Below are 57,671 nucleotides of genomic sequence, written 5' to 3' on the forward strand. Positions count from 1 at the left end.
ACTCCCGGATATGAATGAATGGCATTCGGAGTTTATCTGAATTCGGTAACCCGAGATGGGCCCCTAGTCCAAACAGTGCTCTACCTCCATCATTCTCAATTCCGAGGCTAGCCCTAAAGCTATTTCGGAGAGAACCAGCTATCTCCAAGTTCGTTTGGAATTTCTCCGCTACCCACACCTCATCCCCGCACTTTTCAACGTACGTGGGTTCGGTCCTCCAGTGCGTTTTACCGCACCTTCAACCTGGACATGGGTAGATCACATGGTTTCGGGTCTACGACTACATACTCAAACGCCCTATTCAGACTCGCTTTCGCTGCGGCTCCGTCTCTTCAACTTAACCTCGCATGCAATCGTAACTCGCCGGTTCATTCTACAAAAGGCACGCCATCACCCATTAACGGGCTTTGACTTGTTGTAGGCACACGGTTTCAGGTTCTATTTCACTCCCCTTCCGGGGTGCTTTTCACCTTTCCCTCACGGTACTGGTTCACTATCGGTCACTAGGGAGTATTTAGCCTTGGGAGATGGTCCTCCCGGATTCCGACGGAATTCCTCGTGTTCCGCCGTACTCAGGATCCTCCTAGGTGCCTTCCAAATTTCATCTACGGGGCTTTCACCCTCTCTGACTGACTTTTCCAAGTCATTCGACTATCTGAAAGAACTACCATATTGGAGTCCTACAACCCCAATGAGCAAGCTCATTGGTTTGGGCTTTTCCCGTTTCGCTCGCCGCTACTCAGGGAATCGAATTTTCTTTCTCTTCCTGCAGGTACTTAGATGTTTCAGTTCTCTGCGTCTACCTCGTATACGCTATGTATTCACGTATACGTAACATCCTATAAAAGATGCTGGGTTCCCCCATTCGGAAATCTCTGGATCATAGCTTACGTACAGCTCCCCAAAGCATATCGGTGTTAGTCCCGTCCTTCATCGGCTCCTAGTGCCAAGGCATCCACCGTGCGCCCTTATTCACTTAACCTTATCAACCTTACGGTTGGGTTTTGATCTTTCTTCTAGCGATAGAAGTCCAATCAAGAAAAATAAGCAATTGAACTTATTAAAAAACTCATTCAACGCGGTGTTCTCGGTTTGTATTACTTACATTTTTACTTCAATATCCAGTTTTCAATGAACAAAATTTTGAGAGTAGACCTCTCAAAACTGAACAAAGTATCGACAAACGTGTGTAGTCTCCGTAATATTCCTTAGAAAGGAGGTGATCCAGCCGCACCTTCCGATACGGCTACCTTGTTACGACTTCACCCCAATCATCTATCCCACCTTAGGCGGCTGGCTCCAAAAAGGTTACCTCACCGACTTCGGGTGTTACAAACTCTCGTGGTGTGACGGGCGGTGTGTACAAGGCCCGGGAACGTATTCACCGCGGCGTGCTGATCCGCGATTACTAGCGATTCCGGCTTCATGTAGGCGAGTTGCAGCCTACAATCCGAACTGAGAGAAGCTTTAAGAGATTAGCTTAGCCTCGCGACTTCGCGACTCGTTGTACTTCCCATTGTAGCACGTGTGTAGCCCAGGTCATAAGGGGCATGATGATTTGACGTCATCCCCACCTTCCTCCGGTTTGTCACCGGCAGTCTTGCTAGAGTGCCCAACTAAATGATGGCAACTAACAATAAGGGTTGCGCTCGTTGCGGGACTTAACCCAACATCTCACGACACGAGCTGACGACAACCATGCACCACCTGTCACTTTGCCCCCGAAGGGGAAGCTCTATCTCTAGAGTGGTCAAAGGATGTCAAGACCTGGTAAGGTTCTTCGCGTTGCTTCGAATTAAACCACATGCTCCACCGCTTGTGCGGGCCCCCGTCAATTCCTTTGAGTTTCAACCTTGCGGTCGTACTCCCCAGGCGGAGTGCTTAATGCGTTAGCTGCAGCACTGAAGGGCGGAAACCCTCCAACACTTAGCACTCATCGTTTACGGCGTGGACTACCAGGGTATCTAATCCTGTTTGCTCCCCACGCTTTCGAGCCTCAGCGTCAGTTACAGACCAGAGAGCCGCCTTCGCCACTGGTGTTCCTCCATATATCTACGCATTTCACCGCTACACATGGAATTCCACTCTCCTCTTCTGCACTCAAGTCTCCCAGTTTCCAATGACCCTCCCCGGTTGAGCCGGGGGCTTTCACATCAGACTTAAGAAACCGCCTGCGCTCGCTTTACGCCCAATAAATCCGGACAACGCTTGCCACCTACGTATTACCGCGGCTGCTGGCACGTAGTTAGCCGTGGCTTTCTGGTTAGATACCGTCAAGGGGTGAACAGTTACTCTCACCCTTGTTCTTCTCTAACAACAGAGTTTTACGATCCGAAAACCTTCTTCACTCACGCGGCGTTGCTCGGTCAGACTTTCGTCCATTGCCGAAGATTCCCTACTGCTGCCTCCCGTAGGAGTTTGGGCCGTGTCTCAGTCCCAATGTGGCCGATCACCCTCTCAGGTCGGCTATGCATCGTGGCCTTGGTGAGCCGTTACCTCACCAACTAGCTAATGCACCGCGGGTCCATCCATCAGCGGCACCGTAAAGCGCCTTTCAAAACGAAACCATGCGGTTTCGATTGTTATACGGTATTAGCACCTGTTTCCAAGTGTTATCCCCTTCTGATGGGCAGGTTACCCACGTGTTACTCACCCGTTCGCCACTCCTCTTTTCCCGGTGGAGCAAGCTCCGGTGGGAAAAGAGGCGTTCGACTTGCATGTATTAGGCACGCCGCCAGCGTTCGTCCTGAGCCAGGATCAAACTCTCATAATATGCTAGTTCCTCACAGCGAAAGCTGATGTGGAACTGTAGTTCGAAATTTACTTTCGAACATCATATAGTTCATTTGTTAAGCTCAATTGTTTGCTAGCATATTGCTTGCTTGTTAAAAATGTTTGTTGTCTTGAATTGAATCAAGACGCCCTACACATTTGGTTTGTCTTACTTTGTTCAGTTTTCAAAGGTCTACGTGATAATTGAAACACAACTGCCTCAACTTATCGTTTGTGATTGCCGTAGCAACTTTTATATCTTAGCAAACTCTCGGATGATTGTCAACTATTTTTTAAAAGTTTTTTCAACTCGTTTTTCACGAGGTCGTTTTAGCAACTCACTTATAATAACTTGTTGTTCGTTATTTGTCAACATGTTTTTTTGTTTATTCCTTAATAAAATCAACATCTAAAAACTCATCTCTCATAACCAACTTCGTTATATTATCACATGGAATTATGATTGTCAATAAAACTTTTAAACAAATTTCATGATTGTTTTCATGTTTCAGCAACGTTGACTATACTATCATTAAAAAAAAGATTGGTCAAGGTAAAATTTAACTTTCACTGCACCTAATCTTTTTTTTATTTATTTCATTCCATTTCTATTTCCTGATAGTTGAAATAATCAAAATCAGCATAGCTCCCTCCTCTTACGTTTAAATCATGCACACCAATACCAACAAAGTTTCCTGTAAAACCACCTGTTAGTGTCTGCACATCAATTTCAGCACCGATTTTTTTCCAGTCTTGCGAACGTTTCACATAAAATTGTCCAAAAGTCTTTTCAACAACTACTTTAATCACTGTCTCTCTTCCTCTTAGCGGATAAATTTCAGGCCTAATCGTAACATGACCGTCAACTGCACTAAGTAATCGGAGACACTTCCCTATCTTTTCATCCCAGGTCATACAGCAATAATAATAATTTTCTTCATTTAGAAAAAGAAGCAGCCCAGCCATTTGGTTGAAGTGCTTTGGCTCATATTCCATCTTAGTTTGTGCAATAAATGAAAACGTTGTTTGCCGTATCGCTAATAAGTGTTGGTCAAACGTTGACTGCAGTGATTCTCCTGCGAGCATTCTTAGATAGCCATATCGGCTAGTCAAATCGCACCAAGTTATGTTTGGTAAACAACGACGAGCGTTCCAACTTTTTTTCATTTCACCTGCAAAATCATCAAAAAAACAAGAATTGATCTTTTGGATCACTTTCTCTTGTGTTGGAATGGTGACGATCTCTCTTGGTTCATTTCCTCCTTCTTTTATCCGCAACCAATAGTCTTCCGTCCAATACACTTCTTGAATAGCTGTTTCTCTACCTAAGATAGCAACACCTTCGATAGGGCGAGTACAAAGATGGACTATATACCATCTGTCGAATTCTGTTTGAACTAAACTTGCATGTCCCGCACATTGTAAACTTGAGCTTGGATAACCACTTGCTGTCAACATTGGATTTTGGGGATCGACTTTGTATGGTCCTAACAAATCACGACTACGACACACGGTAACAGCATGTCCACTACCAGTACCACCTTCAGCAGTCAGCAAATAATAGTAATCATTGACATAGTAAAGATGAGGTGCTTCGGTCTTTGCGAGTTCGGTTCCTGTAAAGATCGTGTGAATCGACCCGACTAGTTGTTTTTGTTTTGCATCATATTCTTGAATGACGATCCCTGCTGATTTATTAGGTGTAGTTAGTCGAAAATCCCAGATTTCATTCAAAAGCCATTTCCTACCTGTACGTGGATCATGAAAAAGCGAGGGATCAAAACCACTACTATTTAGATAGATTGGACTTTCCCAAGGTCCATTGATATCCTCTGCGATCATCATGTAATTGTGGGTGTCTTTAAAAGGACGTGTTACGCTTTTAACCTCTGTATAAATAAGATAAAATCGCCCAGCTGAGTAACTGATTTGTGGCGCCCAGATACTTCCATTGATTGGATGACCCTTTAACGATACTTGATCAGTTAAAATATCTGTTTTATGTTCCCAATTAATCAGATCTGTCGATTCATATACACGAATACCTGGTAACCACTCAAAAGAAGAAACGATCACATAATAAGAACTACCCACTTTCAAAATATTCGGGTCCGGATTAAATCCTCGAATGATTGGATTGACTACTTTACTTTGAAACATTTGATCTCCACCTTTGCTCTATTTTTTGGCGATACATACTTGAACCCGCTGCTAATAGATAGAAAAAGACAAAAGGGTACGCAATGAATTGTGTACCGAACAACAGCAGGACTCCTGAAATCAAATAAATGAGTGCCGCCATCGGACTTGCTTTTCCCTTCAACGATAGATAAAGAGCCAGACACAGCCCAACCAATGAGAGGAATAGGCTAACGTTAAACACCCCCGTCATGCTCCGTAGTGACTCAAAGGTTTCTTTTACACTACCAAGGCCCTCTAATGAGAGAGCTTGGTATGTTTCTCGGAAATTTGAAAGAGACATTTGATTGAAGGTCACAGCAATCCCACCAAAAAACAACAAAGCGGTAGACCCACCGATCAAGCCAAAAGTTATTTCCCATTTTTTCGTCATCTAATCGACCTCCGTTTCCACAGTAACCCATGCTTCGCGACAAATTCCCCTTTGATACCTATTATTTTTTTCATAAAAGCGTGCTGTTTGTCTGTTTTGTTTCTCATCCCAGTCATGCCAGCCACTTTGGTAGACATGCGCTCCTACATCACACTCTTCAAATGTCACCTGAGCATACGGACGCCAAGGTCGACCTAAATAGATAGAAGGTGCCTCGTAATCTGCAATGATTGCACACCTAAAAAAAAGAAAACCTCGTTCTTGTTCTTTTACCGTTGAAGCGGCTGTGATATAACCATTAGAAGAACTAACCAAACTGTGGATGAAACAGCGGTAAAACAACGCATCTGCCCCACCGAAAATAAAGTCTACCGTCCCTTCGATCCAACATCGTTCATAAGATTGCCGACAATACTTACGCTCCTTTAACACTGGGGTAAAAAATGGGCGACCATCTTTTTGAATCGGAGGCAACGGTCCTGTGCATAATGTATCTTGTTGCCCGCACAACCGACAATTGATCAACTGGACTTGATGGGCATAATTGAATAGCGCGACTGCTTGACCTACTTGTTCTCCTGCACCAGCGTTATTGATGATTTGTATATTTTCGAGACGAATATTTTCTCCTTCAAGAAATAGTGTCGCGGTTCGAAATGTTTCTCTTGCTTCACCAGATGAAAGTGTTTGTTTCGCAAAACGGCATCCAACAATCTTTACTTCTCCTTGTCCAAACATTTGGAAATTTGACAGCCGACATTCGATATATTCATGATAGACCCCTTCTCGAATGATCATGGTCTTTTTTACGTAATTCGGCAATGAGCTAAGATGAGCAATTCCTGCTTGAATGGTCTGATAGTCTGCTTTTCTTGGAATCGGGTCGATCACGATTTCTGTCTTCATTATAGGTACTCCTTTAAAAATGCTTGCCACTTCATTCGCATATCACGTGTTTCAAAGTGTCCACCATTTAAAGAGTATCCTTGAAAATTCGTTGGCACTCCCAATTGTTGATAATACAAATCTAGCTGTTTATTCAAGCGACAGACGCCTTCTGTTGGACACATTCGATCGTTTTTTCCTACTATAGTGAGGCGTTTACGAGGAGCAATTTTTTGCTGAATAGCTAGGGTCGTATACTCCGTCAATAAATCAGGAACATAATAATAGTAACCGTGGTAGTCTAACATTTGATGTTTCAAGAGTGTTTCAACCTCTACTTGGCTAGCTAGGTCAATACATACTTTCACACGTTCATCCAATGCACTTGTCCACCAACTTAATAGTCCACCCATAGATAACCCGATCGTTGCGATACGTTGTGTGTCAATATCTTCTCGTGTTTCCAAGTAGTCGATCAAGCTTAGCACATCAAAGAGCCGCATTCCCCAAAGTGTTCGTCCTGTTAATAAGAATCGCTTAAAAAGTTCACTTTCAGCAATTCCGCCGCGTTCTTCAAATCCCCAAGCATCAATCGCCCATATACCATACCCCATACTCGTCAAGGCCTTTGCAAACGAAGGTTCTACAAAATAGGATGCACCTGCTAGTAATTCACTTTTTCCTAGTGAAAAATCACCCCCATGTGAATGCAGATAGATCACAGCAGGCAAAGGTCCCTTCTTTTTTACTGGATAAACATAAATGGCAGAAACAGGTTCAAGATCATTTAATATCAATTGATAATACTCAATTACTTGATCATCGATGATTTTTTGTGATAAACAGCTACCACTCGGTCTCAAGCAACGTGCGTCTTTCCCTAAGTACTCGATCAACTCCATTTTATTTAAGTTCCTTCTATAATAGATACATTCTTTTTATCCAACTCTGTCGATCGCATACGTTTAATTTCGATATCTTCCGAATCTTCAATCATGATCGCTGGTCCTTCATGATGATCGATCGTGATCTGCTGGAAAGAAATATGCTTACCAAACCGCACATAAAATCCTTGTTGGCGCATGGGTTCTAAACCTGTCATCATAGCTGGCACGCCCGCTTTTGCATCTTTTGCCATTGATATATCGACATGATCGAAAGAAATGTCTTGAACCGCTTGTTCTGCTAGACCATAAATAAATCCCGCGGAAGCATGAACATTTCGAGCAGTGATCGATGAAAAATGAACACGTCGAACTTGTGGCGTTCGCTCATCGATTGGATACACTTCCTTGTCCCAGACATAAGGATCTTTGCCACGAGGCCCGCAAAAATAATAAAGATTGATGACAAACGGACACAGTACTTGGTCCATGATCAAATTAGTTACTCGGACATCTTCGATCATTCCACCTCGACCTCGGCGTGTCTTTAATCGAATTCCACGATCGGTTTGTTGGAATACACAGTTCGAAATCGTTACATTCCGAATCCCGCCACTCATTTCACTGCCCAAAACTACGCCACCATGACCGTGTACCATCGTACAATTAGTGATCGTGATATTTTGACAAGGCACTTTATTAACGGCATCCTCTGTCCCTGCTTTGATCGCAATACAGTCATCGCCCACATCAATATGGCAATTACTGATATGCACATTATGACAAGACTCTGGATCAATACCGTCTGTGTTCGGCGAATCAGCAGGATTACAAATGACTACGTGATCGATAGTCACATCTTGGCAATGATTCGGATGGATCGTCCAACTTGGTGAGTCGACCAACTGGATATCACGAATCGTTACTCGTCGACAATGATCAAAACCAAGCAATTTTGGTCGCGGGTACTCAAGTGTTTCATGCTCCTCTCGAAAAATGCGCCACCAGTTAGGACCACTACCATCTAATTTCCCTAAACCAGTGACAGCAATATTTTCTGCATGTTGCGCATAGATACATGAAGCATAGACCTTTTTAGGTACCCCCTCCCAGCTGGATAAAATGGCTGAATACTGGGCTGGGTCATCTGTAAATTTCAATACTGCTCCAGGAGAAAGATACAACTCCACATTACTTTTCAAGCACAATGGCCCCGTTAAAAACTGCCCACTTGGAATGGTTACTCTTCCCCCACCTGCTTCTACTACTTGATCAATGGCTTGTTGGATCACCGTCGTGTTGAGTATATCGACTGAGGCACCTAAACTTAAAATATTTATCACCTAGATACACCTTCCACTTCTACTAAGGCTTGCAAAAAAGCCCCAACACCTTTTTGATCATTACATACGATTGGCTCACTAATATAGTAGGCATAAGAACCATCTCTTTGGTCCGCCCCGCCTAAACCTGCAACTTGGCAATTTTTATTCAGATTCAACCAGCCTTCTTTTGTTTCCAAAACAAATTCATCAAATAAGCCTTGATAAGATTTTTTCAACTGAGGAAACCACACTTCCTTCTCCAATATTCCTATGCGAATCCCCTTTGCCATCGCATAAACGAACATGCTGCTTCCTGAAGCTTCTAGATAATTCCCTTTACGATTCGTTTCGGTTGTTACTTGGTACCAGGTGCCAGTTTCTGATTGATAAGGTAACAATGCTTCTAATGTGGATGTCAGAATCCGCCCCAATAATCGACAATCCACTTCTTTATGCAACAACTCGTAAGTATCAACACACGCCATCAAATACCAACCAATTGAGCGGCTCCAAAAATGATGAGATAATCCCGTTTCTGTATCCGCCCAAGGTTGAACCTTTTTTTCATCCCACGCATGGAACAATAAATTCGTTTTTGAGTCGAACAATCGCTGATAACTGATCTCGAATTGACATAAAACATCTTGATAGTCTTTTTTCGACGTAAAGGTTTGGATATATTCCGCATAAAAAGGCGCTCCCATGTACAATCCATCTAACCATATTTGCCAAGGATAGATTGCCTTATGCCAAAATACACCTTCAGATGTTCGTGGGTGATTCAACAATTGTTTGGCGCAAGTTTCTGCTGCTTTGCGATATTTCTCATCTCCTGTTTCTTTATAGAGTATAAAGAACAGTTTTCCGGTATTGATATGGTCGATATTGTATTCTTCTAATTCATAGCCTTTGATCGATCCATCTTCTTGTACGAAGTAATCAATGTTTGTTTGGATGAAGTCTAAGTACTTCTTCTCCTTTGTTTTCAGCCATAACAACTGAAATCCTTTCAAAACAACGCCATAATCATAAGACCATTTCTGTTTATATCCTTTATCTAGATACAAATAGGGTGTACGCGCCATAATACTATCTGCTAATTTCTCTGACCAATTCAATCTTCTTCCTCCAATCAATCATTTTAAGAGAGAAAGGGTTGCGGTTGGAATGGTTACAGCCCTTTCTTGATATATCTACTATTGCTGTGCAGCTTTATAAGCCTCTTCGTATTCTTCAGCAATTTGATCGCCACCTTGGGCACGCCAATTGCTGATTGCTTGTTTGAATCCATCTTCATCTATTTGTCCCATAATATATTGGACAGTTGCATCGATCATGATTTTTTCGATTTCTGAACCGACTTCATTGTTTTTCTCTGAATCTAATGGAACCGTTGGATCTAACACAACAAACTGTTCATTTTCCTTGACTAATTGATTGGATAATTCTTTCTCTGGATCAGCATCTTTAAACGAAAATGTGACTTCACTTGGTCTTGAACTAGACAATGGTTGCACTTCCTGTTGCCAAAGATCCATGTCGATATATTCGATTGCGCCATCGTCTTGCAATTGGTAATGTGTTCCTTCAATACCACCTGTCATCAATTTATACATATCTTCTTCTAATAAATCATCGACAAACTGAAGTAATTTCTTCAATTGTGCTTCATCTTTGACCGAGGATTTAGGAAATGCCAATAATCCCCCTACGCCATTTCCTTCTGACCACACATGATAATCCCCATCTTCACCATCTGATATTTTATTTACTGGCACAAGCTCCATCTCTGGTTGAATATCTTTCCCCATATTTTTTAGGTTTTTGATATCGATCATCCCGGTATAGATCCCTGTCTTACCTTGTGCAAATTGTTCCTGTTGGTCTGTCTTTTGAGTCACTGCAAAGTCTTGTGCCAAGTAACCGTTTTCAAATAAATCTCTAGAAAAATCCATCGCTTTCTTATATTCAGCTGTATCAAATTCGGGAGTAAATTTTCCGTTGCTCTCTACTTTCCAACCATTTGGTGCGCCGTAATACGAAGTGAATAATTTGAAGCTTGTATAACGGATATCACTTGGCGCGCGATCGCCAAAACCAACCGTATCATCGACACCATTGCCGTCTGGATCATTTTCTGTGAATTGTTTTGCTACTCCATAAAGTTCATCCAATGTATCTGGTACTTCTAAGCCTAGATTATCTAACCAATCTTTCCGGATAACTAAACCTGCACGAGCATAGTCTTTTTGCATAGGTACGCCATACAATGCACCATCGATACTTGCCGCTTCGATTCGATCCTCTGATATTTTACTTAAATTTTTATAGTCAGCTAAATAATCAGACACATCCCAGAAAACACCGGACTTCAATGCATTTCGTACAGAGGAATTTTTTAGCATAGCAATTTGTAGTGTCACGATATCTCCCAGCTCATTTGAAGCTAATGCAGTGGTCAACCGTTCCTCTTTTGACGCATCAGGAATCCAGTTAAACGTCAATTCTGTATTGGTTTTCTCCTCGATTTTATCAACGATCGTATCATTAGGTGGTGAAGCTGTATGTAAAATGTTCAACCACGTGATTCGCGTTTTCCCATCCTCTGTATCTGCGGATGTGTCACTTGAATCATTGCCACAAGCTGACAAAGCAAGTATGCTGAGTAAACCGATCCCTGCTGTTACTAACGTTTTTTTCTTCATAATTGTTCTCCTTCACTGAATGTATTTTTATCTATTGCTACTTCTTTCTTTTTAAGACGATCAAATAGTTGCACCGCTGTCCAAGTGATGGCAAAAAAGAAGAAGCTACTCCCCATGAACGTCAACATACCCGGCATCAAGCGAATAATTATCGCGTAACTGCCAATAATGATCAACAGTAAAACGAGTGAATAATGTAACTGAGAAAAACCGAATAAAAAAGCCATTTTGATTTTATAAAACATCCCTTGCCATTGGTAATGGGCCATAATTGGGAAAATATATAGTGCAGATAACACGTAAAAAAAGCTAATGACCAAAATCACAACGCGTAAATACCAATTTTGGATATAGGCAAGATCTACGTATAAGACGAAAGCAACTGAAAAATACAACCAACTGATCAACAACGTTTCTTTGTAGTTTTCTTTAAAATAGTGAAAGTACGTCTGTGTCAGTGGAAAATCCTCAGATGAGCGTAACCACTTCCGGATTACTGAGACCATTGCGTAAGACGCTGGACCAAAAGTGAATAGTCCGAGACCCAAAACAACTAATATTCCCCACAAAAAATTTAAGTAAATGAGTTGCAGGAGTCTGATTAATTTTTTATTTGTACTCTCTAACTTTTGCAACATCTGTTTGCTCCTTTTCTAGTACACACCGTCTTCACCCAGTTTTTTTGCTACCTTGTTCGCAAGTATGACCATAAACAAGCCTACTACACCTTTGAACAAGCCCATTGAAGTACTAAAACTTAATTGTCCATTTTTCAATCCAGCAGTATAGATATATGTATCAAAAATCTCTGCCACACTGCGATTCAATGAATTGAGTAGTAAGTACATATGCTCAAATCCTAGGTCAAGTGTTTGACCTATTTTCAAAATCAACAAGGTAATGATCACTGGACGGATCGCAGGTAATGTCACATGCCATGTCTTACGTAAACGTCCTGCGCCATCCATTTCGGCTGCTTCATATAATTGCGTATCTACTGCGGTAATCGCAGAAAGGTAAATGATTGTTGACCAACCGAGTTCTTTCCAAATCACCTGTCCAATGTAGACTGTTCGTGTCCAATCAGGTGATGTCAAAAAACTTATTTTATCTAACCCATTACTGGCCAAAAATTCATTGATGACTCCACCGTCCACATTTAAAAAAACATAGGTGATCGAGACGATGATGACCCAAGACATGAAATGTGGAATGTAAATGATTGTTTGGATACTATTCTTGAATCGCTTGCTGGTTACTTCATTCAATAGAAGCGACAGAATGATCGGCATTGGGAAAAAGACAAAAATATTCAGTCCAAACAAAATCAGCGTATTCCTCAACAACATAAAAAATGTTGGCTCAGTAAATAAACGAATAAAGTGCTTGAAACCAACCCAAGGACTCCCCAGAATCCCCAGATAGGGTTGATAGTCTTGGAACGCAATCACTAAGCCACCCATAGGTAAATATCTGAAAACAATGAAATAAAGGATTCCTGGAAGAATCATCAAGTACAAAAATTTATTCGTTTTGATTCCAGCAATCGTCTTCCTTCTTCTTTTTGTTCGTTCTTCCTTTTTTGATAAAGTAATTGAACCTAGCTCTCTTTTTACACTCTCCATAAGCCCTCCTTGTTAAACATTGTGTGACTTTATTCGCTATCCACAGCATAAAGGAAGAAAAGTGATTCCGTATATAATCATTTTCACTGACGTAGGTAACTGGCGATCATCACTTGATTAATCACTTTTCTGCTTCATCTGTTTGATTTTTTAGGAAATGCCCGTTCCATCTATATGAAACCTCCTGATTTACCCTCCCTAAAAAATGATTATGTACGTAATTTCAAGCAGATGATAGATTGGAGGTACAAAAATACTTATGGTTTAAAGGAGGGTTCTCTCTAAATGAAAAAAAAGGGTTCGCTTGGAGAAAAAAGCTTTACGATTTTTAATTCTATTTTTCTACTATTATTAGCTTTGATCTGTATCGTACCGTTTTTAAATATCATCGCCACTTCATTTGCTTCTACACAAGAAGTCGTAGCAAAAAAATTCATCCTTTTCCCGACTACGTTTTCTTTAGATGCCTATCGTTACATCTTATCTACACCAACGATTTTTCGAGCTTTAGCTGTTTCTATTGGTGTTACTGGGCTTGGGACAGTCGTCAGCATGTGCGTGACTTCATTGATGGCCTATGGATTATCACGTAAATATCTTTTTGGGCGAGGCTTTTTTAACTTTATGGTTGTCTTCTCCATGCTCTTTAGTGGTGGAATGATCCCGACATTCTTAGTGGTGCGCTCTTTGGGGTTGATCAATTCGTACTGGTCGATGATCCTACCTGTAACTGTCAACGCCATGAACATGATCATCATGCGTAACTTTTTTCAAGCTTTACCTAATAGTTTAGAAGAATCTGCCAAAATGGATGGCTGTACTGATTTTGGGGTCTTTTTCAAAATTATGTTGCCTCTTGCTTTACCTTCTATTGCGACGATTTCACTTTTTTATGCTGTGACCTATTGGAATACTTATATGACGGCGATTTTATACATTAACGATTCCTCAAAATGGCCGATCCAAATCTTGTTACGTCAAATTGTGATCGTGTCAAGTGGAATGCAAGCAGAAAGTAGTGCTGTCGATATCATCCCGCCGGCACAGACGATCAAAATGGCCGTCATTGTAATTGCTACAGTGCCAATGTTGGTTGCTTATCCGTTTGTTCAAAAGTACTTTGTGAAAGGGGCATTGGTCGGCTCTGTCAAAGGTTGACCCTTTCACACTTAAAGATACGCGTAAAAATAATTATTCATTTAAATAGCACGATCTAAGAAAAATTCATTTTTCAAAGATCGTGCTATTTCTCGCAATCGAAACAACTATTTTTCCTAAGTAACTTATGTAGGACTTTAATGATCGACGTTCACTAAGTTGTCCTCAACGGTTTTTCTTACGGTACTCACCAGGAGTGACGGATTCTTTCTTTTTGAAAAAGCGAATAAAGTTTTGTGAGTTACGATATTTGAGTCTTTCTGCAATTTCTTTCACGGATAACGTCGTTTCTTTCAACCATTTCTTAGCGATCTCTAAGCGGTAGTTCTGAATGAAATCTCCAAAGTTTTCACCGGTTTCTTTCTTGAACACATTACTCAAATAGTTAGGATTATAGTGCAGACGGTCTGCCACCATGTCTAGTGATAGATCACGATCGTATTCGCTATAGATGATATGGATCATTTTTTCTGATAACGATTTAAACTCTTGCTCCGTGATTTCTTGAGCACTTTTTGTGATTGGTTGAACAAATTGTTCTAACAGCAATTGTTCAAGTTCTTGAGAATGATAAGTATGTAATACCTTAACATATATTTGCTTCAATTCTTCAAACTGCGTAATATTCACACCCAATAGTTGTCCCAACTGAACAAATTCATTGACTAACCGAATAGCTACAACTTCTCGATTCAATCGATTTTTATTTTGAGTGAACATCTCAATGATCAATTCGTGAAGAAGGTGACTGACGTGTTCGTCTCCTGAACGGATGGCTTCAAATAAACGATTTTGTTGTTTCATCGGATATTTGATCAATGTCTTCTCCTGCTGCTCTGAGATGATTTCATGGTAGAACACAATTGAATTTGGTCCAGTGTTTACCCGATGGTATAAGGCTTCTTTCGCTTGGTCGACAGATTGCTTACTGTCATTGAGCGTAGTAAAACATTCACTGATCCCAATGCTAACAGTCAATTTGAGATATTCTTGAATCATTTTTTGGATCTGACGACAGTGATCCATTACTTTTTTATTCGCGAATTCTTCTTCTTTAGGAATTCGATAAATCGTTGCTTGCATTTCTTCGTTTAGCACGATAGGAATCATTCGTTCTTCTTTAGGAACGATCTCAGCAATCATTTGGTTGATAGCCAATAGCAATAAATCTCGTTCTCCTCCATGGCTGTCTTCTAAAAGATCGATCTGCACGATTGCTGTATAGTAACATTCATTTTGCGAGTCGTAGTTGAACTGCCGTAACCGTTGATCCAACTCCCGTTTTTCCACACGATTTCTAAAGAGACTCAAGACAAATAATGTTTCTAGTTGTGGTTTCTGAGTAATCAAATTTGCACTCAATAGTTCATTTTCACCAATTACTTGGCTCACTGACTGAACAACGTTCTCTAGTTTCTTTCCAGATAAGCCTTCCGAATGAAGATTCAATCGGTCTTGAATCTGGCTGATAGGACGAACATATCGCTCAGAAAAGATATAGGACAAGCCCCCTACTAAAATGATCAAAGTAAAGGATACAGTAGCTAATCCGATTTGCAAGTTTCGGACAGTCGTACCTATAGTTGCAGGATCGATCTCTAATTGATACTGCCATTGATTGTAATCAGATTGGAGCAAGATGAAATTCCGACCATTTCTTTGAACCACTGTTGGTACATTTGCTTCGATATTTTGGACTGTTATCATCCCTTCTCTTGATGATTCAGCATCAGTAAAAAGTATCTCTGCTCCATAATAGATCGTTAAGCGGTCTTCATTGCTTCGTTCAATGATTCGTTTCAGTGCCTGATGGTCGATCGAAGCAAAACCTAGCGCATACTTTTCACTGACTGCTTTAGGTAATGCAACAACCATTTCAATTCCATCTGGTTGTTTCGTCCAAAAAACTTGTTGATCCTGATGGACGTACTGGGCTTTTAAATCAGTCACTTCTTGTGGTGATAGTTGATTCAGCGACCCATTCACGACACCCCAACCGCCTTCTAGGCTGACTAACTTGAACGCATTTTCCTCCATTGCGATCGTTTCAATAAAATTAAGTTCTTTTCGTACTTCGGAATAAATAGTGTAGTCGGTATGATTCAAAGGAGATTGAAATATTTCGGAGAAGTTTTTAGTGGAGCCGTATGTAGCGAAAGAGTATTCAATCGTCCGAAACTTCCATTCTACATTTGTTTTGATTTGTTTCAATAGATTTTGTTTATCTAATAAGTAGTTCTCTTCAATCGATTCATAGGTGTTGGTATAGATAAACAAACTAAAGCCAACGACCAGTACCACACCGATAATAAAAAGCGGCATAAACATTTGATAAAACAACATTTTGTTCCTCATTTAGCTTTCTCCCCCTCCAGAATTAAAAGGCTTACATTTTATGTAAAATTGATTATCTTCTAAAGCAATGAGTATCTTCACTCTTTCAGATTAACATACTACTATTTAAAAACATAAGTTTTTTTGAAAGAGCAAAACCTAACGATAGCAAGCTATATTGACTAAACCTTTCATTCATATTACGATGAATTCGCTACCAAAAGATTGAACCTAGCATGAAAATCAAAAATAGATTTAGCTATAAAAAAAAACATAAAATCTGTCAAAAAGAAGCATGAAACCGTCATAAAAATAACAAACATTGATAATTCTCGTTTCGTTCCAGAGATTTTTATCATAAAATTTTTGTCTCACAGAAAGGAAATCATTCGATGGAAAGATTAACTAAAAAGCAATACCCTAAAAACCAAGCTACAATTACTTGTCTACAGTTTGGTGAAGGAAATTTTATGAGAGGATTCGTTGATTGGCAACTTCAGCAGTTAAACAATCAAGGACTCTATCAAGGAAATGTTGCAATCGTCCAGCCACTAGCTCACGGCTTAAGTGACAAGCTGGCTGAACAAGATCAGCTCTATACGGTTCTACTTCAAGGGTTAATTGATGGCAAAGTCATCGATACGACAGAGCCGATCACTGTGATCGACCGTACGCTCAACCCTTACGAGCAATGGCAAGAATTCCTCGCATTGGCAGAAATCGATGAATTAGCCTTTGTTTTTTCTAATACGACAGAAGCTGGTATTAGTTATCATGAAGCCGATACTCGAAATGATATCCCTCCAACAAGCTTCCCCGCAAAATTGACTGCCTTTTTGTATCATCGATTCAAAATGAATAAAAACGGACTTACGATCATCCCATGCGAATTGATTGATCGCAATGCAGAGCTTTTAAAAAAATTCGTTTTACAGTATGCAAAAAATTGGCAGCTTGAAACAAAATTTGTCGATTGGCTACACCAAGAAAATCATTTTTATTGCAGTTTGGTGGATCGGATCGTTCCTGGATTCCCGAGAGATGAAATCGATGAATTGCACCAACGATTGGGATATGACGATCAACTGTTGGTCAAAGCTGAACCATTTATGTTGTGGGTGATCGAAGCCCCAGAGGAATTGAATGAACGCTTACCATTGAAAAAAGCAGGTCTGAATGTTGTTTTGACTGATGATTTGACGCCTTATCGTGAGCGGAAAGTCCATCTACTCAACGGTCCTCATACTGCAATGGTGCCGATTGGTCTACTGTCAAACGTCTCAACAGTCGAAGAAGTCATGAAAGATCCTCTGCTATCCGATTACATCAACACATTAGTGACTAGTGAATTGATCCCAATGTTACGCTTACCCGAAGAAGAATTGCTGGCGTACGCTAGACAAATCAACGAACGGTTCTTAAATCCTTTTGCACATCATCAATTACATGCGATTGCTTTGAACAGTGTTGCCAAATTTCAAACACGATTACTACCTATTCTAAAAAAATACATTGAAAAAAGGGAAGCGCTCCCTTCCTACCTGACTGTCTCATTTGCTGCCTTGATCTTGCTTTATCGTTCCGATCATTCGAAAATCCAGGTAAACGATGACCCTATGGTACTCGCTAGCTTCGCTGAAGCTTGGGCTGAGCCAGAGACTGCTGTCCTTCAACTATTGAAAAATCCAACGCTTTGGGGCGAAGATCTATCCGTACTTCCTGATTTAACAGAAACAGTTTCACTTTACGTGAAAGAGATCGATCAAAAAGGCATTCGTAACGTATTACATGAATTGAAAGGATGAAAAAAATGACTGATCCAGATTTCTCCACTCGAATCATCCAATTACACCCACAGGACAGCGTTGTCGTAGCTACTACCACGATTCCAACGAATACAACACTTCGCTTCGATGATGTTACGTTAACTACCTTTGAAGAAATCCCCTTAGGCCATAAAATTGCTTTGTCTGATTTGAGCGCAGGGGCTGATGTGATCAAGTATGGCTATCCGATTGGTCATCTCTTGACGGATGTCAAAGCGGGGCAATGGATACATACGCATAATATCAAAACAAATCTTTCTGGTGAGGAAAGCTACCAATACCAACCAAAATCACGCCCCATCGTCTATCCACAAGAAAATCGCACCTTTCAAGGCTATCTTCGTGAAGACGGACAAGCTGGGATTCGCAATGATCTCTTTATCGTTCCAACCGTTGGCTGTGTCAATGGAATTGCTGAATTGATCATCCAAGAGTTTAAAAAACGACATGCAGATGACAATCCTTTCGATCATCTCACGATTTTAAAACATCCTTATGGTTGTTCTCAACTAGGTAAGGACCATGAGAATACGAAAAAGATCTTAGCTGATGCCATCCATCACCCGAATGCTGGCGGTGTGCTTGTATTTGGATTAGGTTGTGAAAATAATACGATACAAGAATTAAAAGCTAGTTTAAATAAATATAACAAACAACGAGTAAAATTTTTAACTGCCCAAGATGTCACTGATGAAATAGCACATGGCGTATCATTACTTGAAGAATTAGCAGAAATCGCACGAAGAGATTTCCGTGTTCCTGTTCCTCTGGATAAACTAACGATCGGTTTGAAATGCGGTGGTTCGGATGGATTGTCAGGGATTACTGCCAATCCATTGCTAGGTGCCTTTTCTGACTATTTGATTTCACAAGGAGGTAGCACGGTCTTGACGGAAGTGCCTGAAATGTTTGGTGCCGAACAAGTACTGATGGCACGAGCAGAAAATCAAGAAGTCTTTGAATCGATCGTTCGTTTGATCAATGATTTCAAACAATATTTTCTCTCTTATAATGAACCAGTCTATGAAAATCCTTCTCCTGGAAACAAAGCAGGCGGTATCTCTACCTTAGAAGACAAGTCACTTGGTTGCACCCAAAAAGCAGGAAATTCAACGGTAGTCGATGTGTTAGCCTATGGTGATAAAGTACGTAAAACTGGGCTGAGTTTACTGGAGGCGCCCGGTAATGACCTTGTTGCCGCATCTGCGTTAGCTTCTGCTGATTGTCAACTCGTCTTGTTCACCACAGGTAGAGGAACACCTTTTGGTTCTTACGTTCCCACGCTGAAAGTATCAACTAACACACCTTTATTCGAACGAAAACAACATTGGATGGACTTTGATGCTGGTGAATTATTGACTCAATCCATGGCAGAGGTCTTACCTTTATTTATCGATAAGATCATCCGTGTTGCGAGCGGAGAAGAGACAAAAAATGAAGCCAACGACGTAAGAGAACTAGCTATTTTTAAAAATGGTGTCACACTTTGATTTTTCTTATCACTACCTAATCTGAAATTGAAAGAAGTGAAGTAAATGTTTTTATCTGATGATTTTTTATTAACCAATCAATGGTCAAAAAAACTGTACCATTCATCTGCTGAAAAAATGCCGATCATCGACTATCACTGTCATCTATCACCAAAAGAAATTTATGAGAACAAACCTTTCACTAATTTGACAGAAGCCTGGTTGAGTGGCGATCATTACAAATGGCGTTTGATGCGAGCTTGCGGGGTTCCTGAAGAAAAAATCACTGGTCACGCCTCAGATTACGAAAAATTTTATGCTTGGTGTCAAACGGTGCCGAAAATCATAGGCAATCCTTTGTATACTTGGACACATCTTGAATTGAAACGTTTCTTCCAAATCGATTTACTGATCAATGAAGAAAATGCCCTTAACATTTGGGAACAAGCAAATAAACGTTTAGCTGAACCAGCGTTTCGGCGACGAGAGATGGCGAAAAATGCGAAGGTGACTGTCATTTGCACAACAGATGACCCCATCGACGAATTAGTTTATCACGAATTATTGGCAAAAGAAGAACCTGATCTCAAAGTATTACCAGCATTCCGTCCCGATGCTGCGTTAAATCTCACCCACGAGGGATTTTCTGAATGGTTGTCAAAATTGTCTCACGTAATTGGCAAACCAATCGCTGATTACACTTCTTTGATCACCGCATTGAGTCAAAGGATCGACTATTTCCATCAGCATGGCTGTCGCCTATCGGATCATGGATTAGATCGCTTGTCCTATCATACAGCTTCGGAAAATGAGCTTGAACAGATTTTCCAGAAAGCATTGACGAAAGAAACACTGACACAAACAGAAATTGATGCTTATCGAACGGAAACACTCAACCGGCTGATCACTTTATATCATGCGCATGGTTGGACGATGCAGTTGCATCTCCATGCTTATCGTAACTGCAATACCCAAGCATTCACACGCTTAGGGCCAGATACTGGTTATGACGGAATCAACGATCAACCACTAACCAGCCACCTGCAACAGTTATTGGATCATGCCGATCAAACCAGTCAATTACCAAAGACAATCCTTTATTCACTCAATCCAAATGATTATCCCTTACTTCTTGCTATGATGGGTTGCTTTCAAAAGGAAACCGCCGGAAAACTTCAACTCGGTTCTGGTTGGTGGTATAACTATACCCGAGCAGGCATGCGTGAACAGATGACACAACTTGCTGATGGCGGTGTTTTAGGAAATTTCGTCGGTATGTTGACGGATTCTCGCAGCTTTCTCTCTTATACACGACACGAGTATTTCCGACGCGTTCTCTGTGAGCTGATCGGTGAAATCGTGGAACGAGGTGAAGCGCCCGAAGACATCCATCTTTTAGGAACCTTAGTGGAAGATATCTGTTATACAAATGCGCGAAACTATTTCGGTTTTTTTGAGGAAGAAGAATGACTATGCAAACGATCCATATCGCAGGCGACTCCACTGCTTCGATCAAAAACATGACTGCTCGACCAGAAACCGGCTGGGGAGAAGTTCTTGGTAAATACTTCCAGCCTAAGATTCGGGTAAACAATCAAGCAAAAAATGGCCGTAGTTCAAAATCATTCATTGAAGAAGGACGATTCACTCGCTTGAAAGAAGAATTTCAAGCGGGGGACTTTTTGCTGATCCAGTTTGGCCACAACGACCAAAAAATCACTGAAGCAAAAGGAACAGAACCATATGGTGGGTATATAGATGCACTTGCTATCTATGCACAAACAGCCTTATCCTCAAATGTACAGCCAATTTTCTTGACCCCTGTCACGCGACGCCTTTACTTGAAAAATGGGCAATTAGATCCGAACTGCTTAGGAGAATATCCAAAAGCAATGAGGCAATTCGCAGAAAAAAATAACTACCCCATTTTGGATGTTTTCACTCGTTCACAAGCAACTCTTCAACAGTATACGCAAGAAGAAACAAAAAAGTTCTACTTGCATTTACCAGTTGATACTTATGAAAATTATCCCTCAGGACTTTGTGACAACACCCATTTTAGTCCAGAAGGCGCTGCTTTAGTCGCTCAACTCGTCGTTGAACTACTAAAAGAAACTGATCTTCCATTAGTAAATTATCTTGATACTCCTCATATCTAAAACTTGATTCAAAGGATTTACAATTTTACCCAGACAAAGCAAAAACTTAAAGCATACAATATGCTTTAAGTCAGACTGTAGACAAACTCCTAAATTTGGAGTGTTGTTTGCAGTTTTTTTGTTTTATACTCATTGTATAAACTATTCTGGGAGTGATTCTAATGATGAGAAAACAATCGATTGAAGGTAGAAATCAATTTGCTATGTTAACAATTGATGATCTTGTACCTAAAGATCACTTAGTTCGAAAGATTGATGCTGCGATTCAGTTTGATTTCATTTATCCCATTGTAGAATCTACGTATTCGACCCATGGTCGTCCCAGTATTGATCCAGTGGTCTTAATTAAATTAGTATTTATCCAATATTTATTTGGTATCCGTTCGATGAGACAGACCATTAAAGACGTTGAAACAAATGTTGCTTATCGTTGGTTTTTAGGTTATTCATTCGAGGATCCTATCCCGCATTTCTCTACTTTTGGTAAAAACTATGTTCGAAGATTTAGAGAAACAACTTTATTTGAAGACATTTTCTCTCATATTCTAGAACAAGCTGTAAAAGCTGGCTTCGTTACGGAAGACAACCTTTATATTGATTCTACTCATATTAAGGCAAATGCCAATAAACATAAGTTCACAAAAGAAATGACCTACGGTCAAGCTAAAGCTTATCAAGATGAATTAGAAGATGAAATAAATAAAGAACGTATTGCTGTAGGAAAACGTCCTTTTACATGGGACACAGAAAGTGAGTTGAGTCTTCAAAAAATAAGTCATTCAGATCCAGAAAGTGGTTACTATGTTAAAGGTGAACGAGAAAAACAATTTGCTTATTCCGCGCATACTTCCTGTGAAGATAATGGTTTTATCTTATCTACATTAATCACACCAGGAAATGTACATGACAGCCAAGTCGCAATCGATCTGGTCAAACAGTCGAAAAGAGCTTTTCCAAATATAAAGCGTGTTGTCGCTGATGCAGGATATAAGACGCCTAAATTTGTTCATTTTCTGTCACACTTGAAACTCTACCCGATTCTTCCATATACTGTACCTCATGGAGTAAAAGGAATGTTTCGTAAAAAAGACTTTGTTTATGATGCCTATTTTGACTGCTATTTATGTCCCAATAATCAACCGTTGTTATTTTCAACTATCACTCGTGATGGTTATCGAACCTATAAATCAAATCCAAAATTCTGTAGGAGTTGTCCATTACTTAAAAACTGTACTTTGAGTACAAAACATCAAAAAATAGTAACTCGACATGTTTGGGCGGATCTTATGGATGAACTTGAACACCAACGCCATACGGCGTTGAATAGAGAAATTTATAAAAAGAGAAAACAAACTATTGAACGAATATTTGCAGATGCAAAAGAAAAGCATGGTATGCGTTGGACAAAATATCGAGGTCTCGAAAAAGTCGCCACGCACACGATGCTTACGTTTGCTGCCATGAATTTAAAAAAACTAGCCTCATGGCTATGGAAAGCAAAAAAGCCTATGGCTTTTTATTTCAAATTTCTACAAAGACTAATAAAAAGGAGTTGGCAATTAAGCCACTCCTTTTTGTCTACAGTCTGACTTAAAGCATACAATATGCTTTAAATTTTTGTTTTGTCTATTAAATTAGGACTCAATGATACGATCAAAGGCTTTGTGTTCGATCATTATTCTTTTGTTTTTCCGCTAATGAAGGTCTTCTAGCCGTAATTGCCAAGCTGACACCCTCTTTTAATTTTTCAAACATAAAAAGATCTTTGTTTTCTACTTGTGGACTTTGGCGGATTTCTTGGAAGATCATTCGTTGGTCTTTCACTGTATAACGTGCATATTCGTGAATATAGCGATGAGTTACCATAAATGAAAGAAGAGCAAAAGGCGTGTGATTCTTTTGTTTTTCTGTTAACCGCTGATATATGACTCGATCCAGTTTTTCTGCCCAGATCAAACTGTTTTGATAATGCTCGAAATGCGTTTTTGTGGATACCCAACGAAAATTTTTATCATAGGCCCATGAATCTTCGACAAGCTGATGTTTCAATTTTTTTAGTGTCTGTAGTAACTCTTTTGTTCGTTTATGTAGGATAAATTGATTGAAAAGGGCTAAGTCAAAAGGTTTCGTAACATTCAATTCTTTAATAGGTGCGGTAATTTCGATCGTCATTTTCTTTGGCATAGGTTCACATCCTCTCGTTTGTTTATCGGTGTCTTTCTGCAACTTAATGATAACAAAGGATGATCCTTGCCTGTCCATCACTTTTTCTTCTGAAAGAAAAAATTGTTTTTCATAAAAAAACTGGCATGAAATCCTTTAGAGATTTCATGCCAGAAAGTTATTTTGTTGGTGACTATTCGCTGTACAAGTCGCGTACTGGTGTCATGATGATACGGTTTAAATCGTTGATGATCGTGCTGAACCCTTGTTCTTTTTGCATCAAGTCATTGATGACTTCTTCTGTTTGGATTTTCATTGCCATTTCTTGTGCTCTGGCAGCATCTTCATCGCTGAATTCTTGTCCGCTCATTTGTTTTTCTTGTAATTCGATCTGCATCGCTTGGAAATCTTTGAACAGTTGGTGTGCTTCTTCATTCGCTTTTACTTTTGCATAAGCTTCTTCTAGCTCTTTGAATTCTTTTAGTTCACGAATCTCACGTTCGATTTGATTTGCACTATCATAAATATTTGACATACGACGGCCTCTTTTCTTCTATTTAATAAACTCTATTGTAACATGAGGTGATTTGTTTTCAAAGTGCCTACTCTCCTTGGAATCGACGCCATAGATCTCGTGTTGCATCACCGATACCTTGTACGCCTTCTCTCAGCATATCGCCAAAATTCCTTAGGCCATCTTTTGCTTGTTCGCCATAACGATCTAAATTGTCTTGCCAGTTCCCCTGATTCTCTTCATTGGTTTGTGAATTATCTGGTACTTGATCTGCTGGGACGACTTGACCGCCGGTAGCATAGGCATCCGCAACATTGAATCTTGTTTGCTCGGTGTAAGGCAAGATGCCTTCTGCTGCTGATTTGAAGACTTTCCCCACCACATTGCCACTTGTACCTTCTAAATAGTGAAGTTCACTCGTTTCTTCAAATCCCAACCAAGTAGATATGACTACATCTGGTGTATATCCAACGATCCATTGGTCATTCGCTTTTGTAGCATCAAAATTCGTTTCTGTCGTTCCTGTTTTCCCTGCCACCGTATAACCATATGGATTCGCTGCAACACCCGTTCCATTAGAGAACGTACCTAGTAACATGCTGGTCATTTGATTCGCCGTTTCTTCGGAAATGACCTGCTTTGGTTTACTGTTGGTATTATCAACGATGACTGCTCCGGTAGAGTCAACGATCTTGGTGATCAAATGCGGTGTATACATCTTCCCATTATTGGCAAATGAACCATAAGCCCCCGCCATAGTCATAGGAGATACCCCATTTTTCAAACCACCTAACGCTAACCCATAATACTTGTCTGAATCAGCTAAAGGTAAGCCAAATTCTTTTGTCTTATCAAAGCCTTTTTGAAGACCGATCTCATGAAGTAGCCACACAGCTGGTAAATTCAAGCTTTGAGCAACTGCTTGATACATCGGTACTTCCCCTTGATAGGTCCCATCAAAGTTGTGTGCATCATAATAAGATTGTGGTTTATCTTCAAGAATACTTGACGGTGTATAGCCAGCTTCTAACGCAGGTGCAAACACACTGAGTGGTTTGATTGATGAACCAGGTGAGCGTTTCATCTGCGTTGCAAAGTTGAATCCTCTAAAGACATGTTCCCCACGTCGACCAACGAGCGCTGCAACCCCTCCTGTTTTCGGATCTAGTGCAACTGAACCTGATTGGACCATGGCACCATCTGTCGCATTTGGAGGGAATAACGCATCATTTTGATAAGTCGCTTCTAGTTGTTGCTGATAATTCTGATTCAATGACGTATAGATTTTATAGCCTTTGTTCATGACATCTGCTTCATCTAAGCCATATTCACTAACAGCTTCATCAATCACTGCATCAAAATAATAAGGATAACGATAACCAGACTCCGAACCAGTATACGTATCATTCAAATAGTGTGTGATGTCCGTCTGAGACTCAGCAGTTGCTTGTTCTTCACTGATTTTACCATTGTCTGCCATCACGCTTAACACCGTATTTTTCCGATTATTGGCATTTTCTGGATGATCTATTGGGTTGTAGATACCAGGACCCTTCAACATCCCCGCTAACGTAGCAGCTTCAGACAGCGTGACATTGTTAGCATCCACTCCAAAATAGCGTCTTGATGCATCTTGTACACCCCAAACCCCATTACCAAAATAGGCATTGTTCAGATACATCGTTAAAATTTCTTCTTTGCTGTACTTCTTCTCGATCTCAATCGCTAGAAAAAGTTCTTTCGCTTTTCTGTCAAACGTTTGATCTAGTGTAAGATACGCATTTTTGGCTAACTGTTGGGTAATGGTACTTCCGCCACCCCCGCCTGTACCACCAGATGTGATCATCCTTACTGCTGCTCTGGCAATCCCTTTGATATCAAAACCAGGATGTTGATAAAAATTCCGGTCTTCGGTCGAGATAACGGCATCTTGGATCAGTGGAGAAATCGCATCTAACTCCACATAAGACCCTTTTTGTGCATACAACGTCCCCGCCTCTTCGTTGTTTTTATCATAAATCACGGTCGACTGACTCAAACCAGATTTCAGTGTTTCAACATTCGCTTGTTTTGCTAATACAAATAGATAAATACTCGTGATCAATACGAAGATCAGTCCGATCAGTAAAATCAACTTGTTGATATGATATTTTTTCCAAATGCGCTTACGCCATCGATGGAATTGTCCGAGGTAAGGCTTAATCCATCGCCAAAAACTGATGAGCGCAGTTTTTATTCTTCTTAACATGCTCTGAAAATCCATTCACTTCTTCTCCTGTCTATTGATCTCATTCTTCTCATTTTAACATAACTAATTATGCGTGACGTCCTGCTTGAGATGTAGGTGTACGCTTTGTTTATTCACAATGTGGATAGTTTAGCATATGAAGTGAAGGAATTTTTCCATTTTTTTCTTAAATATCTGTTAAAAATGTTACAATGAATCTGAATTTCAATGAAAGGTGTGAGCATGTGGACATCACAATCACGTTACCTGAATCTCATCCAACCATGACGATTCGAGAATTATTAGAAAATGAGTGGCTTGTACCAAGAAAAGTCCGACACTTTTTACGTATACGTAAAAACGTCTTATTGAATCGCGAACCTGTTTTATTCCATCACGAAGCAAAAGCTGGAGATCAAATCACTTTGCACTTCGAGGAAACTGACTATAGTTACCAAGAGATCCAATTGGGGGAAGCAACAAAAGTCAGCGTGTTGTATGAGGATGAGCACTTGATCATCGTCAACAAACCAGTCGGTATCAAAACGCATCCGAATGAACCGACAGAAACGAATACGTTATTGAATCATCTGGCTGCTTACTTAAATCAAAAAAAGCAACGTCCATATGTCGTTCATCGATTAGACAAGGAAACGAGTGGAGCTGTTCTATTTGCTAAAAATCCTTTTATTTTACCTATTTTAGGTAGAATGTTGGAACAGAAAAAAATCTACCGCCGTTATCAAGCCGTTGTTTGGGGTAAACTTTCTCAAGATGTAACAATTACAGACAAAATCGGCAGAGATCGTCATGATCGTCGCAAACGAGTGGTTGATCCAAGAAATGGGCAACCAGCCATCACACATGTCCAAGTCGCCGAATTTTCGGCAGATAAAACAAAGGTCTATTGTGTCTTGGATACAGGACGAACCCACCAAATCCGTGTACATTTAGCAAATCAAGGCCACCCCATTGTTGGTGACCCGCTCTATCAAACGAAGTCAGCGAAACGTTTGATGCTCCATGCGTTAGAACTCCATATGCCCCATCCATTTACACAAGAAAAAATCATTGCACAAGCATTGCCGGGATTATGGTAAACACTTGAAAATAGTCATAAACAAAAAACTGAGAATTGGGAACTTAATACGAGCCCAATTCTCAGTTTTTTTCTGTTTCTATCAAAAATATGAATTGACAGTAAGCGCATACATGCCAGACTTACATTAGTATGTATATAAAAAATATCAAGGAGATCATTCATATGAATATTGAAATAACTAACCTTTCGTCACAAATTGCTGTAGCAACCAAAGCGACTGCTGTTACTATGGAGAACATGACCGTTGCAATAGATACTGGCTATGAAAAATTGATGCACGCTGTTGCTGAACAAGGTGCCCAACTGATTGGCGCCCCCTACTGCGCTTATCTGAATAGCAACGAAGACTTTACCATCTTTGACATTGAGTTAGGGATTCCTATCAATACAGCTATTTCTGCAAGTGATGAGGTGTATATGAGTCAAACGTATGGTGGAAAAGCCGTTATCGCCACACATCAAGGTTCTTACGCCACACTTGAGGCAACATACGAGGCAATGCTGGTTTATCTCCAAGAAAATCATTTGGAAAGTACAGGCGTTTATTATGATTACTATCTAAGTAATCCGCTTGATACACCGGAAAACCAATTATTGACACAAGTTGTTTTTCCAATCAATTAAGTTCGGATTCATGTTGCTCCAAACCAGTCTCATTTGCAACAATTATTTCTTGTACATAATGCTTCTATGACCAATAGAAAATAGTTCAATTATAATTTCAGAGTCAATTATATTTGTTAGTATGCGATAATTCCCAATGCGGTACCGCCACTCACCACCTTGATTTCCAGTCAATCCTTTACCGTGTTGTCGAGGGGTGCTGGTTCCTTCCAAATTTTTTCTAATCCAAGCAACGATTATTCTTGCCTGATTTCGATCCATCTTTCTTAACTGTTTCTGCGCTTGAGGCATATAGATAACTTTATACTTCAGCTAAGAACTTCTCCATGCCAGACTGAGAAATTCCCTTCTCTTTTTTCTTTTTAGAAAGTGCCATTGCATCTTTTAATAATTTTAAATCAATCTCATCTTCGATTTTATCAAGTACTGACGTCCTGTAAAGTTCCTTCAATGATGAGTTATGTACTTTAGCATATTCTGCTACTAGTTTGTTTTCATCATCTGGAATTCTAAAGGTAATTGTGGATTGCCCCATAATCTACCCCTCCGCTCTAATTTGTAACAACATCGTAAAAAAAAAATACATTCTTTTGTCAATACAACTTTAGTACGTAATATATAGAATAAAAAAGAACGGCTACCAATAATGACAGTCGTTCTCTATACCTATTTTTATTCAAGTTTCCATCTAAAAATTAAAAGTCGCTATTTTCTTCTTAGATTTATGCAAATTCATTTCCTTCTCGATGTGCCTTTTCCGCCAATAATAAACTGCCGATGATCCCACTTTCATTTGGCATGCCCCATTGAACAATATACTCCTCTACTGGCGGCGTTTCCATGTAGCCAGCCATCAATGTCATAAATTGTTCTCTCACTTTTTGTAGTAAGTGTGCTTGATTCATGACACCACCACCTAAAATGATTTTTTCTGGCGCTAATGTCAATGTATAATTGACTAATGCTTGTGCAAGATAATATGCTTGGATATCCCAGACAGGATGATCCTCAGGTAAATTTTGTCCCTTGATTCCTGTACGTGCTTCGATCGATGGTCCAGCCGCTAATCCTTCTAAACAGTCTTTATGGAAAGGACAAGTTCCTTCGTAGTCGTCTTCTGGATGACGTTTGACCATGATGTGCCCCATTTCCGGATGCGCACTTCCAGAAAGAATATCGCTATTCAACACAACACCGCCACCAATACCTGTGCCGACAGTCAAGTAGATGCAACTGTTTTTCCCTTGCGCCGCCCCTTTTAACAATTCACCATATGCCGCAGCATTGACGTCGGTTGTCCATGCCAAAGGAACGTCGTATCGTTGTTTGATGCTTCCTAAGAAATCAAAATCTCGCCATCCTTGTTTAGGCGTAGCTAAGACATAGCCATAGCGATCATTCGTTGGATCAATACCGATTGGACCAAAGGAACCGATTCCAATTGCTTCTAATTCAAAGCGATCAAAGAAATCAAACACTAACGCCAATGTTTCCTCCGGTAAAGTTGTCGGTACACTGATTTTTTCAATGATTTCTCCCTGATCTGATACTGCACAAATAAATTTTGTTCCACCTGCTTCTATTCCACCATACATCAATTATTCCTCCTCAAAGCCGACTGTCCGAATCTCATAAGGCTGGAGCATTTCGTCAATCGTCTCTTGACATTCTTCTTCAAGGAGATTCAACCGTTTGCCTTTTTTGCCATTTTTCGTCAAATGCAACGATTCTAAATGACTAGACATATTGAATCCTCTCGCTACTAGTTTATCATTAAGTTTGCTTCGTTTCAAAGCAGTAATTGCAAACGTTTCCCCTTCAATTGATAAATATTGGTTTTTCGGTGATAGTTTGCCTACTTGATTGGACAATTGCTTTGTCGAAAATGGAATTTGAGCTGCATAAGCATGCTTGTAGGTGGCGAATTTATCTTCTCCTGTATGGACCTCTAAACTGTAATCGAATTGGTGAACACCTAAACACTGTGCTTCCGGTGTTGGGAAATAACCCCAGTCGCCCATCTCACCGACGCAACGCAGTAATGTCACCGCAATGGTTTTTCCATCCAAGATTTCATATTCATTCAAACCAAAATTACCAATCGTTATCCCTTGGGTTGCATCGCCTAATTGGACAAAGGCATGTTGATGCTGGGGATTGGTCGGGTTCTCCCAACTTGCAGAGACTTGGTTTGGACGAGCTACAACTTCAAAAATACTATCTGCTTCGTGTTGTTCCACATGTAACTTCGTTGGGAATAAGACACGTAAGCGATGATCTTTCATCTGATTGTCGATGGTTGTTGTAAAATCGATCTTTTTGCTCTCTGCACGCAACATAATCAGTGTTGTGATTGTCAGTGGCTTTGTTTCTTTTGAGCGTTGGGCTTGCCTAAAGCGGAACTCTCGTACCATTTGTTGCTCTTTTTCTAACCGATCATCTGCAGAAATAGGGATGTCAATGGTTTGAGTTAGTTTGATTTGAGCGATTTTAGATGTATCCTTGATGATCTCAACAGTACTTCTCGGTTGGTCTTTTGAAAGAATCGCTTGTTCATTCTCTGGTTGCTTGAAGATATATTCGTTACCGATGTCACCGACGTCTTCAAATGTCAATAACTCTTCAAATTTTTGCCCGCTTGTTTTATCCAATAAGGTCAATGTCCCATTTTGCTCAATGGATACATGCACGAATTGATTTTCAATACAGCGTCCTGCTTGAGTAATCATCGACTCTTGTTTTTCATCCGTTGCTCCTTCAACTAAAGCGAATGTTTCCCATGAAAATGCAGGCATTTCATCAATTGGTAGCTCAATCGTGACATATCTTGCCATATATGGCACTCTAAAGCGATCTTTCGGTAAATCATAGCCAAATGATACAACTTCTTCAGAAACCAAAGCTGGGATCTGTTTTTTTTCAGACGTTTCAACATGGTAGTATTTCTTAGGTTGTTCCGCCAATTCTTGATATAGCTTCTCTGGAATACCTTCTGCAAATCGTTTTCGTTCCAACTCTAAAGTGATTACGGCTGACCCTGTTTTGGGCATTCCTGCTGTATTGAAAATAACAAAAGGATAGCTTTGCTTCGAAAATCCACTGGTATCAATAGCTGTTGCCAGTTGATCCAATGCTTCTTGTGCTAAAAATCTCCCCACTTCATTGGCTTTTTCAAAACGCGGAATCATTTCTCGATGAACGGAGTCAACTGAGCATCCGCAAATGCTATCATGAGGATGATTTTGCATCAGTGTTTTCCAAGCGTAATCTAATTGATCGTGCGGATACCTTCCTGTCACTTCATATGCCATCGTTGCTAAAGGTTCTGTGACATTTTCAAGTTGACGTTGTACTTTTGTGTTCCACTGTTTGAGGTAAACTCTCGCAGAAGCTGTATTGGCTAACGTATACCAGCCATCGGTTTCTTGACTCGTCAATTCTCCTTCAACTGAGCCAAGATCCTGAGGAAGATCCTGTTGTACCGTTTCTAGATAATCAGTAAAATTGGAATGAATGAATTCATAGTCAGGATACAATTCATTGGCTAATCGAATTGCCTTTGATATATCTTTTTGTACAGGTTGATGATCCACTCCATTCATCATCAATAAATGGTTGGTTGACGCATATTGCTCGGCATCTGCTAACTTCTGATCCCAAAAACGAATCGCAGCTTCTTTCTCAGCTGGAATCTCATTCCCGTTACTGTACCAATTGGCAAACAATAACCCAAAGATCTCCGTTTGATCAGGGCCTTTCCACCACATCTCAGAATATTGTGACGAATAGTTCTCAGCTTCTAGTACTTGATTATCAAAGCCTATCGGTTTCACCCCACGACCAAACGCAGCAGCTTCTAGTCCTACTTGCTTCATCATTTGTGGCGTTTGTCCCATATTGCCAAAAGTATCAGGGAAATAACCTAGCATGACCGGCGTTCCCCATTTGCGACTTTCTTCCATACCGATCAACATATTCCGAACATTTGACTCTGAGCTAATTAAAAAATCATCCTGTAAAATATAAAATGGTCCAATCCGTAATTTTCCTACATCGATGGCTTGTTGGATTGCTTCTCTTTTTTCAGGACGTACTTGTAGATAGTCATCTAAAATAATGGTCTGTCCATCTAAATGAAAGCTGTTGAAGTCTGGATCGGTTTCAAACAGCTCCAACAAATCATCCATTAACTCCACTAATCGCATGTGATGTTGCTCATATGCCATGTACCACTCACGATCCCAATGGCTATGAGAAATGATATACACTTTTTTCTTCATATCTATTCTCCTCCTTATTTTTCCACTCGGATATCAAAGTAATCCATGACTAATTCACAAAACATCATGTTTGCCCAAGAAAACCATTCTCTTGTGTAGTTTTGCGGATTGTTCACATCAAAACCTTCATGCATCAAGTGTGTCCCTGCATCGGTCGCTACTAGTAAATCAAGGATTCGTTCTTTTTCTTGTTTGTCTTCTGTCGTCATTCCTTCCATCGCTAGGGCGATTGGCCAAATATAATTCTCGGGCGTATGCGAAGAACCAATTCCTTTTGCATACTTCCCTTCATAAAAGTAAGGGTTCTCTTTACTTAACAAAGTGTTTCGCGTATTTATATAGTGTTCATCTGTACTGGAGCAATAACCCAAATAAGGTGCTGAAATCAAATTAGGCACATTGCTATCGTCCATTAATGAGGCATTCCCTAAGCCGTCTACTTCATACGCATAAATCGTTTCACCTTGTTGATTTTCGATTTTTCCATAGGTGGCAATCCCCTCTTGGATGGCTGTTTTTAAGTCGTTTGCTTTTGTAACGATTTCTTGGTCTTCAAGAATTGAGGTGAAAATCTCTTCCACATATCCTAGAATAACTACAGCAAACATATTGGATGGGACAAGATAGCCATATTGACAGGCATCATCGCTCGGACGAAATCCTGACCAAGTCATACCCGTGGGCGCAATCGCCGATCCACGTCCCTCGTTGACTAACGTATCTTCTTTTCTTGTGGTGTCTCTTGTAAAGGTGTAAGGCGATTGTCGATGGTCTTGTTCTACTTGAAAAACTTCTAAGATTTTTTGAATCCCCTCAATAAATGAGTGGTCAAATTGATCTGTACGTCCGGTATTCTTGTAAAGTAAATAAGCTAGTTGAACAGGGTAGCATAAAGAATCGATTTCATATTTTCTTTCCCAGATCCAATCGTTCATTTGAGTGTGATCGGTTTGATGCCCTGCGCCATTTGCTTGTTCATTGAACGCATTTGCATATGGATCGATCGTGATATAGTAAAATTGCTTTTTGACTAACCCACTGATCATGTCAGCTAAATCTTCATCCTCTTTCGCAATTACTAAATAAGGACGAACCTGCGCGGTGGAATCACGTAACCACATTGCAGGGATATCTCCTGTGAGTAGAAAAGTTGTCCCATCCTCTTGCCGTTTGACTGTGGTCAACAACGTATTCGCAAAAGCCGAAGAAAAATTCTTAGCCCAATCTGCATGCTCTTCTCCACATTTTTGTATGATGTCATCCATAAATTGCTTCACTGAATTAGGTATATTCTTATAAGCCATATTATATAAACTCCCTTTTATTTGATATGTCATTGTGAATTATACCTGCTCGCACTATAAATGTCTACGCTTTCAATGAACTTTTTTCTATTTACTTTTTCAAGTATTATGCTATGATTTAATTATGATATATCATTAAGAGGTGTAATTATGGAGCAACCATTATATAAAACAATATTTTTAGCGCTAGAAAAAGCAATACATGATGGAACTTTACCTGTCGACAGTCAAGTTCCCACTGAAAAAGAACTATCCCAACAATACAATGTTAGTCGGATCACGTCCAAACGGGCATTGACAGAATTAGAACAACTAGGATTGATTTATCGTGTACGCGGAAAAGGAAGTTTTGTTAAAGCTCCCAAAAAAGGTGTTCCTTCACGTAGTCTCTCTACTCATAAAAGAATCTTATTTCTTTTGCCTTACTTGTCTGATTTATCCGTGGGTGACTTTACTCAGGGCTTGAATCCAATCATGCAAGAACATCAATTCGAGGTCATGATGACGACTTTAGATTTTTTAGAAACAAAGACAGCCAATGATTTGATGCAAGAATTTGATGGCTTGATTTATTATGCTTTTGAAATAGATCAACATCTTGACTTGCTTTTTGAGCTTTCCTTAAAAGACTTTCCAGTACTCATGCTAGATAAAAAAATATATGAGTTACCTTTTCCAACTGTCTTATCGGATAACTTTCAAGGTGGTTCTTTAGCAACCAATCAATTGATTGAACAAGGTCACAAAAAAATCGCTTATCTTTTTGGTGATTTATCCCATCCACAATCCGTGAGACAACGCTATCTCGGTTATCTTGAAGCACTGAATAAAGCAGAGTTATCGTTCCATACTGCATTAAATGATCCAATGGCGACCACTAATGAATTAGCTAACTATATTCATACACATAACGTTACAGCATTTGTTTGTGAGAATGACTTAGTTGCAATTCAAGCAATGACTACGTTAAAACAATTGGGTTACACCATTCCCAATGATTTTTCCGTCATCGGGTTCGATGATATCCAAGCCGCTGCTTTGGTTGATCCGCCTTTAACAACGATTGCCCAAGATTTTCTCCAATTAGGCGAATTGGCGGGCAAAGCGATGATCCAGTGGTTACAAACAAAAGAAAAACCGGCTGACATCAAACATCCTGTTACTTTGATCCAACGACTATCGACAAAGGAGTATACACATGGACATTCAACAAATTGATACACGTCATGGCACTGCGAATCAAGCCAACTTTTCTAATGGGAATTGCCTGCCTTATACAGGCGTTCCTTTTGGTATGAACTATTTTGCCCCACAGACAAATGAACAAAGAGGTAGTTGGTGGTTTCACCCCGATGACCGGATTTTCCAAGGTTATCGTTTGACTCATCAACCTAGTCCTTGGATGGGGGATTTCAGCCACTTTTTGATGACTCCGTTCAGTGGAGTATTACAAGAACCCACGGTGTTCCATGCCCAAAGTTCGTATCGCCCAGAAGAATGTACTTTTTGTCCCACCCACCTTTCCATTGACCAATTGCGTTACGGTATTCAATCGACATTGATCCCTAGTATGTATGGTGGCATCCTTTCCATCACTTACCAACAAAATGATAGCGGTTTATTACTAGCGTTTCCTGGCCGTTTCCGTCTTACTGCAAAAGATGCCTACACACTAGAAGGTCAAGTCACTCATTTTGCGGGCGCAGAAGATCCGAATTTCACTTTTTATTTTGTTTTGGGCTTCGAACAGCCTCTGACAACTAGTGAACTCGAGTATTCTAGCGAACAAGCAGACACCGTAGCTCTTTATTTTGGTCATATCAAGCAACAGACGATTCGGCTAGGGACGTCATTCATTAGTAATGAACAAGCTCACCACAATTTGAAACAAGAGCAAGAAAAACAAGAAAAAGACTATCTTTTAGACAGTCAGGAGCAATGGCAAAACTACTTTGATCGAATCAAAATCAACCATCATGATCAAAAACAAATGCAAACGTTCTATCACAATTTATATCGGACATTCCTATTCCCACAAACTTTTTACGAAATTGATCCAGAAGGAAAAAAAATCCATTATGATACCACTAGTTGTACAGTAAAAAATGGGATTCTTTATACAAATAATGGGTTTTGGGATACGTACAAAACGGTTTACCCACTCTTTTCATTGATTGCGGTCGAAAAATATGAAGAGATGTTGGAAGGTTTTTTAAACAGTTATCGAGAAACTGGCTTCTTACCTAAATGGCTTTCTCCAGATGAACGAGGTCTCATGCCTGGAACATTGATCGATGCAGTGATCGCTGATGCTGCCATCAAAGGTATCGGCAGTCAGAATATGCCGGAATTTTTAGAAGCAATGAAAAAAGGAGCGACAGTTCAAAGTGATCAACAAAATTATGGTCGCCAAGGGACAATCGATTATTTAAAGTATGGCTACGTGCCAAACCATTACCATGAATCGATCAATCACACACTTGATTATGCCTACAGTGATTTTTGTATCAGTCAAGTTGCTCAAACACTAGCTGATGTTGAAACAACTCATCACTATCAGCAACAATCCATGAACTATCGCAATGTTTTTGATACAGAAACTGGTTTTATGCGTTCAAAAGACTGCTCAGGAAAATTCCGTCCTGATTTCTCCTCTATCTCTTGGGGCACAGATTACGCAGAAGGAAGTGCATGGCAAAGCAGTTTTGCTGTTTTCCATGACTTTGCAGGTCTGATCGAAGCGCATGGTGGAAAACAAGCTTTTGAGAACAAATTAGTTGAATTATGTAATCAACCGCCTAAGTTTGAAGTCGGTGGTTATGGGTTTGAAATCCATGAAATGAGTGAGATGGCAGCAACTGAATTTGGACAATTAGCCATCTCTAATCAACCAAGTTTTCACTACCCTTATCTTTTCCATTACCTTGGGAAACCCGAAATGGCACAACCTTTGATCAAACAGTTGCTTACGCAACTTTTCGATACATCACCTACTGGCTATCCTGGCGACGAGGATAATGGCAGTATGGCCGCTTGGTATATCTTTAACAGTTTAGGTTTTTACCCAGTTACACCTGGAACCGGTGAGTATGTCATTGGTATCCCACTGTTTGATCAAGTGATCTTAACACTTTCAAACGGCAATCAATTGACTATCCATGCTACGCCTAACCAGCCCCAACAACAGTTTATTCACCATGTAAGTCGAGATGGCTACACTTATGAAAAGCTATATTTTACTCATAAAGATTTACTAAACGGTGGCACGATCAACTACCATTTAGGCATTGTTCCTCATACTAAAACTTATTCAGAGGATAGTTTGCCTTATTCTTTAAGTCGCCAAGAATAATATCAGTGGTTCAGCTAGAAAAGAAGCGTGGTTAAGGAAGCTTCTACCCCAGTGCTTACTCTTTAGTTAATTCCATTTGCCATCGTCTTCAGCACTAATTTTAGAGAATATCGACTCCATTAGGACTTTATTGAATGATTGATTTCACTCATGACTCGTTGTTTACAGATGACTCGTTGAGATGCTATACTAAAGAAAAGAAGCGATGCGCTAACATCACTTCAATGTAGCCGCATGACGGTAGCAAAATTATTTGGAAATTCCCCGTTAAATCTCGCTAAGGTTTATGACGGGGTTATTTTTTATCGTTTTTGCTGATTGTCAGCATAATGCCAACAAGCGCAAGCATCAATGATCCAAACTGGATCATCAATGCCAGTGCTTCCGCAACAGACAAAAGGCTACTCCCTTCGTTGAAGTAGGAAAATGCTCATAAGCATCCCCCCCTGAGTAGCTACCATCATAAACAATCTACATGGTCCATTTTAACATAGAACCCATCACATATTTTATATTTTTTGTTTTTTTATATGATTTTTTTCACTTATTCAATCATATAAAAACAGAGATAATGAGATGTTAAATCTCACGATCTCTGTTTTTTTTCAGATGAAACTTCCTTCTGTTTGACTTTGATTTTCTCGGTATTCTGAAGGCGACTGTCCAACGATTTTTTTGAATAATTTTGAAAAATAGGTCGTATTATTATAGCCGATTTCATTAGAGATCTCATTGATATTTTGATTACTATGGATCAGCAACCATTTTGCTTGTTCCATTCTTAAGTGATTCAAGTACGCAGAGAAGCTTTTTTTAGTTTCTTTTTTAAACAGTTGTCCTAGATACATGACATTCAGATGCAAATGTTCTGCGACTTCTTTCAAGGTTAAAGGTTCTTTATATTTCTCATGTAAGATTTGAAGAACTTTTTCGACATTTTGACTATATTTTTGATTATGCTGATTTTCCAATAAAGATAGTAGGAGTTGATGCAACTCTTGGACAGATTTTGCTTGATTGATTTTTTGGATGCCTGTTAAGTATTCATCATCTTCTAAACGGATCAGCTCACGATAGATATCCATAAATAATAAAAAACTGAAATGACGGATATCTTCAGGCGACATGACCGCCTGTTGGAATTGCTTGAAAAAGTCAGAGATCATTTGTTGTGCGAGCGCTAATTGACCACTTTTCAACACACGACTAAATGATACAAAATCAATTGATTGTTTAATTTCTGCTTGTTCGGCATAGAAAATACGTTGATTTTGATCCCCATAGAATTGATGTAGTTGTAAATTATCTTTAGCATGCTGGAAGCTTTGCGGTATCATTTCCGGATCACAAGATTCATCCCCAATACTGATCAGCCAATTCTCACACATCAGCGACTGTTCAACAAAATGGCTAAACAATTCTACTGCCTCCTCCTGAAGCAACAAAACAAATAAAACAAGTTCTCCATAATTCCGTTGGTAATAAAAAGGTTCTTTTCTTTTTGTCAGCCACTGACTGATTGTCGTTTCAGCCTGCCTAGGTACTTGTGCAAGTAAGACACGTCGCTGACGCTTGCCTAGTTTTTCTAAAAGTTCTTCTTCACTAGGTTCATCCAATTCATCATTCAACCATTGGCTAAATAGAATTTCTTGGTACACTTCTTGTTGATTTTTTTGTTGTCTTCGATGATCCAAGCGTTTCTTGACGGTTTCAAGACTAGTAATCAGTTCTGCTTTATTGACTGGTTTCATCAAATAATTAACGGCGCCTAACTGCATCCCGCTTTTTAGATAATCAAATTCTTGATAGCCCGATAAGATCATAAATTCAAAAAAATGTTCTTTTTGAGCAGCTTCAATAAATTCTAATCCATTCATCTCAGGCATCGTTACGTCTGTGACAACTAGATCAATTGGCTGCGTCTCTAAAATCGATAGTCCCTGCATAGCATTTTCTGCAGTAGCAACAACGTTAAATCCTAAATTTTGCCAATTGATGATTTTTTGTAAGCCAGCTAAGATCATATATTCATCATCAACTAGTAGTACATTGTAAGTCATCAGCAGCTCCCCTTTTTATTTTAAAAGTAATATGGATCGTTAATCCACCAGTTGCATTTCTAGCTAGGATCATCTGATAACTCGGTCCAAAACTAGCACGCAACCGTTCATTGACATTTTGTAAGCCGATCGATCCACTGAGTTCTACTTTGCTTTGCGCCAACTGTGCGCTGATTTCAGCTAATCGCTCTTCCGTGATTCCTTTGCCATTATCACGAATCAAAAGATGAACAAGTCCATTTTCTTCAAATACTTTTACACTCAATGCGTTATCAAAACGAGTAAAATCAACGCCATGTTTAAAATAATTTTCTACTAATGGTTGGATGATAAATTTCGGTACTTCAATCTCTTCCAATGATGATTCAATCGTGAAATGATAGGCGATACGGCTAGGATAACGCATTTGATAGAGGTACACATACTTCTCACAAAAATCCAATTCTTCTTTTAAATGAATCGTCTTTTCCTGGTTGGTGTTATTACGTAATAATGCAGAGAAAGCATAGACAACATCTGCTAGTTCTTCACTACCTTCACTGATGGCATACATTCGAATATATTCCAATGTATTGTATAGAAAATGCGGATTGATTTGTGCTTGTAATGCGCGCATGTGCGCATCTTGTTGTTTGATTTCTAATTTGTAGATATCTTCCACATATTGATTGATACTGCCTAGCATCTCATTGATTCCGACTGATAGGTCTTTTAGCTCGTATTCAGTGATACTAGTATCCACACGAGTATCTAAATTCCCTCTAGCCACTTCATCCATGGCTTCCATGACACGATCGATTTGTTGAGAATAACGTTTGAACGTCTTGTATAAATATAAAAGCAATAAACCATCCAATAAAATGACGCCAATAATTAACGGTGCTAAGCTTTTTTCTGTTACTTGGCGAACCGTACGCTTATCTAATGTGGCTAAAATACGATAATCGTCGGACACCTCTTGCGATTGGATAAAATTCGATTTTTCTAATTTCTCCACTGGTAATGTAGAATCCGCTTGTAGGGTCTGATTGATCAACTTTTCCTGCTTAAAGATTCGTTCTTTGCCCAGTGCTCGATCATGAAATGTATACAACCGATTACTCGTTCCGGAAATCATGTAAAGAGATAATCCATTAAACGTATTTAAATTCGTCAGCGCTGCATCAAGTTCATCTTTATCAAACCCTACAAACATACTGCCAATTTCTGCGCCACCTTGTGTAATCGTCATTTTGATATAAAAAGCCTGTTTTAATTGTGGCGTTCCCTTCTTGACTATCCCGCCTTTGTTCTCTCTAGTGGACTCAAAATATTCTGGTAATTGGTTGAACACAAGGTACACACTACTTACCTCTTCATAATTGACATACATATCACGAACTACGTTAGGGAATGAAAGAAAATCAGCAGATTGTCGTTGTCGGTCGTACGCATACATCAAATATTGATCGATCGGTTTAGTTAAATAAGTGGTGGTATTCTCGATTTTATCTGAATCCCCTACAAATTGATCTTTGATCACTTTACTTAACGTTGTTTTATCACTAAGCGTTCGCAACGTACTTTGAACTGCGTCATTCACTACTTGTTGTGCCTGGATTTGTCTTTGGATGAATGTATGCACGCTGATGATGATCGTTGCAATCATCGTCAAAGCAATCATCATGATCGCATATTTACGCAATAAACGGTTTAACAACGTTCCTTTTGAAAAGATAAAATCTAACCTATTCATATGTTTCCAACTGCAAGTCCAGATTTTCCCGCCATTGTTTGGTGATCGTTCCGTTCCAAACTGTAAGTAACCCAATCAAACCAAATAAAATCAACCCTTTATAATTCCACGTCACCCAAAGAATCAGACCACTGCCAAGGATGATTTTTAAGAAAGTTGAAAAACTTGCGAAACTGGAAATCAAGCTCAACTTCAGCAGATTTCTTAAAGTCATTTGATAGCCACTATCTAAAATCATACTATATTGATACGTCGCATAAGCGTACAACATGCTGAACAGTATAATAAAATCAACCACTAAGAAAAGAATCCCTTGGATCTGTACAGATAAATACAAGTTATAACTAAGCAAAAAAAGACAAGCCGAAAAAAGACCAAACAATTGATTTCCTCGCACGAAGGACTGTTTGAACATCTGCCAACTTTCGCTGATCGTGATGTCTTTATATTCGAAACCATGGAGATAAAACTGTTCATTGACAACTTTCCAAGCTGGCCCGATTCCTAAAACGACGCCGCCACACACAGCTAAGCCCCAAAAATACAATGTCAATTTCATGATGACCCATACGCGTATGAATACTGTTTCCAATGCTCTACCTAACACAGGACTTCCCCCCTTTATTCTTGATCTTATCCTATTATACAAAAACATACTGTAACATTGAGCATATTGGAACCTTTAAAACCAAATAAATGGTCTTCGAGGAGCAATACTTCGGTTATCAGCTAGATAACCGATAGTCCAGAAGTAGCTTCTTCGTAAATAAGGCGGAATCCACAAAAATGCAAGAGCAATTTCCGTGGATTCCGCCTTATTTCTCGGAGCTAGATACTTCCATCATAACTTCAGTATTGATTAATTGTTCTCTTGTCGGAATGTATCATATTGTTTTTGCATTTCTGTCAGTACTTTGTCGTATCCAGCTTTATCTAAGGCATCCATTAGTTTTGGTAAGGTTTCATCTGGATCGACAGTTCCAGTGTTCAATCCATCAAGGTATTGATTCATGACATTTGAGATATTACTCAATTCAGTTTTTACGCTGTCTGTATTAAAACTGAAGCCTAAGATTGGAGAAGTTTCAGCTTCTGCAATCGATTGATCTCTTTTAGCAATCATTTCATCGGTAATCGTATCTTGTGTGTAAAGAATCTTATTGTTTCCAGTATTCCAAGCAGACATGTGTGTTTTTGGCTGATAGCCGTCTAATAATTTTACTTTGTCATCGCCAACTTTTTCCCATGCCTCTCCTTCGATTCCCCAAACCAAGCCGTTAAGCAATTCAGGATCGCTATTCAATAACGCTAAGAACTCTACTGATTTCTCTTTGTTTTTTGATGTATTAGAGACAACAAAATTTGCCATTTGCGCTTGTCCTGTTGATTTCAAAGGAACAGTAATTGGTTTCGATACTAATTCTTGATTTGCAGCATTTGTTAAAATCGTATCGCCGTAATCGTATGGTCCTTGTGTTTCTCCACGCATCAACCATGTATTACCTTCTAACGGATAATCTTTGTTACTAGTCGCTGCATCACTAGGGATCAATCCTTGATCATACCAACTATGCATCGTCCGTAACAGTTCGATGTAATTTTCGTTGTCATATTGATTAATGATCTTTGTTTTGTCGCCATTCAAATCAACCGCAAATGGCAAAGTATTTCCTAATGGATAATCGAAATCCCCTTGTACTTTAAATCCTTGCCCAATGGCAAAAGCCGCTGTATTCGGTTCTTTTTTATGGAATTCTTGTAAAACTTTTTCTGCATCTGCATACGTTTCAATACCATCAATCGATAAATTGTATTTATCTAATAATGGCTTATTGAAAGTCAACACTTGTTGTGCAAAGACATTGGCGTTTACAGGGAAGGCATATAATTTCCCGTTGACCAGATTGCCTTTGATATATGCTTCATCCAAAGAATCATACGCTTCTTTTCCATATTTAGGCGCTAATTCAGTCAAGTCTGCAAACGCGCCTTTTTGTGCATTTGATACGTAATTGTTGGCAAAAGCGATATCGTAATTTTCACCGGATGAGATGATGACGTTCATTTTCTTCTCATAGTCGCCCCAACCAATATAGTTGATATTGACTTTTACACCAATTTTTTCTTCAATACGTTTATTTGCGACTTCCATCAGCTGATCAAGGTTATCTGGTTTGTCACCGATCTGGTACATTTGTAATGTCGTCGTATCACTGGCCGCTGCATCGTCCTTGTCACCTGAACCGCCCCCACAAGCTGCTAAACTGATTGCTGTTAGTGCTGAGAATCCTGTAAAAGCTAATTTTTTCCATAACTTCATATCTTTTTCCTCCTATTTTAGTGCTTTATTCTTTGACGCCGCCAATCGTTAACCCTTTAACAAAATGTTTTTGGAAAAATGGATAGCTGATCGCAATCGGTAATGTTGAGATAACAACGATTGCCATACGAGCAGACTCTCCAGGAACAGAAGCAAGACCGCCGGCTAACTGACTACCTGCTCCAGCATTTTGAGTAAGATATTGGATATTGCTTTGAATCTTCATCAATAAATATTGCAATGGAACGAGATTATCGTTTTGAATATACAGTAACGCATTGAACCAGTCATTCCAATAACCTAAAGCTGCAAATAAACTGATTGTCGCAATTCCTGGAATCGCTAAAGGTAAGACGATTTGTACAAAAATCCGAAGTTCACTCGCCCCATCTATCCTAGCAGATTCAATGATCGAATCAGACACCGAACGTTTAAAGAATGTTCGCATCACGATAATATTGAACGGACTGACTGCCATCGGTAAAATCAATGCCCAAATCGTATCTTTCAGTTGTAATAAATTCGTCATCACTAAGTAGTTCGCAACCATCCCTGGTGAGAACAACATCGTGATCAAACAAAAAACTGTAAAGAAACGACGAAATGGAAAGTTGGATCGAGAAATAGCATAAGCATATAAAGAAGTTGCTGTACTATTGATCAACGTTCCTACTACTGTCACAAGAACAGTGACGAAAAGAGCCTGAAAAATTTTGTTTTGCATCTGGTCAAACAAAAAAGTATACCCAAATGTACTAAATGTTTTAGGCCAGAAACTATACCCTTGTGTGGACAAAATGGATTCATCTGTAAAAGAGATCGCAATTACAAAAATAAATGGTAACACACAAGAAAAAGCAAAAAGTGCAATCAAAATATTGGAGAAAAAGTTGGTGGTTTGACTAAACGAGCGGATCTCTACTCGTTGAACTTTCTTTTTATTCATTTTTCTCCTCCTTAGAACAATGCCGATTCGCTGTCAAAACGACGAGCAATCGTATTGGTGATCATTAATAAAACAAAGCCGACGACTGATTGATACAGCCCAGCTGCGGCCGTCATACCAAAGTCGCCAGTGGATGTCAGCCCATTATAGATATAAGTATCTAAAACTTGTGTCACTTCATAAAGCGCTCCGGAATTTTTTGGGATATTATAGAACAAACCAAAGTCCGCTCGGAAAATATTTCCAACTGCTAATATCGTCAAGATCGTCATCAGAGGGACCAATTGTGGAATCGTCACATGTTTGATTTGTTGCCACTTGCTTGCGCCATCCACCATCGCTGCCTCGTAATACGTCGGATCGATTCCCATAACTGAGGCAAAATAAATGATACTGTTATAGCCGATCCCTTTCCATGTTCCAATAAAGACTAGAATAAATGGCCAATATTTAGGATCATTATACCAATTGATTGTTTCTCTCCCACTTGCTGCCAACCATTGATTGAAGATCCCTTTATCTGGACTTAAAAACGCATAGACAAAGTAACTAATGATGACCCAAGAAAGGAAATAGGGAAGCAATGACATGGTCTGGTATACTTTTACCAATCGTTTATTTCGCAATTCACTCATAATGATTGCAAACACGACAGATATCAAAAGATTCAGTAAAATAAATGTCACATTATATAAAATCGTATTTTTGGTAATCAGAAACGCTTGATCAGAAGAAAATAAAAACTTGAAATTCTCCAATCCAACCCATGGACTCTCTCTTAAACTGGCAAGAAAGCCATCCGCAGAAATATGGAAATTTTTAAACGCAACGACATTCGCTAATACCGGGATGTAAAAGAAAAAAATCATCCAGATCATCCCAGGGATCGCCATTAAAACAAGCGCCTTATAGCGCCATAAATTCCCAAAAAAACCTTTTAACCCCTTCCTTTTTCTCATATAAAAACTCCTTTCACCTCATTCGCACTGTCATTATAGCGCTTTCAAAAGATATAATAAATGAACAAATCATAGGGAAAATGAAACAAATTATAGAGAAGATTGTAAAAGAATCATTTTGATCTGAGGTGTGAGACAGAAAAACGAAAAATAGCTGTTTTAGGTTGCCATCTATCATGATTTCAATAAATAAACAAAAAAACTTACAGGATTGAGTAGTATACCCCAATCCTATAAGCTGTGTTTTCAGGCTCTATTTACTTCTTACTTGTGCCAATTCATCTGGTGTCATTTGGCGATACTCTCCTAAAGCTAAATCTTCTGGCAGAAGAAAATTCCCCATACGTATCCGTTTCAAGTAAGTGACTTCTTTGCCAACGGCTTTTACCATCCGTTTGACTTGATGGAATTTCCCTTCATGTAAGATCAAGCGGATACGAGAAGTGATTGTTTCTTCATCGACTGAATCAATGAACAGTTTTGCAGGCAGTGTCTGTTCATCTCCATCAATGAGTAATCCTTCTGCAAATGCTGACACATCTGCTTTCGTCATCACACCTTTGACCTCTGCCAAGTATTCTTTTTCTACGTGTTTTTTAGGAGAGAGTAATTGATGTGAAAACTGTCCATCATTGGTCAGGATCAACAATCCTTCTGTATCTTTATCTAACCGACCGACTGGAAATAGATCTTCCCGAAAATCTTCATCAGAAAGTAAGTCGATGACGGTTTGATCATGATTATCTTGAGTTGCTGAAACTACGCCAGCTGGTTTATTCAAGATATAATAAAAATCTTTTTGATAATGTAAGGATTCATCTAGATACATCACCGTGTCTTCGGTTTCTTTCACTTGATATTTATCACTTTTAATACAGTTTCCATTGACGGTGATCAAGCCTTTTTTGATCAGCCCTTTGACTTCTTTGCGGCTGCCAAGACCGATGTCAGCTAAAAATTTATCTAAACGCATGTGATTGTCCCCTTTTCAAGCAATGCCTGTCTTATTTGATACGTAACCGTCGGCGTAAACGAATCATCCCTTGACGTCCTAATAACTTATCTGCGAGACGAAGCTTCAGTGCCAGATACGTATAAACCAAACCACCCACTCCGGCGACTAAAACAATTAATATTAGTGATTGGAACTTACTGTCTTGGCTCAAGAACATCCCGAAAATCATTTTCGTCAGCCCTGCTGCAAGGAGCATCAACAGAGTAAGAATAAAAATCAATAAGGTGCGGCGCCATACAAATTTCCGATTGAAGCGAGCCACTTGATGGATTTTCTTTAGTATCAGTGAACAAGAAACGATAAAACCAATCATCGTTGCGAGCAATGGTCCATATACTTCAAAAATACGGATTGCTGGATACTGCAAGACTAATTTTACGAGAAACCCAACCAGTAAGTATTGGATCGCCGCTTTGTTTTCAAACATCCCTTGAAGCATATTCGATACAAGCATATAAAGTCCTAGAAAAAGACCGACAAAACTTGCTTGGATCAATACTTGGCTTCCTAATTGATCTGGTGTATAAAATAAAGTATTCAAAGGGTATGCCAAGAGCATCACACCACACGTTGCAGGAAACATAATAAAGGAAAACAACTGTAAATTACTGCTTGTTAATTTTGCTAGTCCACGACGATCCTTGATCGTTACCGCTTCCGTGATCAAAGGTAAACCTGTCGCAGCAATCGACGTCGCTAAAGCAATGACGACCATTGTCAACTTGTCAGGATTCGCACTGAAAATTGAAAAAAGATCCAATAATTGGGCATTGGAATATTCAGTGGTATCCGACATGATTTTAATAAATGTAAATTGATCGACTAATTTAAAAATCGTGATCCCTGATCCTACGATGATAAAAGGAATCGCTTCTTTGATCGTATCCAACAATAATTCTTTCGTGGCAATGGTCACTTGGTTTTCACTGTACTGCACACGAGCTGCTGTATACGCTTGATGTTTCTTCAAAAAATATAATAAGACAGCCAAGCTGACGATCATCCCAATAAATGCTGCAAAAGTCGATTGGGTCACCGCAGTTACGTAGTCCCCTGACAGGACTTTCATGATGATGAATGTAGAAAGCAACAGATAAAATACGCGCGCAATCTGCTCAACGATTTGCGAAAGTGCATAAGGCATCATTTCCTGATTCCCTTGGAAGTATCCTCGAATAACACTCATACAAGGAAATACTAATAGTGCTGCACTTAATGAGCGCATGATTGGAATCAATTCTTCCCCACCACCAGAGGCACGAGCTAACCAAGGCGAAGCAAAATACATAAATCCTGCAAAAAACACCCCTAAAACAGCCATCATTTGCATTGCTCGTAGAAACAACCGGTGAGACGTCCCGTATTCATTCAATGAATTGTAACGTGCGGTTTGTTTCGCAATGGCAGCTGGAATCCCCGCAGTTGAAATCATTAAGAATAACGCATAAATATTGTACCCCATATTGAATAATCCATTGGCAGCCTTTGCATTTTCGCCCATCCAAGCATACCAAGGAATAATATAGACTGCGCCCAGTAATCGAGAGATCATATTACTTGCAGTCATCCAAGCAGAACCTCTAGCCATTTTCTCTTGAACTGTCAAATTTTCTACTGCTGGTTTTCTTTGATTAGTCATTGATCAGATTCCAACTTTCTTCAAAACATTACTCATATTTTAAGTGTAAATCCACAAAGTAGCAATCTTTTTATCGGCTTTTTTTATTTTATATCAGTTAAAGTCTTTACATAATAACTGTTTTATTTTGATTACAGAATGCTCTTGTTCTCTATCCTCATTCTTTGGAAACTGGCTTATTTTTTTACCAAGGGAGTATTTTCTGTTTTAACATCTTCATTCAATTCACCGAACGAAATTAAAATGTGAAAAAATCGCTTAATTTCTCAGTTGCTTTCTATTTATTTTATTATTTTTAATATATTGGGATTTCTGTAATGAATTATCTCCATCTATTTTTAGGTCCTTTCCTATTTTTCGGCCTGCCTATTTTTTTGATCTTTTCAACTAATTTTCATTTTTACTTAAATCGTCTGTTCACGAAAATACGTAACAAAAAATATGCTATAATAAACCAAATAAATACAAAGTGAGGGATGATTCAATGAGCTTCTCCTTAGAAGATATCCGCAACTTATTGTTAAAAGAAAATCTGTTAAAAGAATTTGTATCACCACAGGGGTGGCATCTGTATGCTCCAGAAAATAGAGTATTCAAGAAATTAAGTTATGACTCACGTCAGGTCGATGCTGAGACATTATTTTTTTGTAAAGGATTAAATTTTAAAGAAGAGTATTTAACTGCCGCAATTGCTCAAGGGCTTAATTACTACGTGGCTGAAGAACCTTATGAGAACGAAGCTTGTGGCATAATCGTGACCGATATTCGCAAAGCAATGGCAATTCTTTCCATGGCTTTTTATGATTATCCACAAAACAAGATGCTAGTCATCGGATTTACTGGGACTAAAGGTAAAACCACCGCTGCATACTTTACCAAGGCCATTCTAGACCATACGACTAACTATAAAACTGCCCTGTTTTCAACAATGAATACCACATTAGACGGCAAGTCTTTTTTCAAATCTAATCTGACAACACCGGAATCACTCGACTTGTATCGCATGATGGCTGAAGCAGTAGAAAACGGTATGACACATCTTGTCATGGAGGTTTCTTCTCAAGCCTACAAAACGCAACGTGTTTATGGACTCACTTTAGATGTCGGGATTTTCCTAAATATTTCACCCGATCATATCAGTCCGATCGAACACCCGACGTTTGATGATTACTTTTATTGCAAACGTCAACTGATCTTAAATTCAAAAAAAGTGATTTTAAATCGTGAAAGTGATTACTTTGATTTATTAGTGGAAACAGGACAAGTCCACGGTATTCCTGCCATCACTTACGGACGAGCAGATACTACAGACGTTCAAGTGAAAAGTTTAGAAAATCAAACGCAAGCGTTCGAATTGATCACACATGGTTCTGAATTACCTGTTGAAGCAGAATATACGATCAAATTAGCTGGTGGCTTTAATCAAGAAAATGCAGCTAGCGCAATCATTGCAGCGACATTAGCGGGTGCTTCGATTTCAGATGCCCAACAAGGACTAAGAGAAGCTAGGGTTCCCGGACGCATGGATCAGTTGACCCATAAAAACGGCTCCCATATATATGTTGACTATGCCCATAACTATTTAAGTTTAAAAACATTATTAGCATTTGCTAAGAGTGAGCATCCTAATGGCCGTGTGATCGTCGTTCTAGGAAGTCCAGGAAACAAAGCGATTTCCCGCAGACAAGACTTTGGAGAAGTCTTGTCAGAAACAGCCGATGTCGTTTTCTTGACCGCAGATGATCCTGCTTTTGAAGATCCACAAAAAATTGCAGAAGAAATCCATGCAGCGATCACAAATACAGCACTTGCTGTTCATTATGAAATGGACCGTCCGACTGCGATCCAACTAGCATTAGCAGAAAGCCAGCCAGAAGACTCTGTTGTGATTGCTGGTAAAGGCGTGGATGCCTATCAAAAAGTCGGTGGCGTAGATGAACCTTATGAAGGTGACTATGACATAGCAAAACGCTTGATTGAACAATGATTGATTTACAGAAAAAGCAGATTTTCTAATTTAGACACTTAACAACAACTAAAAAACCAACTCATCATGAGCTTTCCTTTTTTATGATGAGTTGGCTTTTTTAGTTGGTTAGTTCCATGATTTTTGACGTGAGGGGAAGTGAATGATTTTTTCTGTGGATTCTTGTCTTTCAATATTTTTGTATGAGCCTTTGCTTTCAAATTATCGAGAGACTGTCATTTCGAATCATCGGCTTTGCTTGTATAGATAATCAAGTTTTTTTGTTTATTGGATTTGTTTCTTTCATTTCTTTTACTTGTCCTCCTTTTTCTAAACCTCTTTATTTCATACTTATGTCTAGTATACGGAGGATTTCCCACATATTTATCCTTTTTTTTCTGTTATTTGATATAAATATCAAGCATCATTGAGTTGCCATCGACCATTTTTACATCTTTTTATGACTGTCCATATATGAACCAGGCTATTCCCCTTATTTTTAGAATGTTGCACTTTTGACTATCTTGGCAATTGAAATGTCGCGGCTTGCTTTAAGAGGGGGAGCAACTGTTTTCTAATATTCCCTTGCCTTACTTTGATCGTGTTCTCCCTCTAGAAGTAACTTCGTAGGTTCTATTGACTAATAGATATCTATTTTTTTGTATACAAGGTTATTTTTACAAGCTTCCCCCAATTTTCTCATTATTCAACATATATAGGCTTTTCTTTTTTCATAACAACTCACTAAAAAACTCAGTTACCATCTCTAACGAATGGCAACTGAGTTTTCTTTTGAATCACTATGCCACTGAACCTTCTCTTGCTAATTCTGCGGCTTTTTCTTGTTCTTCAGTCAATAATTTATTGTCATAAAACTTGATGAATGGCAACCAGATGATAAAGCCGAGAATCGCACATAAGACGGCTAAGACAGCGGCTTTCCAGTCACCTCCACTACCAACAAAGGCGCCGATCCCTACCGGTGAAGGCCAAGGCATTTGGGCTAACATTGGTCGAACGATTTCTAATTTGATAGCAAAGTATGCTAATGATGCGGATGCCATTGGTGCTAAGAAAAACGGTACTGCCAAGTAAGGGTTATAAACGATCGGCATCCCGAAAATGATTGGTTCATTGATATTGAAAATCCCTGGTACTAATGAAGCTTTTCCTAATACTTTTAACTGATCGGATTTTGCCATAAAAGCAATAAAGATAATTAATGCTAATGTCGCCCCAGAACCACCAACTGTTACATAAGAGTTATTAAATTCGCCGGCTAAAGGATAATTTGCACCTTGGGCATTCGCTGCCATGTTCGCTAAAACGATTGGTGTCAAGAATGAGGTAATAATGTTCGCCCCATGAATCCCTACGATCCATAATGCGTGGATCAAGAAATAAATGATCATGATCCCTATCCACGTATTCGTCAATTCTGTTACAAATCCAAATGGAATAGCGATCATTTTGAAAATATCTGTTCCTAACGCAACTAATGTGCCATTGACAAGCATCACCACAAAGGCAATCACAAACGTTGGGATCAATGCGGTAAAGGAACGTGAAACCCCAGGTGGTACAACATCTGGCATCTTGATGACCCAGTTGCGTTTTACACACATACAATACAACTCAACTGCAATGTAAGACATGATGATGGCGGTAAAAATACCTGAAGTACCTAGACGTTCGACAAATGCGCCCATACGTACACCACTAACAACAGTTTCTGCATCGGTCATACTAGAGATCAAGCTGATTTTTCCGTCTGAAATGATCAACTCTGGGATACACATGAAGAAAGCAAAAACAGATAATAGCGCGCCAGTTAAAGGATTGACATTCAGTGCTTGTTCATCTCTTTCGATCGACGTTAATTCATAAGCAAATACAATAGCAAAATAAATAGATAATATCCCCATCGTCATCGTATTGACGATCATATACAAGTCGCTGACTTTAAAGAAAGTTGCATTGAAAAATCCTTCTAAAAAAGGAAATGGTAACGGTAAAATATTCAAAACTAAAAACATCGAACCTACGATCGTAAAAGGAATCGACGCCATCCCAGCAGCCATTACTGCGCGTACGATCTTGAATTGTGCCACTTTCCCCATCGGTCCCATCAAATATTTCTGTAGAAAATCAAACATCTATTTACTCCCCTTTCCAAAATGTACTACACGTTCATACTCTTTGATTCGTTGATAGTGACGATCCGTATTTGCATGGATTTTATTCAAGCGTCGCTGACAAAACAGACAGATCAGTAGCCCACTAGCAATCACAAACAGAATCAATGCTTGTCCATTTGAACCATCCGCCATAAAAGGAAACAATTGAGAATATCCTGGTGAAAATACTGCTAATAGGAGAAATACATTGGTTACCGCTTGCAATCGGAAATAATTTCGAGTAACCGTTGCATTATTTTTATGTGTACGATAGAGTGCCACTTGTTCTGCGACGACTGGTAAAAGAAAGAATAATAGCCCTAATGGTACCCAAAACATCTTGCTACTCGCAAGGAGTAAGGAAACCAGCCAGTAAAGATTGGTAAAAAAGAAACCAGCTGTCAAATAGCGAATAATCAGATAGCGATTAAAATATAAGACTTTCAAACTAAATGCTTTTTTCTCTAACTCCCGTTGTTTTTTCTCAGCTTCACTCATTTTCCCACCTCCGTTCTTGTTTATTTTTGATATAAGTAACTCATCTCTTTTGCCACTTCCAACAAAGTCATCGTCGTCATCAGATGATCTTGCGCATGGACCATGATGATTTCCATTTCGATCTTTTGCCCACTTGCATATTCTTTCAATAAATGCGTTTGTGACCTATGGGCTTCCAAAATCTCCTGATTCGCTTCATTTAGCTTTCCTTCAGCTTCTGTGAAGCTTTCTGCTCGTAACAAAGCAAATGCCTCGTGTATCAATGTTCGTGCATTGCCACTGTGAAAAATAATATCAAATGCGGTCACTTGGAGCTCTTCACTCGTCATTTTCTCCGTCATCAAGACGCCTCCTTAGTAAATCATTTTCATAAATTGTTGATTAAAATTTTCAAACGTTGGTTCAGCTAAAATCAGCTGCTGTAGATCCAATCGATCAATAAATTTTACGATTGCCTTCGTTACAACAGTGATTCCTTCATTCTCGATACAAGAAGGAGAGACTAGAAAGACAAAATGGAGCGCCCCTTGTTCATCCCATGCCATCCCATCAGGAATGATCCCCACTGCAATTTTAGCAGTAACCCCCACTGGGATCGCTGGATGCGGGACAACTACTTGTTCACTGAAAATGATTTGCCCCATTTTCTCACGACGTTCGATTTGGTGAGACATCTCAGACGTATAATTCTCCGTTTCATCTTCTTGTAAAAGTGCCAACAATTCAGCGATCACTTGATCTTTTGTTGGTGCTGAAGAATAGACTTTAAACCATTTTTTTGAAATCTGCTCTTCGTAAAATGCCTTCTTTTCTTTCATGAGTGAGACAGATTCTTGGGGCTTCACGAAACAGCTTGGGCGATGTTCTTCAATCACTTTACGGATTTTTTGAACATCTTGATCATTCAAGAAAACACTGACATGAAGAACAGGGACTTTGAAAAACATCGTTGATAAATCAATGGAAGAAATGATCAAATCAACATTTTCTAACGACTGTTCATCGATTTCGTAATAGCCTTTCACTTGATTCACTGCAATATTTTTTCCAAATTCACTCAACACTCGATTTTTTAGCAATTGCGCACTTCCATAGCCAGTCGCACAAATGATCAATGCCTGTAGTTTACAATCTACCTTATTTTTTTCAATTGCTGCCATTAAATGAAGCGCTAAATACGCCCATTCATCCTCATTGATTTTATAACCTTTCAGCGAAGGCATTTGACCAAAATAGTGTTTGGTTAATTCAAATGCTCTCGGATCTTCTTTTTTGATTTCTTTTGTTAAAGGATTTTCCAGAGCGATTCCTCGCTCTAAGCGAACCAGCATCGGTTCTAAATGATTGAGTAAGCCATTCCTGAATTGATAATCCTCGACGATGGACTGCCCCAGAACCTGAGCTAACTCTTTAAGAACTGACATTAACTCTGTCACTAACTTCTGATTCTCCCTTTTATGATTTTGATTCGATTTAGCCATCAAATGTAACGCTAAATAAGCAATTTCATCTTTTGGGAAACGAACATTCATTATAGACTCGATCCGTCTGGTTATCTTCTTAGCTGCTTGATATTCGGTCTCATGGATTTCTTCTCCAGTGATTTCAGGTACTTGTATCTCAAAACCAGCTCGCATTCGCTTGATTGCCAATGCTAAATGTAACGCTAAATTTTGTATCACAAAATCGGACACCTTCAATTTGGATTCACGAATCTCGTCCAAGATGACGATCACTAATTCTTCAAAATTGATTTCCTTGAAAAATTGACTGTTACCGAGATATTCTTTTAAAGAATTGGTATACTTATTTCCAAAAAAGGTATCCATGATCACATGTCGCTTGTCCTGTTCTTGACCCTCGATCCACATTCCCTGCTTATGTTTCGACACAATTTTCAACGAATATTCGGCGATCTTCTCTTTGATTTCTTGGATATCATTCACTAAACTCGAACGGCTGATATATAACTCTTCTGCCAAATCATCGATCACGATTGCGCGATCTTCCAAAAGTAGTTTATTTAAAATGTACTTTTTTCGATCTTCTGAACCATAAAACTCAGTCACCTGATCACCATATTCGACAGTTACTTCTCGTTGCTTTAAAAACAGGGCAAAAGCAAGCTTGTTGATGATCTCTAGTTGATATCCTTGCCCTTGCTTGGCGATGAGTCTTCCGCCATTGTTTTCGATCACTTCATTCAATGTTTTTAAATAGTTGCGAATCGTACGGTCAGATAATAATAATTCAGAAGCGAGGTACTGGCTCGTGAGGTATTCTCCTTGATGATCAATCAATTGCCGCAATAACTCTTTTTCTGTTTGTTTCATTATTATCTTCCCCTATTCGTCTATATATTTTCCTCAATCAGCTCCGCTAATTTTTGGATACCTGTAGGGATAGGAACATACGCTTGGAATGGTATACTTACGACCGGTTTCCCTACTGTTTTTCCTAGTTTAACAAATTTATCCAAGTACATTGTTGTTTGAGGACTGATCAAGAACAAATCGAAATCACTTGTCTTGATTTGGTTGTCCCCTTCAGTTGCAGAAACCGCATCAACAAATACTTCTTCCCCTTTTCCTTTAAAATATTCTGTTGTTTTTGATGCCATCATCGAAGAAGACATTCCTGCGGCACAAATAATCAATGCTTTTTTCATTACGATCACTCCTCTAATTTTTTAATTGGATTTCTTACATTCATTATAAAATGAAATCGCTTTCTTTTCAAAATAGATTTTTCCGTATCGCTTAGGAAAATAGTTATAAGATTACGTACAAAAAAGAAGTCACACAGTTGTGCAACTTCTTCTTATCAATTACTTCGCATGGAAATTCAAACGCATACTGTAGATTGGATTCAAGGGATCATCCAAGCCTTCAAAATCAAAGTTTTCACCAACTGTGCCAAATAATGAGAAGGAGAAAGAAGTACTATGCCCTTCGATCGTTCCTAATTCTCTGCGGTTATTGAGATTTTTTCCTGATGAGATCAACATGACTTGATTGTCATTCAAATTGTTTTTTACCCCAAGATCGATTTCTGTTAGTTTTTCCGTAGCGGATTGACTAACGACCGAACTCACTGACACTTGGACCGCTCGTTCCGCATTGTTTTGGATCTGATATGTTGGTGAGACGATACCATTGCTTTCTTTACTTTCTGCAAAGGATACGTTCACAGGAATCGTCACATCAATGTACTCGGACGTATCTTCTAGAATCGTGACTTGACTGTTCAGTGTCCGAATATTGCCCGCTTGGTCTGTTAAGGTGATCGTTACACCATGATCGCCTACCGCTAAATCCGCAAATGCGACATTATTTTCATACGCAACTTCGACTTGAATATCTGGTGACAATGACCAGTTATCCGTTGGATCCCCATCTAGAAATTCACGAGCATCTGGTACTGTTTGTCCTTTTGTGAACACCAATGGATCTTTTAATGTTCCGTCGGGTGCTGTGGTATCTACTATCCGTGGCATGGTATTTTTAAAGACATATTCATTCCCAGCTTCATCGGTTGCTGTCAGATCCATTGGATAATAAGTGTATCCAGTATTCGGAGATAAATTATACAAGTGGTGACCTTTCAATTGAATATTTTCTAACTCTGACCAATTGTCCGCTAAATCATTGATCAACAACCGCAACTCTTCTTGAGTAAAATCTCGATAACGATCGGCCTCAAAAACGGTCCAAGTTCCTTTGACGCTTCCTGTCGGCGCTTGCGTATCGATCACTCGATAGTTCACAGGATATTCCGTCTGATTGCCTCGGATATCTTGTAAACGGACTTTTGCATCATAGACGGTCATCGAAGGTGCAACATTGACGATACTCACAATTTCTCCTAAATCATTCCGCAAAGAAAGATCGATTTGATCTGAGGCCGTCGTATTATCCAATGGGTCTTCAGTAAAGAACTGTAATAGATCGTCTCTCGTCAATTCATCTTTTCTTCGTGCTTGGAAATCGACAGGTTGGGTTACGACATTTCCTGTCGGTCCTTCGTTATCTAGTGTAAATTTGACTTCTTGTAAGTTTGACTGATTTCCTCGCTCATCTTCTAAACGAATATAACCTGTCTGGATAGCATCTGATGATTCTAAATTTTGTAAGTTTATCACTGTACCATTTTCGTCAACGAGTTGAATGATGATATTTTCTGGTAAGGTCCAGTTATCATCAAGATCATCATTTAAAAACTGCATGAGATCTGTTCGCGAAGGAATCTCTGTTGTCACTTCAGAAAGATCGATTGTCTCTGTTTGTACTGTTCCTGTTGGGGCTAATGTATCAACAATAGTGATTCTTATTGGTGAAACATAGCCAGCATTTAACGATTCATCCGTAATGGTAAAGCCAGTTTGATAAGAAGAACCCGGTTTTAACTCGGATAAGTTCTGTTCATAAGTCACCTTTATGTTTTCTGAATATGTCCAATTATCACTAAGCGTATTTATTGCGGATCGGAGCTCTTCTTGAGTGAAATCGCGATGTCGATTCGCTTGAATGGACGTCCACGTCGTTTTTGCTGTTCCAGTAGGAGCTTCGGTATCTACGACTGTTGCGTTTGTCCAAAATTCTGTAGGACCTGCGGTCGAATTGTTATTATGAAGATACACTGGTATTCTATTACTGTAACCAGGATACCAGCCGTCTCCCAAACTAAGCGTGGAAAAACTCCAACTACCTGTACTCGGTAATGTATGGAACCAACCTTGAATGACTGATTGAGGAAGATTCGGATTTCTCGTCGCCTGAACAGTCACATTTTCATAAACACCCACTGAAGCAACCGGATTGATAGTCAAGTGTGCAATTGTTTCCCCTGTATAATTGAGCTCCATCACTTTCCTTGGTGTAGCAATATTCGGAAACTGCGTTGCGACAACCGTTGAACCTAGCACTACATTTCCACGAATATCTAATGATATCGCTGTATTCCCTGTTTGTGTTCGTGTAACTGTGAAATTGATGGTTGCAGTATAGTTAGCATTCTTTGTCACTGTTGCAGAAACCTCAATAGCTGAATTACTTGATACTATATTATTCAAATCAT

45 protein-coding genes and 2 rRNA genes (3 of these 47 only partly in view) are annotated in these 57,671 nt (G+C 39.3%); 11 read left to right on the forward strand and 36 right to left on the reverse strand.

Annotation, left to right across the window (positions count from 1 at the left end; translation table 11 throughout):
* The 11 genes from IGJ49_RS13110 to IGJ49_RS13160 form a co-directional block, all read right to left on the reverse strand.
* Positions 1 to 982 (reverse strand): 23S ribosomal RNA (locus tag IGJ49_RS13110); it reaches 1,933 nt to the left of the window's first position.
* A 230-nt stretch (positions 983 to 1,212) separates the two neighbouring features.
* Positions 1,213 to 2,773 (reverse strand): 16S ribosomal RNA (locus IGJ49_RS13115).
* Together the 16S and 23S rRNA genes form the textbook arrangement of a ribosomal RNA operon.
* Positions 2,774 to 3,369: 596 nt before the next feature.
* A complete protein-coding gene (locus tag IGJ49_RS13120; protein ID WP_375152531.1) occupies positions 3,370 to 4,932 on the reverse strand; it encodes a glycoside hydrolase family 43 protein in 1,563 nt (520 codons plus the stop codon).
* Complete coding sequence (locus tag IGJ49_RS13125) at positions 4,919 to 5,344, reverse strand: DUF4064 domain-containing protein (RefSeq protein ID WP_153830608.1); 426 nt, start codon at positions 5,342 to 5,344, stop codon at positions 4,919 to 4,921. The genes IGJ49_RS13120 and IGJ49_RS13125 overlap by 14 nt, the downstream gene beginning before the upstream one ends.
* On the reverse strand, positions 5,345 to 6,250 hold the full coding sequence (locus IGJ49_RS13130; RefSeq protein WP_153830607.1) for a pectinesterase family protein: 906 nt from the start codon (positions 6,248 to 6,250) through the stop codon (positions 5,345 to 5,347).
* Positions 6,250 to 7,131, reverse strand: a complete 882-nt coding sequence (locus IGJ49_RS13135; protein ID WP_224434273.1) for an alpha/beta hydrolase family protein — start codon at positions 7,129 to 7,131, stop codon at positions 6,250 to 6,252. Before IGJ49_RS13135 ends, IGJ49_RS13130 begins: the two co-directional genes overlap by 1 nt.
* 5 nt (positions 7,132 to 7,136) lie before the next feature.
* The gene (locus tag IGJ49_RS13140; protein ID WP_224434274.1) at positions 7,137 to 8,456 is read right to left on the reverse strand and encodes a glycoside hydrolase family 28 protein; all 1,320 of its coding nucleotides are present in this window, start codon (positions 8,454 to 8,456) and stop codon (positions 7,137 to 7,139) included.
* Complete coding sequence (locus tag IGJ49_RS13145) at positions 8,453 to 9,556, reverse strand: glycoside hydrolase family 88/105 protein (RefSeq protein ID WP_010734178.1); 1,104 nt, start codon at positions 9,554 to 9,556, stop codon at positions 8,453 to 8,455. Before IGJ49_RS13145 ends, IGJ49_RS13140 begins: the two co-directional genes overlap by 4 nt.
* A gap of 78 nt (positions 9,557 to 9,634) precedes the next feature.
* Complete coding sequence (locus tag IGJ49_RS13150) at positions 9,635 to 11,143, reverse strand: extracellular solute-binding protein (protein ID WP_023520458.1); 1,509 nt, start codon at positions 11,141 to 11,143, stop codon at positions 9,635 to 9,637.
* A complete protein-coding gene (locus IGJ49_RS13155; RefSeq protein WP_010734176.1) occupies positions 11,140 to 11,781 on the reverse strand; it encodes a YesL family protein in 642 nt (213 codons plus the stop codon). Before IGJ49_RS13155 ends, IGJ49_RS13150 begins: the two co-directional genes overlap by 4 nt.
* Positions 11,782 to 11,796: 15 nt before the next feature.
* Positions 11,797 to 12,768, reverse strand: a complete 972-nt coding sequence (locus IGJ49_RS13160) for an ABC transporter permease (protein ID WP_224434275.1) — start codon at positions 12,766 to 12,768, stop codon at positions 11,797 to 11,799.
* 285 nt (positions 12,769 to 13,053) lie between these two features.
* Here IGJ49_RS13160 and IGJ49_RS13165 point away from each other — a divergent pair, with 285 nt between their 5' ends.
* Complete coding sequence (locus IGJ49_RS13165) at positions 13,054 to 13,926, forward strand: carbohydrate ABC transporter permease (protein WP_224434276.1); 873 nt, start codon at positions 13,054 to 13,056, stop codon at positions 13,924 to 13,926.
* Between the two features lie 165 nt (positions 13,927 to 14,091).
* Here IGJ49_RS13165 and IGJ49_RS13170 read toward each other — a convergent pair whose 3' ends face one another.
* Complete coding sequence (locus IGJ49_RS13170) at positions 14,092 to 16,281, reverse strand: helix-turn-helix domain-containing protein (RefSeq protein ID WP_438723815.1); 2,190 nt, start codon at positions 16,279 to 16,281, stop codon at positions 14,092 to 14,094.
* Between the two features lie 371 nt (positions 16,282 to 16,652).
* Between IGJ49_RS13170 and IGJ49_RS13175 the strand changes: the two genes are divergently transcribed.
* From IGJ49_RS13175 to IGJ49_RS13195, 5 genes are all read left to right on the forward strand, one after another.
* A complete protein-coding gene (locus tag IGJ49_RS13175; RefSeq protein ID WP_062806084.1) occupies positions 16,653 to 18,065 on the forward strand; it encodes a tagaturonate reductase in 1,413 nt (470 codons plus the stop codon).
* A 5-nt stretch (positions 18,066 to 18,070) separates the two neighbouring features.
* Complete coding sequence (locus tag IGJ49_RS13180; protein ID WP_438723816.1) at positions 18,071 to 19,576, forward strand: UxaA family hydrolase; 1,506 nt, start codon at positions 18,071 to 18,073, stop codon at positions 19,574 to 19,576.
* Between the two features lie 45 nt (positions 19,577 to 19,621).
* Positions 19,622 to 21,025 (forward strand): glucuronate isomerase, encoded by a 1,404-nt coding sequence (gene uxaC / locus IGJ49_RS13185; RefSeq protein ID WP_438723817.1) that lies wholly within the window; start codon positions 19,622 to 19,624, stop codon positions 21,023 to 21,025.
* A 2-nt stretch (positions 21,026 to 21,027) separates the two neighbouring features.
* Positions 21,028 to 21,714: a rhamnogalacturonan acetylesterase gene (locus IGJ49_RS13190; RefSeq protein ID WP_196228137.1), complete on the forward strand. Its 687-nt coding sequence runs from the start codon at positions 21,028 to 21,030 to the stop codon at positions 21,712 to 21,714.
* A gap of 161 nt (positions 21,715 to 21,875) precedes the next feature.
* A complete protein-coding gene (locus tag IGJ49_RS13195; RefSeq protein WP_371740615.1) occupies positions 21,876 to 23,303 on the forward strand; it encodes an IS1182 family transposase in 1,428 nt (475 codons plus the stop codon).
* 64 nt (positions 23,304 to 23,367) lie between these two features.
* Here IGJ49_RS13195 and IGJ49_RS13200 read toward each other — a convergent pair whose 3' ends face one another.
* The 3 genes from IGJ49_RS13200 to IGJ49_RS13210 form a co-directional block, all read right to left on the reverse strand.
* A complete protein-coding gene (locus tag IGJ49_RS13200; RefSeq protein ID WP_062806081.1) occupies positions 23,368 to 23,898 on the reverse strand; it encodes a hypothetical protein in 531 nt (176 codons plus the stop codon).
* A 172-nt stretch (positions 23,899 to 24,070) separates the two neighbouring features.
* On the reverse strand, positions 24,071 to 24,412 hold the full coding sequence (locus tag IGJ49_RS13205) for a YlbF family regulator (RefSeq protein ID WP_010734167.1): 342 nt from the start codon (positions 24,410 to 24,412) through the stop codon (positions 24,071 to 24,073).
* 67 nt (positions 24,413 to 24,479) lie between these two features.
* Complete coding sequence (locus IGJ49_RS13210; RefSeq protein ID WP_023520466.1) at positions 24,480 to 26,654, reverse strand: PBP1A family penicillin-binding protein; 2,175 nt, start codon at positions 26,652 to 26,654, stop codon at positions 24,480 to 24,482.
* A 209-nt stretch (positions 26,655 to 26,863) separates the two neighbouring features.
* Here IGJ49_RS13210 and IGJ49_RS13215 point away from each other — a divergent pair, with 209 nt between their 5' ends.
* Together IGJ49_RS13215 and IGJ49_RS13220 are read left to right on the forward strand one after the other, a co-directional pair.
* Complete coding sequence (locus tag IGJ49_RS13215; RefSeq protein ID WP_023520467.1) at positions 26,864 to 27,718, forward strand: RluA family pseudouridine synthase; 855 nt, start codon at positions 26,864 to 26,866, stop codon at positions 27,716 to 27,718.
* Between the two features lie 164 nt (positions 27,719 to 27,882).
* On the forward strand, positions 27,883 to 28,344 hold the full coding sequence (locus IGJ49_RS13220; RefSeq protein ID WP_062806079.1) for a GyrI-like domain-containing protein: 462 nt from the start codon (positions 27,883 to 27,885) through the stop codon (positions 28,342 to 28,344).
* Between the two features lie 42 nt (positions 28,345 to 28,386).
* Here the strand turns inward: IGJ49_RS13220 and IGJ49_RS13225 are convergent, their stop codons facing one another.
* From IGJ49_RS13225 to IGJ49_RS13245, 5 genes are all read right to left on the reverse strand, one after another.
* Positions 28,387 to 28,656: a type II toxin-antitoxin system RelE family toxin gene (locus IGJ49_RS13225; RefSeq protein WP_224434911.1), complete on the reverse strand. Its 270-nt coding sequence runs from the start codon at positions 28,654 to 28,656 to the stop codon at positions 28,387 to 28,389.
* A complete protein-coding gene (relB, locus tag IGJ49_RS13230) occupies positions 28,646 to 28,879 on the reverse strand; it encodes a type II toxin-antitoxin system RelB family antitoxin (RefSeq protein WP_010734162.1) in 234 nt (77 codons plus the stop codon). Before relB ends, IGJ49_RS13225 begins: the two co-directional genes overlap by 11 nt.
* 187 nt (positions 28,880 to 29,066) lie before the next feature.
* The gene (locus IGJ49_RS13235; RefSeq protein WP_023520469.1) at positions 29,067 to 29,939 is read right to left on the reverse strand and encodes an ROK family protein; all 873 of its coding nucleotides are present in this window, start codon (positions 29,937 to 29,939) and stop codon (positions 29,067 to 29,069) included.
* Between the two features lie 3 nt (positions 29,940 to 29,942).
* Entirely contained in the window at positions 29,943 to 32,624 is a 2,682-nt protein-coding gene (locus IGJ49_RS13240) for an alpha-mannosidase (protein WP_224434279.1), read from the reverse strand.
* A gap of 14 nt (positions 32,625 to 32,638) precedes the next feature.
* Positions 32,639 to 33,928, reverse strand: coding sequence for a glycoside hydrolase family 125 protein (locus tag IGJ49_RS13245; RefSeq protein ID WP_224434280.1), 1,290 nt, complete (start codon positions 33,926 to 33,928; stop codon positions 32,639 to 32,641).
* A gap of 150 nt (positions 33,929 to 34,078) precedes the next feature.
* Here IGJ49_RS13245 and IGJ49_RS13250 point away from each other — a divergent pair, with 150 nt between their 5' ends.
* A complete protein-coding gene (locus tag IGJ49_RS13250; protein ID WP_010734158.1) occupies positions 34,079 to 35,146 on the forward strand; it encodes a GntR family transcriptional regulator in 1,068 nt (355 codons plus the stop codon).
* A complete protein-coding gene (locus IGJ49_RS13255) occupies positions 35,127 to 37,280 on the forward strand; it encodes a GH92 family glycosyl hydrolase (protein WP_244063248.1) in 2,154 nt (717 codons plus the stop codon). The genes IGJ49_RS13250 and IGJ49_RS13255 overlap by 20 nt, the downstream gene beginning before the upstream one ends.
* A gap of 295 nt (positions 37,281 to 37,575) precedes the next feature.
* Here the strand turns inward: IGJ49_RS13255 and IGJ49_RS13260 are convergent, their stop codons facing one another.
* The 9 genes from IGJ49_RS13260 to IGJ49_RS13300 all read right to left on the reverse strand — a co-directional run bounded on the left by IGJ49_RS13260 (position 37,576) and on the right by IGJ49_RS13300 (position 47,954).
* Positions 37,576 to 37,677 carry a putative holin-like toxin gene (locus tag IGJ49_RS13260; protein WP_019724559.1) on the reverse strand — a complete coding sequence of 34 codons (102 nt, stop codon included), beginning with the start codon at positions 37,675 to 37,677 and terminating at the stop codon, positions 37,576 to 37,578.
* A 208-nt stretch (positions 37,678 to 37,885) separates the two neighbouring features.
* Positions 37,886 to 39,340 (reverse strand): response regulator transcription factor, encoded by a 1,455-nt coding sequence (locus IGJ49_RS13265; RefSeq protein WP_224434283.1) that lies wholly within the window; start codon positions 39,338 to 39,340, stop codon positions 37,886 to 37,888.
* Positions 39,315 to 41,075, reverse strand: a complete 1,761-nt coding sequence (locus tag IGJ49_RS13270) for a sensor histidine kinase (protein ID WP_438723823.1) — start codon at positions 41,073 to 41,075, stop codon at positions 39,315 to 39,317. Before IGJ49_RS13270 ends, IGJ49_RS13265 begins: the two co-directional genes overlap by 26 nt.
* Positions 41,068 to 41,682 (reverse strand): YesL family protein, encoded by a 615-nt coding sequence (locus tag IGJ49_RS13275; RefSeq protein ID WP_023520474.1) that lies wholly within the window; start codon positions 41,680 to 41,682, stop codon positions 41,068 to 41,070. The genes IGJ49_RS13270 and IGJ49_RS13275 overlap by 8 nt, the downstream gene beginning before the upstream one ends.
* Before the next feature lie 252 nt (positions 41,683 to 41,934).
* Positions 41,935 to 43,395 carry an ABC transporter substrate-binding protein gene (locus tag IGJ49_RS13280; protein ID WP_010734153.1) on the reverse strand — a complete coding sequence of 487 codons (1,461 nt, stop codon included), beginning with the start codon at positions 43,393 to 43,395 and terminating at the stop codon, positions 41,935 to 41,937.
* Between the two features lie 25 nt (positions 43,396 to 43,420).
* Positions 43,421 to 44,341, reverse strand: coding sequence for a carbohydrate ABC transporter permease (locus IGJ49_RS13285; protein ID WP_023520476.1), 921 nt, complete (start codon positions 44,339 to 44,341; stop codon positions 43,421 to 43,423).
* 11 nt (positions 44,342 to 44,352) lie between these two features.
* Positions 44,353 to 45,300, reverse strand: coding sequence for an ABC transporter permease (locus tag IGJ49_RS13290; RefSeq protein ID WP_019723329.1), 948 nt, complete (start codon positions 45,298 to 45,300; stop codon positions 44,353 to 44,355).
* Positions 45,301 to 45,553: 253 nt separating this feature from the next.
* Positions 45,554 to 46,273 carry a pseudouridine synthase gene (locus IGJ49_RS13295; protein WP_023520477.1) on the reverse strand — a complete coding sequence of 240 codons (720 nt, stop codon included), beginning with the start codon at positions 46,271 to 46,273 and terminating at the stop codon, positions 45,554 to 45,556.
* A gap of 31 nt (positions 46,274 to 46,304) precedes the next feature.
* Positions 46,305 to 47,954 (reverse strand): putative polysaccharide biosynthesis protein, encoded by a 1,650-nt coding sequence (locus IGJ49_RS13300; RefSeq protein ID WP_010734149.1) that lies wholly within the window; start codon positions 47,952 to 47,954, stop codon positions 46,305 to 46,307.
* 484 nt (positions 47,955 to 48,438) lie between these two features.
* Here IGJ49_RS13300 and IGJ49_RS13305 point away from each other — a divergent pair, with 484 nt between their 5' ends.
* Complete coding sequence (locus IGJ49_RS13305; RefSeq protein WP_010734148.1) at positions 48,439 to 49,941, forward strand: UDP-N-acetylmuramoyl-L-alanyl-D-glutamate--L-lysine ligase; 1,503 nt, start codon at positions 48,439 to 48,441, stop codon at positions 49,939 to 49,941.
* A gap of 779 nt (positions 49,942 to 50,720) precedes the next feature.
* Here the strand turns inward: IGJ49_RS13305 and celB are convergent.
* Positions 50,721 to 52,076 carry a PTS cellobiose transporter subunit IIC gene (gene celB, locus IGJ49_RS13310; protein ID WP_438723825.1) on the reverse strand — a complete coding sequence of 452 codons (1,356 nt, stop codon included), beginning with the start codon at positions 52,074 to 52,076 and terminating at the stop codon, positions 50,721 to 50,723.
* Entirely contained in the window at positions 52,077 to 52,595 is a 519-nt protein-coding gene (locus IGJ49_RS13315) for a hypothetical protein (RefSeq protein ID WP_019722565.1), read from the reverse strand. It lies immediately after the preceding gene.
* Positions 52,596 to 52,615: 20 nt separating this feature from the next.
* Positions 52,616 to 52,936 carry a PTS cellobiose transporter subunit IIA gene (locus tag IGJ49_RS13320; protein ID WP_010734145.1) on the reverse strand — a complete coding sequence of 107 codons (321 nt, stop codon included), beginning with the start codon at positions 52,934 to 52,936 and terminating at the stop codon, positions 52,616 to 52,618.
* Between the two features lie 12 nt (positions 52,937 to 52,948).
* The gene (locus tag IGJ49_RS13325) at positions 52,949 to 54,928 is read right to left on the reverse strand and encodes a BglG family transcription antiterminator (protein WP_438723827.1); all 1,980 of its coding nucleotides are present in this window, start codon (positions 54,926 to 54,928) and stop codon (positions 52,949 to 52,951) included.
* 20 nt (positions 54,929 to 54,948) lie between these two features.
* Positions 54,949 to 55,263, reverse strand: a complete 315-nt coding sequence (locus IGJ49_RS13330; protein ID WP_010734143.1) for a PTS cellobiose transporter subunit IIB — start codon at positions 55,261 to 55,263, stop codon at positions 54,949 to 54,951.
* A gap of 159 nt (positions 55,264 to 55,422) precedes the next feature.
* Positions 55,423 to 57,671: the 3' portion of a hypothetical protein gene (locus IGJ49_RS13335; protein ID WP_438723829.1), read on the reverse strand. Its footprint extends 61 nt past the window's final position; 2,249 of the gene's 2,310 nt are visible here — the last part of the coding sequence; the start codon falls outside the window, past its right edge — the gene reads right to left on this strand; its stop codon occupies positions 55,423 to 55,425.
* Positions 57,663 to 57,671 carry the end of a hypothetical protein gene (locus IGJ49_RS13340; RefSeq protein ID WP_438723831.1) on the reverse strand. Its footprint extends 642 nt past the window's final position, so the window shows 9 of its 651 coding nt (coding positions 643-651); the start codon falls outside the window, past its right edge; its stop codon occupies positions 57,663 to 57,665. Before IGJ49_RS13340 ends, IGJ49_RS13335 begins: the two co-directional genes overlap by 70 nt.

The organism is Enterococcus sp. AZ171, from assembly GCF_051714005.1.
In the GTDB taxonomy this organism is placed as follows: Bacteria; Bacillota; Bacilli; order Lactobacillales; family Enterococcaceae; genus Enterococcus_B; species Enterococcus_B pernyi.

Bases quoted from the DNA above. Each gene is read 5' to 3' on its own strand.
- celB (WP_438723825.1), bottom strand. From the start codon at position 52,076: ATGTTTGATTTTCTACAGAAATATTTGATGGGACCGATGGGGAAAGTG.
- IGJ49_RS13300 (WP_010734149.1), bottom strand. From the start codon at position 47,954: ATGACTAATCAAAGAAAACCAGCAGTAGAAAATTTGACAGTTCAAGAG.
- IGJ49_RS13180 (WP_438723816.1), top strand. From the start codon at position 18,071: ATGACTGATCCAGATTTCTCCACTCGAATCATCCAATTACACCCACAG.
- IGJ49_RS13195 (WP_371740615.1), top strand. From the start codon at position 21,876: ATGATGAGAAAACAATCGATTGAAGGTAGAAATCAATTTGCTATGTTA.
- IGJ49_RS13120 (WP_375152531.1), bottom strand. From the start codon at position 4,932: ATGTTTCAAAGTAAAGTAGTCAATCCAATCATTCGAGGATTTAATCCG.
- IGJ49_RS13150 (WP_023520458.1), bottom strand. From the start codon at position 11,143: ATGAAGAAAAAAACGTTAGTAACAGCAGGGATCGGTTTACTCAGCATA.
- IGJ49_RS13175 (WP_062806084.1), top strand. From the start codon at position 16,653: ATGGAAAGATTAACTAAAAAGCAATACCCTAAAAACCAAGCTACAATT.
- IGJ49_RS13160 (WP_224434275.1), bottom strand. From the start codon at position 12,768: ATGGAGAGTGTAAAAAGAGAGCTAGGTTCAATTACTTTATCAAAAAAG.
- IGJ49_RS13210 (WP_023520466.1), bottom strand. From the start codon at position 26,654: ATGGATTTTCAGAGCATGTTAAGAAGAATAAAAACTGCGCTCATCAGT.
- relB (WP_010734162.1), bottom strand. From the start codon at position 28,879: ATGGGGCAATCCACAATTACCTTTAGAATTCCAGATGATGAAAACAAA.
- IGJ49_RS13305 (WP_010734148.1), top strand. From the start codon at position 48,439: ATGAGCTTCTCCTTAGAAGATATCCGCAACTTATTGTTAAAAGAAAAT.
- IGJ49_RS13165 (WP_224434276.1), top strand. From the start codon at position 13,054: ATGAAAAAAAAGGGTTCGCTTGGAGAAAAAAGCTTTACGATTTTTAAT.
- IGJ49_RS13220 (WP_062806079.1), top strand. From the start codon at position 27,883: ATGAATATTGAAATAACTAACCTTTCGTCACAAATTGCTGTAGCAACC.
- IGJ49_RS13245 (WP_224434280.1), bottom strand. From the start codon at position 33,928: ATGGCTTATAAGAATATACCTAATTCAGTGAAGCAATTTATGGATGAC.
- IGJ49_RS13130 (WP_153830607.1), bottom strand. From the start codon at position 6,250: ATGAAGACAGAAATCGTGATCGACCCGATTCCAAGAAAAGCAGACTAT.
- IGJ49_RS13190 (WP_196228137.1), top strand. From the start codon at position 21,028: ATGCAAACGATCCATATCGCAGGCGACTCCACTGCTTCGATCAAAAAC.
- IGJ49_RS13155 (WP_010734176.1), bottom strand. From the start codon at position 11,781: ATGTTGCAAAAGTTAGAGAGTACAAATAAAAAATTAATCAGACTCCTG.
- IGJ49_RS13235 (WP_023520469.1), bottom strand. From the start codon at position 29,939: ATGTATGGTGGAATAGAAGCAGGTGGAACAAAATTTATTTGTGCAGTA.
- IGJ49_RS13280 (WP_010734153.1), bottom strand. From the start codon at position 43,395: ATGAAGTTATGGAAAAAATTAGCTTTTACAGGATTCTCAGCACTAACA.
- IGJ49_RS13135 (WP_224434273.1), bottom strand. From the start codon at position 7,131: ATGGAGTTGATCGAGTACTTAGGGAAAGACGCACGTTGCTTGAGACCG.
- IGJ49_RS13170 (WP_438723815.1), bottom strand. From the start codon at position 16,281: ATGAGGAACAAAATGTTGTTTTATCAAATGTTTATGCCGCTTTTTATT.
- IGJ49_RS13265 (WP_224434283.1), bottom strand. From the start codon at position 39,340: ATGACTTACAATGTACTACTAGTTGATGATGAATATATGATCTTAGCT.
- IGJ49_RS13315 (WP_019722565.1), bottom strand. From the start codon at position 52,595: ATGAGTGAAGCTGAGAAAAAACAACGGGAGTTAGAGAAAAAAGCATTT.
- IGJ49_RS13200 (WP_062806081.1), bottom strand. From the start codon at position 23,898: ATGCCAAAGAAAATGACGATCGAAATTACCGCACCTATTAAAGAATTG.
- IGJ49_RS13250 (WP_010734158.1), top strand. From the start codon at position 34,079: ATGGAGCAACCATTATATAAAACAATATTTTTAGCGCTAGAAAAAGCA.
- IGJ49_RS13125 (WP_153830608.1), bottom strand. From the start codon at position 5,344: ATGACGAAAAAATGGGAAATAACTTTTGGCTTGATCGGTGGGTCTACC.
- IGJ49_RS13285 (WP_023520476.1), bottom strand. From the start codon at position 44,341: ATGAATAAAAAGAAAGTTCAACGAGTAGAGATCCGCTCGTTTAGTCAA.
- IGJ49_RS13320 (WP_010734145.1), bottom strand. From the start codon at position 52,936: ATGACGGAGAAAATGACGAGTGAAGAGCTCCAAGTGACCGCATTTGAT.
- IGJ49_RS13290 (WP_019723329.1), bottom strand. From the start codon at position 45,300: ATGAGAAAAAGGAAGGGGTTAAAAGGTTTTTTTGGGAATTTATGGCGC.
- IGJ49_RS13330 (WP_010734143.1), bottom strand. From the start codon at position 55,263: ATGAAAAAAGCATTGATTATTTGTGCCGCAGGAATGTCTTCTTCGATG.
- IGJ49_RS13240 (WP_224434279.1), bottom strand. From the start codon at position 32,624: ATGAAGAAAAAAGTGTATATCATTTCTCATAGCCATTGGGATCGTGAG.
- uxaC (WP_438723817.1), top strand. From the start codon at position 19,622: ATGTTTTTATCTGATGATTTTTTATTAACCAATCAATGGTCAAAAAAA.
- IGJ49_RS13270 (WP_438723823.1), bottom strand. From the start codon at position 41,075: ATGAATAGGTTAGATTTTATCTTTTCAAAAGGAACGTTGTTAAACCGT.
- IGJ49_RS13255 (WP_244063248.1), top strand. From the start codon at position 35,127: ATGGACATTCAACAAATTGATACACGTCATGGCACTGCGAATCAAGCC.
- IGJ49_RS13295 (WP_023520477.1), bottom strand. From the start codon at position 46,273: ATGCGTTTAGATAAATTTTTAGCTGACATCGGTCTTGGCAGCCGCAAA.
- IGJ49_RS13205 (WP_010734167.1), bottom strand. From the start codon at position 24,412: ATGTCAAATATTTATGATAGTGCAAATCAAATCGAACGTGAGATTCGT.
- IGJ49_RS13325 (WP_438723827.1), bottom strand. From the start codon at position 54,928: ATGAAACAAACAGAAAAAGAGTTATTGCGGCAATTGATTGATCATCAA.